Origin of the sequence: Tateyamaria omphalii (assembly GCF_014651375.1) — a bacterium.
GTDB lineage: Bacteria > Pseudomonadota > Alphaproteobacteria > Rhodobacterales > Rhodobacteraceae > Tateyamaria > Tateyamaria omphalii.
This window is the reverse complement of the sequence record NZ_BMWT01000011.1, coordinates 1-56,997: the sequence shown is the minus strand read 5'-3', so window position 1 is coordinate 56,997 and position 56,997 is coordinate 1. Positions and strand designations below refer to the sequence as shown.

Annotated in this window: 55 protein-coding genes, 1 tRNA gene and 1 riboswitch (1 of these 57 only partly in view); of the genes, 27 read left to right on the top strand and 29 right to left on the bottom strand. The window is 56.1% G+C overall.

The genetic code is table 11. From position 1 onward, the window contains the following. Positions 1-227, top strand: the 3' portion of a protein-coding gene (locus IE087_RS22490; protein WP_189371825.1) for a TetR/AcrR family transcriptional regulator. 361 nt of this gene lie to the left of the window's left edge; only the last 227 of its 588 coding nucleotides appear in the window; its start codon lies off the left edge, out of view; its stop codon occupies positions 225-227. Continuing rightward, positions 224-691, top strand: coding sequence for a hypothetical protein (locus tag IE087_RS22485; protein WP_189371824.1), 468 nt, complete (start codon positions 224-226; stop codon positions 689-691). Before IE087_RS22490 ends, IE087_RS22485 begins: the two co-directional genes overlap by 4 nt. Positions 692-832: 141 nt before the next feature. Here the strand turns inward: IE087_RS22485 and IE087_RS22480 are convergent, their stop codons facing one another. The 6 genes from IE087_RS22480 to IE087_RS22455 form a co-directional block, all read right to left on the bottom strand. Then, on the bottom strand, positions 833-1,321 hold the full coding sequence (locus IE087_RS22480; protein WP_189371823.1) for a RidA family protein: 489 nt from the start codon (positions 1,319-1,321) through the stop codon (positions 833-835). A gap of 28 nt (positions 1,322-1,349) precedes the next feature. Continuing rightward, positions 1,350-2,111: an alpha/beta fold hydrolase gene (locus IE087_RS22475; RefSeq protein WP_189371822.1), complete on the bottom strand. Its 762-nt coding sequence runs from the start codon at positions 2,109-2,111 to the stop codon at positions 1,350-1,352. A 144-nt stretch (positions 2,112-2,255) separates the two neighbouring features. Continuing rightward, positions 2,256-2,696: a MarR family winged helix-turn-helix transcriptional regulator gene (locus IE087_RS22470; RefSeq protein WP_189371821.1), complete on the bottom strand. Its 441-nt coding sequence runs from the start codon at positions 2,694-2,696 to the stop codon at positions 2,256-2,258. A gap of 592 nt (positions 2,697-3,288) precedes the next feature. Beyond that, positions 3,289-4,185 (bottom strand): DMT family transporter, encoded by an 897-nt coding sequence (locus IE087_RS22465; RefSeq protein WP_189371820.1) that lies wholly within the window; start codon positions 4,183-4,185, stop codon positions 3,289-3,291. After that, entirely contained in the window at positions 4,182-5,123 is a 942-nt protein-coding gene (locus IE087_RS22460; RefSeq protein WP_189371819.1) for a DMT family transporter, read from the bottom strand. Before IE087_RS22460 ends, IE087_RS22465 begins: the two co-directional genes overlap by 4 nt. A gap of 76 nt (positions 5,124-5,199) precedes the next feature. Further along, positions 5,200-6,174 carry an alpha/beta hydrolase family protein gene (locus IE087_RS22455; protein WP_189371818.1) on the bottom strand — a complete coding sequence of 325 codons (975 nt, stop codon included), beginning with the start codon at positions 6,172-6,174 and terminating at the stop codon, positions 5,200-5,202. An 859-nt stretch (positions 6,175-7,033) separates the two neighbouring features. Here IE087_RS22455 and IE087_RS22450 point away from each other — a divergent pair. The 4 genes from IE087_RS22450 to IE087_RS22435 all read left to right on the top strand — a co-directional run bounded on the left by IE087_RS22450 (position 7,034) and on the right by IE087_RS22435 (position 10,206). After that, positions 7,034-7,780, top strand: a complete 747-nt coding sequence (locus IE087_RS22450) for an RraA family protein (RefSeq protein WP_189371817.1) — start codon at positions 7,034-7,036, stop codon at positions 7,778-7,780. After that, positions 7,777-8,184 carry a VOC family protein gene (locus IE087_RS22445; protein WP_189371816.1) on the top strand — a complete coding sequence of 136 codons (408 nt, stop codon included), beginning with the start codon at positions 7,777-7,779 and terminating at the stop codon, positions 8,182-8,184. Before IE087_RS22450 ends, IE087_RS22445 begins: the two co-directional genes overlap by 4 nt. Positions 8,185-8,334: 150 nt before the next feature. Beyond that, positions 8,335-9,564, top strand: coding sequence for a serine hydrolase domain-containing protein (locus IE087_RS22440; protein ID WP_308425491.1), 1,230 nt, complete (start codon positions 8,335-8,337; stop codon positions 9,562-9,564). 18 nt (positions 9,565-9,582) lie between these two features. Further along, the gene (locus IE087_RS22435; RefSeq protein WP_189371814.1) at positions 9,583-10,206 is read left to right on the top strand and encodes a LysE family translocator; all 624 of its coding nucleotides are present in this window, start codon (positions 9,583-9,585) and stop codon (positions 10,204-10,206) included. Positions 10,207-10,467: 261 nt separating this feature from the next. Here IE087_RS22435 and IE087_RS22430 read toward each other — a convergent pair whose 3' ends face one another. Further along, positions 10,468-11,589 (bottom strand): MFS transporter, encoded by a 1,122-nt coding sequence (locus tag IE087_RS22430; protein WP_189371813.1) that lies wholly within the window; start codon positions 11,587-11,589, stop codon positions 10,468-10,470. A gap of 120 nt (positions 11,590-11,709) precedes the next feature. Beyond that, entirely contained in the window at positions 11,710-12,441 is a 732-nt protein-coding gene (locus tag IE087_RS22425; protein WP_189371812.1) for an RraA family protein, read from the bottom strand. Positions 12,442-12,516: 75 nt separating this feature from the next. Here IE087_RS22425 and IE087_RS22420 point away from each other — a divergent pair, with 75 nt between their 5' ends. Continuing rightward, entirely contained in the window at positions 12,517-13,410 is an 894-nt protein-coding gene (locus IE087_RS22420) for a LysR family transcriptional regulator (protein WP_189371811.1), read from the top strand. Between the two features lie 28 nt (positions 13,411-13,438). Further along, the gene (locus IE087_RS22415) at positions 13,439-13,942 is read left to right on the top strand and encodes an NUDIX hydrolase (RefSeq protein ID WP_189371810.1); all 504 of its coding nucleotides are present in this window, start codon (positions 13,439-13,441) and stop codon (positions 13,940-13,942) included. A gap of 99 nt (positions 13,943-14,041) precedes the next feature. On the opposite strand, the gene IE087_RS22410 is transcribed toward IE087_RS22415, so the two are convergent. The 5 genes from IE087_RS22410 to IE087_RS22390 all read right to left on the bottom strand — a co-directional run bounded on the left by IE087_RS22410 (position 14,042) and on the right by IE087_RS22390 (position 18,153). Then, complete coding sequence (locus IE087_RS22410; RefSeq protein WP_189371809.1) at positions 14,042-14,542, bottom strand: GNAT family N-acetyltransferase; 501 nt, start codon at positions 14,540-14,542, stop codon at positions 14,042-14,044. After that, positions 14,517-14,987, bottom strand: a complete 471-nt coding sequence (locus IE087_RS22405; RefSeq protein ID WP_189371808.1) for a PaaI family thioesterase — start codon at positions 14,985-14,987, stop codon at positions 14,517-14,519. Before IE087_RS22405 ends, IE087_RS22410 begins: the two co-directional genes overlap by 26 nt. Before the next feature lie 744 nt (positions 14,988-15,731). Beyond that, positions 15,732-16,331, bottom strand: coding sequence for a LysE family translocator (locus IE087_RS22400; protein ID WP_229801544.1), 600 nt, complete (start codon positions 16,329-16,331; stop codon positions 15,732-15,734). Continuing rightward, positions 16,324-16,908: a GNAT family N-acetyltransferase gene (locus IE087_RS22395; RefSeq protein ID WP_189371807.1), complete on the bottom strand. Its 585-nt coding sequence runs from the start codon at positions 16,906-16,908 to the stop codon at positions 16,324-16,326. Before IE087_RS22395 ends, IE087_RS22400 begins: the two co-directional genes overlap by 8 nt. A 15-nt stretch (positions 16,909-16,923) precedes the next feature. Further along, positions 16,924-18,153, bottom strand: a complete 1,230-nt coding sequence (locus IE087_RS22390; protein WP_229801543.1) for an MFS transporter — start codon at positions 18,151-18,153, stop codon at positions 16,924-16,926. Between the two features lie 417 nt (positions 18,154-18,570). Between IE087_RS22390 and IE087_RS22385 the strand changes: the two genes are divergently transcribed. The 5 genes from IE087_RS22385 to IE087_RS22365 all read left to right on the top strand — a co-directional run bounded on the left by IE087_RS22385 (position 18,571) and on the right by IE087_RS22365 (position 23,754). Further along, a complete protein-coding gene (locus tag IE087_RS22385) occupies positions 18,571-18,975 on the top strand; it encodes a VOC family protein (protein WP_189371805.1) in 405 nt (134 codons plus the stop codon). A gap of 1,276 nt (positions 18,976-20,251) precedes the next feature. Continuing rightward, positions 20,252-20,363, top strand: a riboswitch (TPP riboswitch). Further along, on the top strand, positions 20,357-21,229 hold the full coding sequence (locus IE087_RS22380; RefSeq protein WP_229801542.1) for an ABC transporter permease: 873 nt from the start codon (positions 20,357-20,359) through the stop codon (positions 21,227-21,229). (Overlaps the previous riboswitch by 7 nt.) Beyond that, on the top strand, positions 21,222-21,959 hold the full coding sequence (locus IE087_RS22375) for an ABC transporter ATP-binding protein (protein WP_189371804.1): 738 nt from the start codon (positions 21,222-21,224) through the stop codon (positions 21,957-21,959). The genes IE087_RS22380 and IE087_RS22375 overlap by 8 nt, the downstream gene beginning before the upstream one ends. A gap of 14 nt (positions 21,960-21,973) precedes the next feature. Continuing rightward, entirely contained in the window at positions 21,974-22,960 is a 987-nt protein-coding gene (locus IE087_RS22370) for an ABC transporter substrate-binding protein (protein WP_189371803.1), read from the top strand. Between the two features lie 275 nt (positions 22,961-23,235). Then, a complete protein-coding gene (locus tag IE087_RS22365; RefSeq protein ID WP_189371802.1) occupies positions 23,236-23,754 on the top strand; it encodes a GNAT family N-acetyltransferase in 519 nt (172 codons plus the stop codon). Between the two features lie 86 nt (positions 23,755-23,840). Here the strand turns inward: IE087_RS22365 and IE087_RS22360 are convergent, their stop codons facing one another. After that, entirely contained in the window at positions 23,841-24,143 is a 303-nt protein-coding gene (locus tag IE087_RS22360) for a GNAT family N-acetyltransferase (protein WP_189371801.1), read from the bottom strand. 854 nt (positions 24,144-24,997) lie between these two features. Continuing rightward, a tRNA-Thr gene (locus IE087_RS22355) sits at positions 24,998-25,070 on the bottom strand. 308 nt (positions 25,071-25,378) lie between these two features. Between IE087_RS22355 and IE087_RS22350 the strand changes: the two genes are divergently transcribed. Beyond that, on the top strand, positions 25,379-25,990 hold the full coding sequence (locus IE087_RS22350; RefSeq protein ID WP_189371800.1) for a hypothetical protein: 612 nt from the start codon (positions 25,379-25,381) through the stop codon (positions 25,988-25,990). On the opposite strand, the gene carB is transcribed toward IE087_RS22350, so the two are convergent. From carB to IE087_RS22335, 3 genes are all read right to left on the bottom strand, one after another. Next, complete coding sequence (carB, locus tag IE087_RS22345; RefSeq protein WP_189371799.1) at positions 25,991-29,323, bottom strand: carbamoyl-phosphate synthase large subunit; 3,333 nt, start codon at positions 29,321-29,323, stop codon at positions 25,991-25,993. A gap of 120 nt (positions 29,324-29,443) precedes the next feature. Then, positions 29,444-30,688: an SAM-dependent methyltransferase gene (locus IE087_RS22340; protein ID WP_189371798.1), complete on the bottom strand. Its 1,245-nt coding sequence runs from the start codon at positions 30,686-30,688 to the stop codon at positions 29,444-29,446. A gap of 65 nt (positions 30,689-30,753) precedes the next feature. Next, on the bottom strand, positions 30,754-31,518 hold the full coding sequence (locus IE087_RS22335) for an alpha/beta fold hydrolase (protein ID WP_189371797.1): 765 nt from the start codon (positions 31,516-31,518) through the stop codon (positions 30,754-30,756). 76 nt (positions 31,519-31,594) lie between these two features. Here IE087_RS22335 and IE087_RS22330 point away from each other — a divergent pair, with 76 nt between their 5' ends. Both IE087_RS22330 and IE087_RS22325 read left to right on the top strand, forming a co-directional pair. After that, entirely contained in the window at positions 31,595-31,969 is a 375-nt protein-coding gene (locus IE087_RS22330; protein WP_189371796.1) for a hypothetical protein, read from the top strand. A gap of 46 nt (positions 31,970-32,015) precedes the next feature. After that, the gene (locus tag IE087_RS22325) at positions 32,016-33,020 is read left to right on the top strand and encodes an NAD(P)H-binding protein (protein ID WP_189371795.1); all 1,005 of its coding nucleotides are present in this window, start codon (positions 32,016-32,018) and stop codon (positions 33,018-33,020) included. A 33-nt stretch (positions 33,021-33,053) separates the two neighbouring features. Here the strand turns inward: IE087_RS22325 and glyA are convergent, their stop codons facing one another. Further along, positions 33,054-34,349, bottom strand: coding sequence for a serine hydroxymethyltransferase (glyA, locus tag IE087_RS22320; protein WP_189371794.1), 1,296 nt, complete (start codon positions 34,347-34,349; stop codon positions 33,054-33,056). Between the two features lie 182 nt (positions 34,350-34,531). Between glyA and IE087_RS22315 the strand changes: the two genes are divergently transcribed. Next, positions 34,532-35,293: an NAD kinase gene (locus IE087_RS22315; protein ID WP_189371793.1), complete on the top strand. Its 762-nt coding sequence runs from the start codon at positions 34,532-34,534 to the stop codon at positions 35,291-35,293. On the opposite strand, the gene IE087_RS22310 is transcribed toward IE087_RS22315, so the two are convergent. From IE087_RS22310 to IE087_RS22300, 3 genes are read right to left on the bottom strand one after another with little or no spacing between them, the layout of a single operon-like run. Continuing rightward, complete coding sequence (locus IE087_RS22310) at positions 35,294-35,839, bottom strand: SCO family protein (protein ID WP_229801541.1); 546 nt, start codon at positions 35,837-35,839, stop codon at positions 35,294-35,296. Positions 35,840-35,858: 19 nt separating this feature from the next. Continuing rightward, positions 35,859-36,425, bottom strand: a complete 567-nt coding sequence (locus IE087_RS22305) for a hypothetical protein (RefSeq protein ID WP_189371791.1) — start codon at positions 36,423-36,425, stop codon at positions 35,859-35,861. Between the two features lie 2 nt (positions 36,426-36,427). Next, positions 36,428-36,892, bottom strand: a complete 465-nt coding sequence (locus tag IE087_RS22300) for a hypothetical protein (RefSeq protein ID WP_189371790.1) — start codon at positions 36,890-36,892, stop codon at positions 36,428-36,430. On the opposite strand from IE087_RS22300, the gene IE087_RS22295 reads away from it, so the two are divergent. Then, positions 36,879-38,078, top strand: a complete 1,200-nt coding sequence (locus IE087_RS22295; RefSeq protein ID WP_308425490.1) for a M48 family metalloprotease — start codon at positions 36,879-36,881, stop codon at positions 38,076-38,078. The genes IE087_RS22300 and IE087_RS22295 overlap by 14 nt on opposite strands. Before the next feature lie 3 nt (positions 38,079-38,081). On the opposite strand, the gene IE087_RS22290 is transcribed toward IE087_RS22295, so the two are convergent. The 6 genes from IE087_RS22290 to IE087_RS22265 form a co-directional block, all read right to left on the bottom strand. Further along, a complete protein-coding gene (locus IE087_RS22290) occupies positions 38,082-39,371 on the bottom strand; it encodes an SPOR domain-containing protein (RefSeq protein ID WP_189371789.1) in 1,290 nt (429 codons plus the stop codon). Positions 39,372-39,439: 68 nt separating this feature from the next. Next, a complete protein-coding gene (upp, locus tag IE087_RS22285; RefSeq protein ID WP_189371788.1) occupies positions 39,440-40,072 on the bottom strand; it encodes a uracil phosphoribosyltransferase in 633 nt (210 codons plus the stop codon). Positions 40,073-40,217: 145 nt separating this feature from the next. After that, positions 40,218-41,387 carry a phosphopentomutase gene (locus tag IE087_RS22280; RefSeq protein ID WP_189371787.1) on the bottom strand — a complete coding sequence of 390 codons (1,170 nt, stop codon included), beginning with the start codon at positions 41,385-41,387 and terminating at the stop codon, positions 40,218-40,220. Beyond that, complete coding sequence (locus tag IE087_RS22275) at positions 41,387-42,694, bottom strand: thymidine phosphorylase (protein WP_189371786.1); 1,308 nt, start codon at positions 42,692-42,694, stop codon at positions 41,387-41,389. The genes IE087_RS22280 and IE087_RS22275 overlap by 1 nt, the downstream gene beginning before the upstream one ends. Beyond that, positions 42,691-43,089, bottom strand: a complete 399-nt coding sequence (locus IE087_RS22270) for a cytidine deaminase (RefSeq protein ID WP_189371785.1) — start codon at positions 43,087-43,089, stop codon at positions 42,691-42,693. Before IE087_RS22270 ends, IE087_RS22275 begins: the two co-directional genes overlap by 4 nt. 254 nt (positions 43,090-43,343) lie before the next feature. Then, on the bottom strand, positions 43,344-46,529 hold the full coding sequence (locus IE087_RS22265; protein ID WP_189371784.1) for an SGNH/GDSL hydrolase family protein: 3,186 nt from the start codon (positions 46,527-46,529) through the stop codon (positions 43,344-43,346). A gap of 339 nt (positions 46,530-46,868) precedes the next feature. Here IE087_RS22265 and IE087_RS22260 point away from each other — a divergent pair, with 339 nt between their 5' ends. After that, positions 46,869-48,521 carry a bifunctional helix-turn-helix transcriptional regulator/alpha/beta hydrolase gene (locus IE087_RS22260; protein WP_189371783.1) on the top strand — a complete coding sequence of 551 codons (1,653 nt, stop codon included), beginning with the start codon at positions 46,869-46,871 and terminating at the stop codon, positions 48,519-48,521. A 372-nt stretch (positions 48,522-48,893) separates the two neighbouring features. Here IE087_RS22260 and IE087_RS22255 read toward each other — a convergent pair whose 3' ends face one another. Further along, positions 48,894-49,940, bottom strand: a complete 1,047-nt coding sequence (locus IE087_RS22255; RefSeq protein ID WP_229801540.1) for a LacI family DNA-binding transcriptional regulator — start codon at positions 49,938-49,940, stop codon at positions 48,894-48,896. A 145-nt stretch (positions 49,941-50,085) separates the two neighbouring features. Between IE087_RS22255 and IE087_RS22250 the strand changes: the two genes are divergently transcribed. From IE087_RS22250 to IE087_RS22215, 8 genes are all read left to right on the top strand, one after another. Continuing rightward, the gene (locus IE087_RS22250; RefSeq protein WP_189371781.1) at positions 50,086-50,271 is read left to right on the top strand and encodes a hypothetical protein; all 186 of its coding nucleotides are present in this window, start codon (positions 50,086-50,088) and stop codon (positions 50,269-50,271) included. Positions 50,272-50,292: 21 nt separating this feature from the next. Then, on the top strand, positions 50,293-51,441 hold the full coding sequence (locus IE087_RS22245) for a TRAP transporter substrate-binding protein (protein ID WP_189371843.1): 1,149 nt from the start codon (positions 50,293-50,295) through the stop codon (positions 51,439-51,441). Between the two features lie 95 nt (positions 51,442-51,536). Then, positions 51,537-52,049, top strand: coding sequence for a TRAP transporter small permease (locus IE087_RS22240; RefSeq protein WP_189371780.1), 513 nt, complete (start codon positions 51,537-51,539; stop codon positions 52,047-52,049). Positions 52,050-52,060: 11 nt separating this feature from the next. Beyond that, the gene (locus IE087_RS22235) at positions 52,061-53,389 is read left to right on the top strand and encodes a TRAP transporter large permease (protein ID WP_189371779.1); all 1,329 of its coding nucleotides are present in this window, start codon (positions 52,061-52,063) and stop codon (positions 53,387-53,389) included. Between the two features lie 9 nt (positions 53,390-53,398). After that, positions 53,399-54,706, top strand: a complete 1,308-nt coding sequence (gene hisD / locus IE087_RS22230) for a histidinol dehydrogenase (RefSeq protein WP_189371778.1) — start codon at positions 53,399-53,401, stop codon at positions 54,704-54,706. A 6-nt stretch (positions 54,707-54,712) separates the two neighbouring features. Then, complete coding sequence (locus IE087_RS22225; protein WP_189371777.1) at positions 54,713-55,474, top strand: SDR family NAD(P)-dependent oxidoreductase; 762 nt, start codon at positions 54,713-54,715, stop codon at positions 55,472-55,474. Beyond that, a complete protein-coding gene (locus tag IE087_RS22220) occupies positions 55,471-56,457 on the top strand; it encodes an alcohol dehydrogenase catalytic domain-containing protein (protein WP_189371776.1) in 987 nt (328 codons plus the stop codon). Before IE087_RS22225 ends, IE087_RS22220 begins: the two co-directional genes overlap by 4 nt. Before the next feature lie 23 nt (positions 56,458-56,480). Beyond that, the gene (locus IE087_RS22215) at positions 56,481-56,891 is read left to right on the top strand and encodes a universal stress protein (protein WP_189371775.1); all 411 of its coding nucleotides are present in this window, start codon (positions 56,481-56,483) and stop codon (positions 56,889-56,891) included. Positions 56,892-56,997: the final 106 nt, after the last annotated feature.

The window sequence follows — 56,997 nt, the reverse complement described above, 5'->3', positions numbered from 1 at the left end:
TTATGGAACAGGTGGCCCTGCACAACAGCAGGCTAAGGCGGGGATTTGCCTCGAACCTGCAAAACACTTCACCCGAGCTCGACACTCAACAGGCGATCCAACTGGCCAACGTCATGGTCATTTTTACAAACGGCTTGTGGACCATGTCGCGAAGTGTGAGCGACGGCGATGAGTTGCGTCAGGCAGTCCAGAACTTTCTCACTCTCCTAACGGAAAACTTGAAATGAGTATGATTGCTCAGACACCGGTTGCCACCAGTCGTTTCGCGTCGTTTAAGATGGCGCTTATTGCCAACTTCATTTGGATCAATGTCTCGGAAGTTTTTCGCTATTTCGTTTTTGTGATGCCAATGATGCGAGACGCCTTTCCGATGGTGCCAGACGTCGCTCCAATGAATCTCCCGGTGTTCATGATTTGGGGCTTTTGGGATACGGTCATGGTTCTCACTGCGACAGTGTTACCTTGGATGGCAATGAGGGTGTTTGGGGCCTGCGCTTTCCGCGCCGTCCTCTATGGCACCGGAGTTTGGCTGGCAGTTTTCGTGATCCTTTGGCTGGGCCTTTACAACATGAACATGGCGACTCTTGGCATCTTAGCCATCGCGCTTCCCTTGGCTTGGGTCGAAATGGTTGTCGCCTCACTGATTGTGTGGTGGCTCATCCCGCTCAACACGCGCCTGGCGTCAACGTGAGGCTTGCCTGGGACGCGGGGAAGAGGGCTCGGGACGTACTATTTGGGTGTCGTTGGTCAGCGACAAGAGGTCAGCCATGTTCACCGCCCGTTTGTCGAACGGTGAAGCATGCCGCCATGCCGAAATCAATCGGTCCTGATACTAGTTCGACTTGTAGGCCACCATCGAAACTTCAACCAGTATTGGCGCCCCAGGTTTACCGCCGGGAAGCGCGTTGACCGCGATTGCCGCGCGGGATGGTGGCATGTCGCCTTCATTCCAGTAGGTTGCGTAGACCTCGTTGAACCCGCCATAGAGCGAGATATCGGAGAGATAGACCGTCGTGCGCACCGCGTCATTGAAACTGTAGCCTGCTTCGTCCAGCACAGCCTTGAGGTTTTCCATAACAATCTTTGATTGATCTTGGATGTCGTTCTCGCCGTCAGCAGCGTGGGCTGGCAGAGCGCCTTTCACATACGGGATTTGACCGGCCACATAGAGAAAGCCGTTGTCGGTCTTGATACCCGGCGTGTATGGCGCGATCGGAATGTTGCCTTCCGGATAGATACCGGTGCGAGCTTGGTCGGCGGGTGCTGCACTGGCGGCCAAGATAGCCAGTACAACAGTGGCCGAAGCAATACGGTTCTTCATTTTGAGATCCATTCTTTTTTGGGAATTTTTACTTCGCGGCTTCGATGATCATATCCGCGACAAATTTGGGCTGGGACACCGCGACGGCGTGGCTGGCATCAACTTCTCGGGCGATGGCGCCGATTTTCTTGGCAAACTGACGCTGCAATTCTGTCGGCGTCATGTAGTCTTCGCCCGCGATGACATAGAAGCTGGGCTTGTGCTCCCAGGCTGCATGGCTGACCGGTTCCCCAAGGGCCTTGCTGTTCAGAAGCCCTTGCGTAGCAGCCATGATTTCCGCTTCACCTCTGGGTACGTCATGTGCAAACAGGTTTGCCATCGCGTCATCTGGTAGGAAGAAATAGCCGGCCTCGTCCTGTTGCAAGGCCGCGATCCCGGGGGCTGGGAACTTGTCCAACTCAGCTGCTTCACCAAGGCTTTGACCTGCATCGGGTGCGTAGGCGGCGACGTAGACCAGCGACTGAACTTTGTCGTTCAAACCGGCCTCTGTGATGACTTGGCCACCCCAGGAATGGCCAACGAGAACAACGGGACCCTTTGCGCGGCTGATGGCTCTGTCGGTAAAGGCGACATCACCAGCCAGTGAGTCCAGCGGGTTTTGTACCGAGATCACTTCGAGTCCGGCCTGTTCCAAGAAGGGTGTGACTTCCGACCACGCCGAGCCGTCGGCAAAAGCGCCATGAACGAGGACCACGGACTTCGCCGTCAGCTGGGTACCGTCGGCTGATGCGGAATTCGTCAACACGGTTGCGGCAACGAACGCGGATGTCAGGGCAGCTTTGATAGTCATTTGCTTATCCTTGTGAGCTATTAAATAGTGTGCAAAGTAATAAGCCATCTCAATGATAGAGTCTACAAATAATTAGGGGGCTACATTTTTGGCTGGGATGCACTTGTACTTTGAGATGCCGCCGACCTCCCGAGGGTCAGGCCGTCAAGACATTCCAAGACGGATGGCGTTCAGCTCTTTGATCAACCTCTGCGCCTGATCGCCGTCCACGTTGACGATGCAGCCCAAGCGTTCAGGAATATCCCCAGCTTTGTCCCGCAGCGCTTTACCGGCATCTGTCAAGGACACCACAACGGATCTTTCGTCTTTCTTGCTGCGGGTTCGTGTGACAAGGCCAAGCGTTTCCATGCGTTTGATCATTGGCGTCGCGGTTGCACCTTCGATTTCCAGTTTCTCCGCGATCTGTTGCACTGCTAGGTCACCATGCTGCCAAAGAACGAGAAGGGTCAGGTATTGCGGATAGGTCACGCCCAGGTCTCCCAAGAGATCGGCATAGGCCTTGGTGAACGCGCGTGAAGTGGCGTAGAGTGCAAAGCAAAGCTGATCTTGCAGCAGTGGCGCTTGGGGTGTTGATCCATCAGGCAATGCAGATGTTCCTCGAAATATCGTGCACTTTTTTCTAGTAGGCTAAGACTTCCGGCACAATAGGGGCCTTTCGCGCGGTTGTAGCGAGCGAACGGAAAGTTCGCGTTGGCTAAGTTCACGCTGTCCCGCATTTTACAGATGCGGCGAATGGCGGGAATGTGGCTCGACCACAAAAATTGAACCGTTGGGTCGGATGCCAGGGCTTTGGGTCAGCAAGCTGCCACAGTCGATGCCTTTGGTGGTGCGTAGCGCCGTTAGAAGCATCAACGGCAAATCCTAGAAGAGCTTACTGACGGGGTAATTTGGCCGCATACTTTGCGAGCAGGATCAGATGCTGAGAAAACAGTTTTTGTGCAGATGGCCAAAGTTGGCTGTCCGGCATATGCGAATTCAAGCCAGTTGGACGGCGACAACGACCCCCGGACCAAAACAGTCTCGGTGGTGAGCGCCTAGCAAATGCCAAAACCTGGGAAAACTGGAACTCGGCAAACGAGTCTCTTAATTTGTCCGACTTGCTGATAGCTCTCGACCTAAATGAGCCCGATCTTGCCTTTCCGATGGCCTTTTCCTCCCGCTGTGCCACTGCGGTCGATCAGGTTTCCTTTGGCTGTTGACGAGGCAATGAAAGCATTCCCGCGCAGACAACTGCGGAAATACCAAAAAATGAGAGTACATCAGGCAGTTCGTGAAAAACCACGGCGCCCCAAATCAAGCCGAAAACAAGATAGCTGTAGTCAAACGCTGCCACGGTAGCGGGCGGACCGTTCTGATATGCAAGAGCGGCTCCGACGCTGCCAACAAGGATTATTGCGGAAAGCATGGCGACAACACCCAAGAGCTTCATGTCTAGCTCTTGCCACGGGCCAAAGATGAACGAACCGTCTTGCCCTGCAAAAACACCCAAACCCGCACCTGTTAGGATAAACGCAATGTTTAGTGCCAGTGCCAGTGCAAACGGGTTGTCTTTTCTGCACTTATGAGCGGTTAGGACCATTGCGCATGCATAAAGAAGCGCCGCAAGTAGCGGCAGCAGTGTCGCTAAGTTAAATCCTGAAGCGTCCGGTCGAAGAACCAGAAGAACTCCTGCAAAGCCCAAAACGACTGCTGTCATCACAGCTTTAGGCGGCCTTCGTCGGTTCAGCAACGCAACGAGCAGAGTGATCATGATCGGCGCCGTATAGTACGCCGCAGCAGCGAGGGAGAGGGGCATAAAGGGTAAAGACGAATAGTAGCAAAGCCACATTGCGACCAACAGAAGCGAGCGCACAACTACCCATCCAATGGATTCAAACGATACTTTGCCAGCGCGATACGCAAGCACGCAAAGGATCGGTAGCGCCAATGCCGATCGAAGGACGTACATTTGCCAAAGTGGTAAGCCAAGTCCTGTAACTTTTATTATGGCGTCGCCCAGAGACAAGAACAACACAGCAGTGACAATGGCCATCACAGCAAAGCCAGTTCGATATTTAGGTGGCGCTTCGGTCATGACTTCCTCTTGCCTGCGCGCGAAGGTGCGTTACCCCCATACGCCGCAAGCACTGCGCCAACGAAGTAAACTGCCAGACCCGTCATCGTCGCGGACGCGTATGCCACCCGACCTTCCATGAGTTGCAAAAAAAACACGAAAAGAGGTCCCAGAGCAGTAACTGCCGCAAGAGACAATGATGGCATCAGGGAGATAGCCTTTTGCATTGCGAATACCGGGAAAGCGATGACAGCTACCCCGACAAGAACGATGAATAATAGGCCAATGGGCTCAAAGCCCCCCTTGTCATCGAGCCCAAACGCAACTGCCAACAATGCGATCAACACATATAGTGGGAATCTTAGACCGTACTGGGCAAACGGGGCGACCCCCAGGCGATCCAACCGCTGACTATAGATCATCATGAATGCCAGGCTGATGGCAGATATGACGCTAAGCACAACGCCGATGAGAGCCGCAATTGTGTTGCCTCTGACGAAGCCCGAGCGCCCAAGCAAGGTGATCGCTGCAAGATACACGACACCGGCTACTACTATCGCCAGGCCCAGGGCTTCAACTTTGTTGCGCAACCCTGATGCTTCCGGAACTCGCATGATCGACGCGACAACTATGGTCGCAGGTATCAAGCCGGAGAAGATTGTGAATGCTACAGTTGGCTCGATGAGTTGCAATGCATAGAAATAGGAGACCCAAACAACCGCAGTTGATAGGTTCAATCCTAAAAGACTACTGCTGTTTGCCCATGCAATCTGGAGTTGAGAGGGGGTAAACACGTTGGCCCACAGAAGCGTTCCAAAGGCGGTAGTGCCAAAGACCGCCGCGCCAACAAGGAAGGAATCGTAGCTTTGGAAGACTCCGCCGAAAAACACTGCCTGCACTGCCTCCAGCAATACAAAGGATAACGCCCAGATCAGACCGCGCAATTGACCACTCGTCATCTTACTTCTCCGCTCTACTGATGTGACGTGCTGCCCAATGCCTCAGTCGAAGGTCTTGATCGCTGTGTGTGTCTGATCAGACTCTTGAGATGACAAACTTCACTATGAACTCAAAAATGCGGCCATGAACAAACTCGCGTTGAAACTGGACAGCGAAGCAGATTTCTGGATTTTCGCCACCTTCCTTAAGCAACTGGACTGCTGTTGGCCTGCAGAGAGGAAAAACGTCCATCGGCGCAGAAGCCGGGATGAAACTTTGATTGGCATCGACGCCCTGAATTGGAATAGTTGGGTACTGTCCCAACTCAACTATCTGCACTTCGGTGGATCCTGACAGGGTTGGCTGAACAACTGCCTGAAGGAACTCCGGCGCAATTGCGACTACTCCGTTTATACGATTGTCGCGAACCGTTGTCTCGAGGTCGCGATGGTCCTCCGCGGAAATGTTTGCCAGAATGGCACCTAACCAATCACAATCGGCGTGGGGCTTCTCTACATTTGGGTCGCATTCGGCGGCTACCCGATCAGCATCCAGTGACATTCCGGCGACTCTGAGCGCGACAGTGCCACCAAGCGCAAAACCGACGACGACAGTGTGATCTGAGTCAATCCGTTGGCTCCAAGCATCATCTGAGTGTAAAAAGTCCAGAGCTCGTCTAAGATCTTCAGCACGCACCCGGATTTCGCGCATCGCGAACTCCGGATCATTGAGATTTGGAGAGTTAACTTCCACGGCTATGAAGCCGTTTCGTGCCAAACGTGCGCCAAGCCAAGCCCCGCTATCCTTTGCAGAGCGATACCCACCGTGTGACAAAAGCACCAAGGGACGCGGACCTTCCGCTGGAACCGCGTCAACAACTGCCTGCGATCCCACGAACACCGCGTTTCCAGCAAATTCGATTGTGTCAGTCTGTTCAGTTGGAAACCAAACTGTAAGCTGCAGTTTTCGAAGTGTATCGGATTGAAGCACTACAATAGTCACTCCGGCCTGATTTTGATTGTAGCAATTGGCACAAGTCAACAGGGCAAGCGAGAGAATAAGACGGAGCATAATTTGCGCCCTGCGTTGTAGCTATTTGTGCGTCTGCCACTCGGGAATGAGCGGGACGTTTCATTGCCGTAGTACACCCATAGGTGGCGATCAAATATCTCGCAAAAATCGAAACCTGTGCATTTGAAGAACCGGTTCGGAGATGAACAGTGGGTTACAGTAAGGATGCGAGATCAAGACAACTGTTGGGCCATGTAAATCAAATGACGGATGAGATCGGTTTCTACCCTCATTCTTCAGGCAGTGTTTGTCGCAGTTGTGAGCCCCGGGCCAGCAACCTTAGCCACCTCAGATACGTCGATGCGAGCAGGTTCGAAGGCCCGACTGGCGGTGTCGTGCGTTAAATGATCGGCTTTCTCGTCCGGTCTGTTTCGACAGCACCAGGCTTGGCCGCCGTCATGAGGACAAATGTCTGGACCTTCGAGGCGGTGTGCTATTTTGGAACGGTGTGCCTGATATTTTTTGTTCAAACTGGGCAGCTCAGCACTCGTTGAGAAACAGCTGCAGATTGCTCCAATGTAAGGTTTGGAGAATAGCGCTCCACCTGACGAACCCGAAAGCAGTCCTGCCTTTTGCCGCTCTTTATTCGCTTGGCGTGCCAACCACTGCCACTGTTGCGCAACTAATTACAGTCGTTGTCGCGGCTGTCGCGATACAGAGTTGCTTTGAGTTTTTCGGGTAGGCTTTGCCATTATCAACCGAAAAAATGACGTGCTTCCATATGCAACTGAGGTGCTTGTTGGAAAGGCTCTTTGTGCTTGGTTTCGGGCTTTCCGGTGTCCGGTTCTAGCTGCTCGTTTTTCGTAGATCCCTACCGTACAATGATGCTCAACATCGGCTCGCTCACGCCAACGCATCGGTGCGCTTCAAGGAAAATCAGTTTCTCAAAAGTTCCGGATTGGAACTTTCGATCCAGACATGGAGGTCACTTGAGTTAAAGTCTGCACGACTGAGTACATCGAAGTCGATCCTGGGAGGAACCAAGGTGTCATTAAGTGCGCTTGACTTGCTTATACCCAGAACAACGACATCGGCCATCTCGTCGGCGTGTGAAAGCCATCAGATTTTCGTACGTCGTGCTCCGTCGACGGTCAGGGGCATTCACCCGGAAATGTCCTGTTTGGGGACAGCAAAACTCGTTTGTGATCCTCGGGACGCAAGCTCGCTTCTTGAGGCATTTAATGGCATTGGACGCGGCGACGTGGTTGTGGTCGATAATCGCGGACGCGTGGACCATGCATGTCTTGGTCAACTCTTGGTTCTTGAAGGAATGGCGGCCGGGGCGTCAGGGTTCATCGTCTGGGGATGTCACCGTGACCATTTGGCTTTGCGGACAATGGGATTCCCCGTTTTCAGTTGCGGCCCAGTTCCAAACGCCTTTCCAACAAACCGCCAGCACGAACTACGAGATTCGAGGTCGGTTGCATTTATTGGCGAGGCTGCAGTCACCGACAATGACATCGTCTTTGCCGACGAGGACGGAGTTCTCTTTCTCTCTGGGCATCAACTTGATTCGATATTGCCGCTCAATACAGCTCACATCTGGCCAACAGCTAAAGCTGGCTTCCACAACAAGATGCAAGATTACAAGAGGTTGGCAAGATGAACGAAGTGCTTCAGGTAGTCATCGAAATAGATCACCTTGTTCTCACGGTTTGCGATGTTGCTAAAACGTGTGAATTCTACAGCACTGCGCTTGGAATGGAGGTTGTAGAATTCGAGGAGGGCGGCAGGGCGCTGGCCTTTGGAAGACAAAAAATCAATCTCCACGAGGTGGGAAAGGAATGGGAACCCGGAGCAGGGCGCCCAACGGCAGGCAGCGCAGATATTTGCCTCGTTACCTCTTGGCCAATGTCGCAACTCACTGAACACTTCCGGGCGCTCAAAATCGACATTGAAATCGGTCCAGTGCCTGGAACGGGTGCGCAAGGGGATATCGTTTCAATCTACATTCGTGACCCGGACGAAAATCTGATTGAGATTTCAAGCTATCGGTTCGTCGATGAGTAAACACACAACGGTGCAAGTGCTCGTGAAAGGCCCTCTGATCATGGTTCATGCGTTTCTTTTGAGCTTAACGATCGTGTTTCCAACGATTGCCCAGAACGATGTGATCACTAAGATCGGTCGTTCGACCTTCTCTTATCTGGGCCATGGTCGATGACGGTTATGGGACACTGCGATGATATTCCAACAAGACCCAATACTGATATCGACCCTTGTCGGAAAAGCGTTCGAGCAGCGGTTTCGCGAAGACTGATACTTGGTGGAATGGCGTCGGCCTTCCTGCCACATTTGGTTCAGGCACAAGATGCCGTAACACCCCCCGCCACGATAAACGACGGATGGCAAGTTGTCAGCCTGACTGAAGCCAACCTCGATCCGGAAATGGTTCGCGAATTGACTAACTCAATCGATGCAGGTGTCAGTTTTCCAAACATTCATGCGGTCCTGGTGGAACATCGAGGGCGGCTCGTACTCGAACACTATCGACCGGGCCTTGATTGGGCATTCGAAGAACCGCTCGGCGTCGTGGAACACGGCCCCGCAACGCGGCATGACATTCGTTCCGTCACAAAAAGTGTCACTTCACTTCTCCTCGGAATTGCCCTTGCAGGGGCTTCGGAACAAGCGCTCTTTCAGTCAATCACAGATCTCCTTCCATACAGAGACGATTACGGGAATCACCTGGATAGGATTACACTGCATCACGTCTTGACGATGACTGCTGGATTGGTCTGGAATGAGACAATTGTTCCCTACAACGAACGGAACGATTTCATTCGGCTTTTGACCCGACCCGACCCAGTTGATTTCGTTTTTTCCAAGGGCATGCTCGAGACGCCGGGTAGCCGTTGGACATATAACAGCGGCCTGACCGAACTCACAGCTGGCGTGATTGAAAACCTCGTCGATGAGGCTTTTCCAGATTTTGCTCGGACGGCGCTTTTCGAACCTCTTGGTATCACAGACTATGAGTGGAGCCTGCCACCCGCTTGGGGGCCTGACAGCTTCCCAAGTGCTTCGGCGGGCCTCCGCATGCGCGGACGGGATCTCGCAAAAATCGGTTCGCTGGTCCTGCATGACGGCGCGTGGAAGGGTCGCCAAGTCGTGCCCCTCGATTGGATTCGAACATCGGTTTCTCGCCATGTGCGCGATACCCCTTGGGGCCATTCGGGTGTCTATGGTTACGGCTACTTTTGGTTCCCAGGAACGCTTTTGAGCGGCCACGACGTGATCCGTGCGTCGGGCTGGGGCGGGCAGTCTATCCATGTCCTCCCGGAATTGGGACTTTCAGTCACGATCTTTGCAGGAAACTATGGAGAAGGAGGAACCGACCTGGGTGAGCGGATTGTAGGTCGGCTCATCAGCGCGCTCAATTTAACGTAAATCAAAAAAGGAAAACGAATGATCGGTGATGTGAATTTGATTGCAATTCTTCTTATGGCCCTCGCCGCCAGTCTCAGCCCCGGGCCTGCGTCGCTCGCAATTGCTGGAACCTCAATGGCCAGAGGACGCAAGGACGGCCTTCTTCTTACTGCAGGGGTTATGGCGGGCTCTCTGGCGTGGTCAATAGCCGCCGCCCTCGGGCTTGGTGCCATCATGCTGGCTCACAGCTGGGTTTTTGAGATTATACGTTATGCGGGTGCGGGATATCTCTTGTTTCTGGCTTGGAAGTCTGCTCGATCCGCATTGTCAAGGAAGGACGTTGTGGTCAACTCAATCAACGGGACGCCGACCGCTCTTGTCCTGCGCGGTCTCGCCATCCACATTACGAACCCTAAGTCGATCCTATTCTTCGGGGCAATGTACTCTATTGGCATTCCATCCAATGCAAGTGCGGTGGAACTTGCAATCGTTGTCGCAGCTGTTGGGTTCCAAGCCACGCTTGTTTATGCAGGATACGCGCTCCTGTTCTCTGCGCCATCAATGACCAAAATATACTTAGGATTGCGCAGATGGTTCGAAGGTGCATTCGCGCTTGGGTTTTCCTTTGCGAGTTTCAAAGTGGTGACAGCGCGCTTGCAATGAGCGGGCGCGCAAGGGTGTTTGATCTCCGCCGGCCTTTCATTCCATTGGCTTGAAAAAGGTTGTCTTGGGCATTGAGATCACTTCGATTTATTCAAGGGAGTTCGATGTGAGTAGCTTGCCGAACCTTTGGTCTGGTGACTGAGCTTCCACTGAAAGCTCAGCGCGTTCCCTAAGAATCCAACACGGTGTTTGCTGAATCAAGTTTGAGTTGGCGGAGATTGCTTTTGAAAGTGATTTTAGACGTGACCTCAAACCTCAACTTTAAGATGCTTTGTCCATCAAAGCCGCTCTTAGAAGAAACAGCTCAATCGCGCACAAAACTGCCAAGAGAAGTGCGAGCGAGGACCATCCCAGAGTTTCGGCAATCGTCCCAATGGCGGGCGGCCCGAGAAGTGCTCCCAGCCCGCCGAATTGAGTGAGCAACCCGTTCGCTGCACCGACTTGACCAGTGCTCCCATCAGTTAAGCGCGGAACAACCGCAAAGCACATCGCTACGAGGATCCCGACAAAGAAAAGCACGATGATGCATCCGAACATGGAGGCGATCCAATTCACGGAACTGAAACCCAAGATCGCACCCATGGCCGCGCAAAAAGTTGAGCAAAGAAAAAGCGTCCGGTCTGTCACACTTGAGCTCAGCTTTCCGTAGAAAAGGTTCCCCATCAGACTGCTGAGAGCGATGACACCGGCCAATACACCGGCCCGAGCGATGGAAATTCCAAACTGGCTGGAGAGAAAGAGAGGGAGCATACTCACGATTGCAACCGACAATACTGTGGTGATCAGAAAGGCGAGAGCCAGTGCCCAAAGTGATTTTGGCAGTGAGCGAAGGGTCTCCACAAACCGGATTTCACCGACCTCTCCAGATCGTATGGCGGGGAGGAATCTGGTTGCAACCATCGCAGCGACTGCCGTGAGAGCGCCGCAGAACGCAAACCAAACGCGCCATCCCGTCTGCTCAGCCACCCATCCGCCAAGTGTTGAGGCTGCACTCAACCCGACTATGAAAAACGTACCCCAATAGGCCAGCGCTTTCGCGCGTTTTTCGGGAGCAGTTGTTGCCGCAATCACCGTCGGAGCGGCTACGACCACGGCCAGGTATGCCAAACCTTCCAGTGCCCTCAGAAACAGGACCAGCCAGAGATTTGGCGCCACGGCCGTCAAAAGGGTCAATATTGCCAACGAGAGCGCTCCAATCGAGAGCGATTGATGCAATCCAACAGCAACGACCAACAATCCCGCCACGACGCCAAAAAGGGCAGACGCTAGCGTTATCAGAGACACAAGCCATCCAAATTCGACGAACCCAACACCAAGGCTTTCTGACAAAAGTTCGAACGTGGGAGAGATGCGACCGACCTGAAGGGCGGCCAGAACGCTCAAAATATATACTACAATCCAAACAGTTTTGCTGTTGGCTTTAGCTGCCAAGCCAGATGTCGAATACGTTGTCACTTTTTAGGTTCCGTCATCTTGATCTTTCGTAACATCTCAATCGGCCTCTCAAAGCAAATCGTGATCGGAGCCATGGAGGCTCAGATGTGTCCGAAAGCTGTAGTCGGGTAGAACCCTCTGGACACTTAAAAACGCCGGAAAATAAGTTTGCGCACGCAAAGAACTGCCAGCGCACATCGCGCCAAAGACTCTGTCCTTCCGCTCTCTGATCGCTAGTGCTGAAGGCATGACGTTTTCAATCCTGTCGCCCGGTACAACAACGATCCCGTCGGCATCAGCCACCACAAAGTACTCGCTGAGATAAAACGGGTTGGGCGTCGCACGATTGGGGTCACCGAGTTGAGAAATGCCGTCTTCAACTCGATCGTCGGAAAGACCAAATATCGGTAAGCAAGCAGCCTTCAGCGGAAACCGGGGCAATTTATTGGCAAGCAGGAGGAGCCCCCCTACCTCGGCTTCTTCAAGTGTTTGCAGGTCGGAGAACCGTAATTCCGGAACACAGAAAGGCACCATGACAACATCACGTGGAACGGCGGCTTGCATCGCACTGTTTAACCAATGACCACCGCGCATAGGTTCGACTACGACAAGGCGTCCGGAACATCGTATTGACGGATTTGGGGGTGCCAGCGAAGCGATGAAACAACCAGTAGATCCGCCGCAGACTGTGCAAGCGTCGGCAAGATGACTGCTTGCCAGAGTTGAAAGTCGAACAAGCGTATTTTCGTGACTTGCCGGTGCAGGAATGGCCGAGGTTCGGTGATTTCGAGTCTTGTCCATGCCCTGATCCTAGACATCCAACATAAATTCGATTATTAAATATGTATGGTATTATAGTTTCGAAAATCGAAAGAGATGATTAGAAATTTTGACATTGATGCGTTGAGAACGATGGTTGTGGGCGTGGAACTTGGGAGTTTCACCCGGGCTGCGTCCGAGTTGGGACGATCTCAATCAGCGATCAGCATGCACATCAAGAAATTGGAAGACAGGGCGGGCAAGTCGCTGTTCACCCGGCATGGTCGTGGCTTGGTACCAACTGAAGCCGGCGAACAACTGCTGTCCTATGCGAAGAAAATCATCGCGTTGAACGATGAAGCTGCAATCGCCATGGGCGTTGGCGAGGTCGAGACCACGGTAAAGCTCGGTCTACCTCAGGACTTCTTTGACGTCATCTTGCCGAAGACTGTGTCGATGTTTTCCGATGAATACGAAAACGTACACGTCGATGTGAGAGCAGGACGAAACTTCTCTCTGGAAGAAGACGTCTACTCTGGGCGAATCGATGTCGCGATCGCGTTCTTTCCTGCAGGCTCCAAGGGCCACGGTGAGTTGATAGCTGAAATGCAAACGCGGTGGATTGCGCCCAAAGGTGATATCTCTGCATTCGCGGATGAACGGAAAATACCTCTTGTTTTGTACGATCACCCTTGCCTTTTTCGAACCAACACGCTCAAGGCGCTTGAGCAGGCACGCCGGCATTGGCGGGTGGTTCTGACAACACCAAGCCTATCAGGGATTTGGTCAGCGGTCGCGGCTAAACAGGGACTGACGGCCAGGACACTTTACCGGGTTGCACCCGAAGTACAGATACTGTCTTTGGATTGCGGCCTGCCTGAAACTGATCCGATTGAGGTGAGGTTATTTGTGTCAGACAAGGCGTCGCCTGCCGCCTTGGCTCTACGTGATTGTCTGCGTGACGTTGCATCCAAAGAGCTTACGCCCGCTTCACGACTCGAAACCGCTTGAACCTAGATCACGACTGCTTGCTTAAAACATGTCTTCTCAAGACTCTCGGTCTAGTAGTCAACTGATCGCATCGGCCTTGGCGGTTGTTGTGCGTGCCGAAAAGGTGCTGCTCGTAAGGCGACGAAACCGCCCTGATCGAGGCATGTGGGGTTTTCCAGGAGGCAAACTGAACGACGGGGAGTCGGCCCACACTGCGGCAACCAGAGAACTCTTCGAAGAAACAGGAGTCACGGCGCGCGCCGGGATTACTTTGTCGACGCTTCATCTAAAGTACCACCCGAACGATCCAGACCTAACGGTTCACTACGCTATGACACCAGTTTTGTTTGAGTGGATAGAAGGCGAACCAATAGCAAATGATGATGCGCTGGAAGCCGGTTGGCACGTTGTGCAAGACGTGCTCGAAGGTCGCCTGGCCCAAAGTCAGAATGTTGATGCAACTTTGAGAAGTGCGATTGCTTTCGCAATAAATGGCAACAGCAAAAAACCTCATCAAGTTGGGTCGGTGCTTCCTCGTATCATTTCAATGTAATTTCCCCTTAAAAAGTTTTGGCTAAACGATTGTAGCAGGGATGATCTTTGTTGTTGTAAAGAAAGGGGGAAACTCGGCTGGAGAATGCGAAAAAGCAGGCTATGTGACACCTTCGCGAGTATCCTTAAAAACGCGCACCAAGCCTGAACCGAAGGTTTCATTCGGGGCGGCAACAAAACCAGACCGTTCGTAAAAACGCTCGAGGCCCGCGAGCGGTATCACCGCGATCATTGCATCTGGCTCGGCCAGATTATGCAGTTCTTCTACCAGCACACCAACAAGTGACTGACCTAGCAACTGACCACGGCATTGCGGGCTCACGAAAACGTCGGAGACGTAGAAACAAACCACGTGATCGCCGATCGCTCTGGCAAGTCCAACAAGTCTGTTTTCTATACGCGCGCAGACACAAACGGCAGAATTCCTGAGGGCAATCTCAGCTGACGTAATCGGCATGGATCCCCACCCAGCATCCATTCGAATTTTCAAGAACTCCTCAGCAGTAGGGATCTCTGGTTTGATCAGCGCATGCATCAGCATGTTCCAATGAATGTCATTCTCGCCCACGCTAAGGTCAAAGCCGAAGATCACTTCGACCATGAAGGGCCATGATTGTCGCGGTCATTGATGCGACCAACACCCGATGGGGCCCGTCAGAAGCCCAAGCGTAGCCTTGTGTGTAGGTGAGCGTTTTGCCCGGTTTGAGAACCTGCCCGCAGAAGTGGAATTCAATGCCTTTTGCGGGGGCAAGCAAGCTTGTTTTGAACTCAACAGTCAGCACAGCAGCGTCTTGGGGCATCAACGAAAACGCAGCATATGCGCAGGCACTGTCCAACGCCGTGGTTGTGACCCCCGCGTGAATGAACCCGTGCTGTTGGGTGAAAGCGTCATCGTGTGTCATCCGGAGTGCGACCTCGCCTGCCCTGACCGATGACAGGTCAATGCCAAGCGTGGACATGACCTTCTGAAGACCGAAACTTTTCCTGACCTTGGATTCAAAATCAGGATCGCGCGGCTCAAAAATCTGTGTCGGAGGTGCGTTCATATCTTTCTTCGTGGTGTTGACCATTGAACGACTCTGGCTCCTGACCCAGTGAGCACCGATCGCTTACCAAGCTCCCTCAAGGAGCCATTTCTCCATCAGCGGAATGCGATCCCAACCCCAAAACGGCCCACCCATCAGGAAGCAAAAGGGCGAGCCGAAAACGCCTTGAGCGATCGCTTCTTCGCTCTCGGCAGGGGCAACGCTTTTGTCTTAGGGTCGGTTGCGGCTCGTTTATTTGATCTTTCTGGAAGCCAAGGTGCGCCCCAAACTCAACAACGACATCCAGGTCACACAGGTCTTTTGCCTCTTGAAAATATGCGTTTTGCGCGGCCAAGTCGAACCCGAACTCAACACTATGATCTCATTGACCATCCATTAATCTACCGTTTTTGTTCCTCATCAGCACCCTATGAGAGCATAATGAACAAGAGCTGGCACAGGTCTACGCCTGGAATCCCAAACTCCATGATTGCAATTTTCGATAGGTCGAATGCCCGCCGTTTTTGGGGCGGTCAACGGTAGGCTAAATACCAACCGCTCGAACTGGTTGGTTGCGGATAAGGTTCATCTTTCAAGAGAAGCACGACAAATCCAGCGAACAACATCAGCCAAATCGACGACCACCAAACCCAAGCATCCAGTGCGCAGATGTCAAAGAGGACACCGCCAAAGTAGGCGCCAATCGGCCAATGTCACAAGCGCATCAAGCAGGCAAGGGCTGCATTGAAGTTGACCATAAGGTACTCAGTCTGCGCACAACGCGAAAGCCACGGTCGCGACCAGCATCGCGGCCATAGTCACGTTCATGACACGACCAAGTAGTGGGTGCGAGAAGGCTGAGGCAAAGAAGACACCAAACATCAGCCAGCAACTGTTCACGGTGATGATCACATCGGTCAGAGTGGTGACCTTGAAAAATGCATCCATTCGCAAGTCGCCTTGAACGACAGAGTGTGATGCATAGGCAGCACCAATAGCTGCGAAAGCCTTTGGATTGCTCAATGCAAGAAACAGTCCCGGCACAAGAGAGGGACTGGTCCTAGATCTGGATTGTTGCATTCCGACGGGCGCGGTCGCGATTTTCCACGCGAGGTAAAGAATGTATGCCATGCCCACGATACCTAGAAAGCCAATAATCACCGGAGTCGCCATCATCAACGTCAATAGGCCGGACGCGACAAGGATCAGCACTCCTGTGGTGCCAAGGATAATGCCGGTTAAGTAAGGAAGTCCGGCGCGGAACCCATAGGCCGATCCGATCGCCGCCAGACTGATTGTGGCAGGGCCTGGGCTGCCCATGAGAGGGATTGACGTCGCCAGAATTGGGAATGTGGTCTCAAGCACCAGAAACGCTTGGCCCTTCCCGAATGAAGACGAGAAAATCCTTTCCTGAGTTTGAAATCTCTTCCGTAAACCTGAAGCCCAGCGTGTCCGCCAATGATATCGATATCCAGTTGTCTGGAGCAATCAGGCAAACAGATCGATCCAGATATGCAACACGGTCAGCCCAATCAAGCGCAGCTGTAAGTGCCTCCGTTGCATACCCGGCTCTTTGATAGGGTCGTGCGATGCACCAACCGGCTTCAGGGATGTCGAGCAAGGTGGGCGAAAGCCCGCGGCGAAAGTTCGCGAACCCGATCTCTCCGATGTACCGTTTGTCCGAGTTCCGCTCGATCGCCCAATATCCAAAGCCCATATGTTGCCAATGTCCCGTGTATTGAAGCATACGCAGCCAGGTTTCACGAAGAGTGGATGGAACCCCAGAAATATGTTCCACGATGTCGGGATCACTCCACATACTGAACATATTCGGGAGATCGTCCAAATGATGTGGTCGAAGCTGCAATCGCTCGGTTGCGATGATCGGAGCTGTCACTGCTTCCCCACCATGATCGTATTCGAGTCTATGTCGATCAACCATCTTTGCGCTCGAAACCTAAGCGACCGCGCCTTGCAGGCCTGACCTTTGTTCAAGAGGCTTTTCATTGATTGGCAAGTGGACGAGCGCAGAGAAGGCACCAACTCCGACCCCAATCCACCAAACAAGTGTGTAGTCTCCGGACAGATCATACATGCGACCACCCAACCATACGCCGAGGAAGCCTCCAAGTTGATGAGAGAAGAAGACGAGGCCATAGAGGGTTCCCATGTACTTCAGACCGTAGATTTGCGCGACGAGACCTGAAGTTAATGGAACCGTTGCGAGCCAAAGCGCGCCCATTAGTCCAGAAAAGACAAGTACGGAGCCGGGCGTAATTGGCAGCATGATAAATGTCGCAGCGACGATCGTTCGAGCAACATAGATACCCGCCAAGAGGTACTTTCTAGAGTATTTCTGGCCAAGCCAACCAGCTGTAAAAGTTCCGAAGATATTGGCCAGTCCGATAACCGCGATGGCCACGGCTCCCAGGGCAGAGGTCGTAGAGACCCCCATCGAAGAGAGCATTCCTCCCGGTGCAATCGGCCCGCACATCTCTGTGATGAATGCTGGGAAATGTGCTGTGATGAAACCAAGCTGATATCCACAAGAAAAGAAGCCGAGGAAGATCATTGAATAAGTCGGGTCGGATATCGCCTTCTTCAGGACCACGCCTATTGGTTCGGACTGAATAGCAGCTTGCGCCGACCCACCACGCAGGAATGGGAGTACAACCAGGATCGCAAGAATTGCGGCAGCAAAGACAAAGAAGACTGACTGCCATGGCATGAACCTTAGCAGGAACTCTGCAGTTATTGGTCCAACGATCTGGCCCGCAGAACCTGCGGCAGTGCCAATCCCAAGGGCGATTGACCTGTTCTCATCGCTTGCTGCTCGCCCGATGACAGACAGTATCACTCCGAACCCAGTGCCCGCTATTCCGAACCCAACGAGCATCTCAAGTATCTGATGCTGACCAGGGGTTACCGCATAGGATGACAGCACCAGACCTGCGGCGTAGCACAAAGCTCCAGCTACAATCGCCTTTCTATCGCCGAACTTGTCAGCAATTGCTCCGAATATTGGTGTTCCAATACCCCAGAAGAGGTTCTGGATGGCGATTGCAAAAGAGAACTCTGTCCTCATCCAACCAAATTCAGATGCAATCGGGATCTGGAACACACCAAACGAAGCGCGGATTGCAAAGCTGACCATAATAATGGCGCTGCCAGCGATGAGGATTGGCATCAGGTTGGACGAGGTTCTTGTATTCATTCTGCTAACACTCCCTGGGCGGAAACAGCGCAAACGAGTGCGTTCCCATAGGTTCCTTCTGACGGACCGTCGCATCCCAAAAAATCATCGAAACCTACAGGTGGGCAAACGTCTTTGGAGGAACTCTCAAATTCGAATTTCGAAACTCAAACTAGTTGGAAACCGTGTATTCGAATGAGTTGAGGGTTCTTGGCTTCTGCTCAATACCTGTTCGATGCTGAAGCATTGTGAGGTCTTCCCGTGCCGAAGTCGTGGGCCGAGAGACGGTCCAATTGAGTATGCCCTGCGGTTTCGGCAGAGTGGATTCCGCAGGAGCGTTCCGGGCGCCACGGATTATCAGCGGCAGTTGATTTTGAGCAGGCAAAGCAAATAAACCAGTTTGAGGGGCAAATGATCAGCCATGTAACAATTGGAACAAGCAATCTCAGCGCCGCGACAGCCTTCTATGATAACGTTCTAGAACCGCTCGGGCTGAGCCAAAAGATCGTCAACCCGGACGGAGGACCACCCGCCAGTTGTTGGATATCTGAGAACCAACTTCTCCCAAGATTTTATGTTTATGAGCCCTATAACGGGAAAAGGGCCGCTCCCGGCAACGGGGTCATGATCGCATTCCTTGCGCCGACCGAGAGAGCCGTGAGCCTGTCTTATTCAGCTGCTTTGGCTGCCGGTGCCAAAGACTGTGGCAAACCCGGCCCCAGACCTAGGTATGGCCAAGGCTACTTTGGGGCGTATTTTCTTGATCTCGATGGCAACAAGATCCACGTAGTTTTCCGGAGAGACTGCAAACCTTGAGCCCCGATCAACGAAGGACCGGCAAATCGCCGCATACTTCGTCCTTTCATGCACCGCGTTGATCTCGATGACAGTTGGTCGAACGACCGCGCTATCGAATGCCTCAATCGTCTGGATGGGACCCCTTGCCGGCCTCGTTCTGAGAGAGGCAATTCCACGTTGGCATGGGATTCGGGTTGGCGGGCATTTTGATACAGATAGGTCCATGGAGCATTAACTGGCGTTCGCTATTGGAGATGTTGGGCGTGGCTCTGTTCTCAGGGGCATCGTTAGTTTGGGTGTTGGAAATCAGCGTTCTGTGGAAGTTCCCGCCAGAATCGAGCGCCGTGAGTATCCTTCCATGGACGTTTGGATCGACATCACTCTTGATCTTTCCGATTGCCCACCAAGCTGAATTTGGAGCTTGGAACTGAAGTGCTATTGCTTGCCATTCAGGTCTTTCAGGTGTTGGCGACCCCGCTATCTGTCTACTGCGCGATCTAGGTCCAACGCCGACTTCCTGTTGGCATTACTGGGCTTGGCCTGCTCGGCTGTCTGGTGGTCGGTATCGCACTTGCCGTCACTTGGATTTGAGAGCAACTGATCTACTAACTTGTGTGTGGCGCACTGCTCATAGTTGCAGGTTCAGAATTCGGAATCACTCGTTCACGTCGATCGCCTGCCAATCGACAACTTGGGATTGAGATCCCAAAAATTTGCCTGCCTCCAGGAGGTTAAAGCGTGATTTTCCCATTAGAAATCCGAAAGCGCCACATTCGCAATTGAGTGCTTCGCTCAGCCTGCAAGCAGAACACAGACCGGCCATGTCGGTGCTCGGCATCAAGTATGAGACGGACTACAAGCTCTCCTCATCGCATTTGTCAAAAGTCAATTGGTGGAAAGAGCGACTTCCTTAACCAGTGAAAAAGGAGCCGGATGGATTACCACATCCGGGCGATCCTGTTTTGCGTAGATAAAACAAGTCATCCAAGAAAATTGTTTTGGTTCAATTTCTTGAATGGGGTAGCAGCAAGGCTCTTCGACGTCGGTATAGAGCAAGCCGTAAGTTGGTTTTAAACTTGGAATCTAGGTGGATTGATTACAGTTTGGTTCAGAGAACCGTGCAAATCTGTGAAGTTTGACGCGCTCTGGATCGGCCAAAGTGGCATCACTCCGTCATCGATCCCCGGTCGCATTTTCCAATAGGTGTTTACCGATTACCCCCCCGAAGCCGCGCACTTTGGCTCGCTGAGCCAGTGAGCCGGGCTTGTCACATGTGATCGACCAAGTATTGATGAACTGAAATCAGGGGGGCTGCGTACTGCCGTGGCTGAGATGAGGACGCCAAGTCTTCGTACCCTTGAGCTGAACTGGGTAATGCCAGCGTAGTGAGGTCTTAGTCATGATTGGCTGGAGTAGCCTTTCCTCGTTCATATCAACCATCCAGCGATTGAAACATCCCGGGGTTGAAGGGTTGTCAGATCATGAACGGTCATCACGACATCAGGGGTCCTTCGACGGGTCCCAATGGGCGATTGCGTTGGCTGGCCTGGCCCTGATGGCCGTCCTTTGGGAGGCATATGTTCGTCTCTCCGATGTGTCAGCCCTGATATTGCCATCGCCATCGCGGGTTATGTCGCAGATGGTTGATAAACGAGACCTTCTCTTTCGAAATTCCGTTCCCACACTGCAAGCCACCGTGGCAGGGTTCTTCGTTTCGTTAAGCCTTGCTTTCCTCCTTTCAGTACTGCTGGATACGTTCGCTTGGCTCCGCAGGGCAGGTATGCCCATACTGATTGTAAGCCAGACTCTGCCCTTGACCGCGATAGCACCGCTAGTCGTTCTCTGGTTTGGATTTGGCCTGATGCCGAAGATCATTCTGGTTGCGCTCGTCACTTTTTTTCCAGTGTTGGTCGCGCTCCTCCAAGGTTATGAGGCAACCGACAGGGACCTGGCCTCACTTCTGCGTTCCTTTGGAGCAACCCGTTGGCAGATCTTTTGGATGGCAAGGGTTCCAACGGCGCTTCCATATCTCTTTGCAGGTCTACGGATCTCAATAACCTATGCCGTGGTCGCAGCTATTTTTGCGGAATACTCTGGTGCACGTTCTGGTCTAGGCATCGTAATACTGAATGCAAAGAACAGCTTCAGGCCGGACTTGATGCTTGCTGCAGTGGTTTTCTGCTCGGCCCTGACATTGTTCCTCTATGCGGTTTGCGCTTTAGCGCAATCGCTGCTGATCGGTTACAGGTCAGGGAGAAATCCCCATGTTTGAGCTTGCGATAGTGGATCTCAATGTAAAGTTGGGAGAAAATCGGATCGCTTGCGGTCTCTCCCTGGAGGTCGAACCCGGCGAAGTTGTCTCAATACTTGGGCCTTCGGGCTGCGGAAAGTCGACACTCCTAAAGGTATTGACCGGAGAGGTTCCTGCGCAATCCGGCAATGTTCTCTTCCGCGGCCAGCAGTTGATTCAAAGTGATGTTGTGTTTGCGCTGATGCCGCAGCGCGACGCATTGATGCCGTGGCGCAGCATCCTGGACAACGCAATCCTAGGATTGGAGGTCAATGGGGTGACCCGGCGAGCCGCTCGTTCGAGGGTCCTGCCAATAATCCAAGAGTTCGGCTTGGAAGGTTTCGAACATCATTATCCCGATCAGATATCCGGAGGAATGAGACAACGCGCAGCTCTTCTCAGGACCATCGCTGTCGAAAGCCCGATCATACTCTTGGACGAACCCTTTGGTGCTTTGGATGCGCTAACCCGAATTCGAATGCAGCAGTGGTTTGAACGGCGTTGGATGAAACAGTCTTGGACAGCCGTGCTCATAACGCACGATGTGCGAGAAGCGGTCACATTATCCGACCGAGTGTACGTCCTATCCAGACGTCCAACCAAAGTGACCCGTGAGATCAAAATCGCTCTTCCACGGCCGCGGACGGACAATCCGGTCTCGGCTCAAGCGAGAGAGTACGAAACCGAAATCCTCGACATACTGTTGAATTAAAGGGGCAACTTCCTATGAAAAAACTTTTGTACTCGACACTGTTCTGTTTGTCCGCTTTGCCTTTGCTTGCTGAAGAAACCATAAGCGTTGCGCTCGACTGGACGCCAAACTCGAACCATGTCGGACTGTACGTCGCGCAAGCACTTGGATGGTTTGAAGAGGCCGATCTTGACGTGGATATCTTGCCCTATACCGACACCTCATCAACGGTTCTTGTCGCGTCAGGCGTTGCTCAGTTTGGTGTACTGGACGGCGTTAGCCTCCATACGCAACGCAGTTCAGGTGCGGATGTCATTGCCGTAATGGCCATTGTTCAGCATGAGACGGGACGATTGGTTTTCAATGCAGACCGTGGTGACATACAACGGCCTGCCGATCTGGACGGGTTGATATACGGGGGATTTGGCAGTGAATGGGAATCCTCTCTGGTGGCCAAAATGATCCAGTATGACGGAGGGCAGGGTGAGTTTGAAACCGTTACGCTCGGCACATCCACGTACGAGGCTCTGGACAATGGAAGTATCGACTTCACGTTGGAAATCAAAACTTGGGAAGGGGTTATCGCCAACCTGACCGGTCGAAATCAGAGAGGCTTCGAATATTCAGATTTTGGCGTTCCTGACATGCATACAACTTACATGGGCGCTGATGAAACATGGCTTCAGCAGAACGGACAAACGGCCATCGCATTTATCCAAGCGGTTCAGCGTGGCTATGAGTTTGCGAATGAAAATCCAGTCCGCGCGGCAGAATTGTTGATCGAAGAATCTGCGGGTATGCTGACAAATCCCGAATTGGTAGTTGCAGCCGTCCAAGCCTTGTCTGAGGGTGGGTACCTTCAAGACCCGGGCGAAGCGCTCGGCGAGATAGATCCCGAGATGTTTCTCGGGATTACCGACTTTCTGTACGATGAACGCATCCTGAGAGATGATGCCGGAGAAGTCCTTTCAGAGCGACCCAACGCCACAGACTGGTTTACCAACGATTTCCTCATACGATAGTCGCCGTTAAGCCAAATCGCGATCAAAGATACCCGAAAGTGTTGTCAGATCGAATAGGTGACTGCGGCTGCGAAGCGTGAATGAAAACAACCGTATCAAACCGTCAGTACCTCAACCGGTATATGCGCTTGCCCTTAGAACCGGTACGATTCACTCCCGTCAGAGCATGTCGCTTCAGTCATTCCGTCATGGGTTGGCCAGATGCGTATTGAGAACTCACAAGCGTCATGAATGTGTCATGCAAAGTGGCTACGACGCGTTACGATTACGTGGCAATGACAATGCAGACCTCTCAAATTCAAACCAAACGGCTCAACCTCCGCCGGCCAACCGAATACGATTTGATACCATATACAAAGTACTGCGTTAGCAAACGAAGCAAGTATGTCGGTGGCCCGTTTACGAACGTTCAGGCGTTTGAAAAACTGGCATCAATGATTGGCCATTGGGAATTGCGTGGCTTCGGTCGTTTCGTAATGGTCGAACAGAGTTCGGGCAGAGCCCTAGGGCACTTTGGTGCTCTGCAGCTGGATACTTCGGAACCACCGGAGATTACTTGGACAATTTGGCACCACGACCATGAGCGCAAGGGGTTTGCAACTGAAGCGGGCCAAGCATTCAAAGACTACGCCGCTCAAGTACTTGGGTTTACGGACATGATTGCGCATGTGCGCAGGGGCAACTTTGCATCCGCGGCTCTGGCAGAACGCCTAGGCGGAACCTTGAAAATTGGCGCTCTTCCACCGAGCCGATTAGAAGGTTCAGTTGTTTATGAGTTCAACCTATCGCATTGAGGACTATTCCTGACCTTGGGTCAGGAGCGGTCCGCAACTTATATTTACCCAGTGTAGCTGAGCTTGCCTCTGAACAAATTTCAAATTCAGAGCTCCTGGGCTAAAACTGACATTATCACAGTTGACTGAAAGCCACCTTTCCAGAGGTACGCTTGCCGCAGCAATCCCTCTTCGACAAATCCGTTCTTTTGATAAAGGTTCCGTGTTTGCGTATTCTCAGAGAACACATCCAACCAAAGTTGGTTCTTTTGGCGGTTCTCCAGAACTTCTCTTCGGACCGCACTTAACAGAAAACCACCATGACCTTGACCAGGTGTCTGGACGGCGAGTTGCCGAAGTTCCACGGCCTGATTTTTCTCCCACATCCCGACGAGGTAGGCGAAGCCCACTCAGACGTTCCCTTCATCAAATCCGAGGAAGTAACCTCATTTGGGTCCAGAATGCTTGCGCCTATCTCTTCCAAAGTTCTTTGACTGACGTAATTGGTCACATGATCTAAGCGACCAATCTGATGGATCGTTTCGGCATCTCCAAAGTCTGCTTGCTTGAATGATAGCATCTCTTTGTCTTCTCCTTCGAAAAAAGCATACGCGTTTGCATTGAACCGAACTTCCAGAAAACGACAAATGGAGTTGAAAGTTGATAGATTTCGACTGGTCTCTCACGTGTTGGCGAAAGTGGCATTATAATCGAGCGATCAAGAGGCCACGAACGGATCAAGCAATATACAGCCCGTCGAGATCACTGGCCTTCAGCCAGTAGCTTAGGCATTGCCTCCATGCGGACCTGCCAGCTGCTCTGCCACGTATCCGCAACTCTGGGTGGCGCCATTGGGGACCTTTGAACCGTGCATGGGCTCCCAAAGGAGTATGGCGGTGTGGCATAAAGAGCGACCGGAGACTTGTTTTGGTGCAGGATGCCGGGCGTTCGGTTGGTTGACAGAAATTTCACTGCTCAGAACGAGCCTAGGCGGCAACGTCGAAACAAGGGTGGCCCCACGATGCTCGTCGATTAGAGTTGGTAAACAAGCGTTTGAAGCCTGTGCTCACAGGAGGACGCTCATCGATATCTCCACCAAACAAGCGCAACCAACTACTACATCTTGCGCATCCGAAATGACGGTCAAGTTGGCGCATTACATGTGGACCGAGAAAAACAGGTTTTTTGCATAGAATGATCGGTCGGAGGTCCGCTTTTCACGTTAGCTGCAAACTGAAATTTCAAGCTAAAGTACAGAAAACGGTGCCGCTGAAGGGACTCGAACCCCCGACCCCATCATTACGAATGACGTGCTCTACCAGCTGAGCTACAGCGGCATCATGGCGTAGATTGTATTTCATTTGTATCTAGGGGCAAGGGGCACAAGGAAGAGACTTGGACCGATTAAACCTACCTTAAACTCGATGAGCTAGATGGGTATTGGACCGGCCTTCAAAGTGGTGTGATCGCATTGGCAAAACTGTTTCTCACAGCCGTCCTTGTCTTGCATTGCGGGTTAAACGCTGCGGCAGGGGACCAAACAACCATCCGTGGTTTGGCGGATCAAGCTGTATTGGTGCACCGAATAACAAAATCCGTTTGTTTGCTCTTTGTTGGGGCGCAAACACCCGTGCATGCGGAAGATGTGGCTACATCAGTAAGGGAACTGTATGCACTGTCCTCCACATCGGCTGGGCAATCTGAAGTGGATTACATCCTCTTCGATGAGGTTGAAACCCTGACCAGATCGGCACAACAGATCGTCGCGGGGGATCGGCATACAGTCCCTGTGACCTTGTTGATCAGAACCAATCCAAGGCTTGCAGCCCGCTATAGCCAGATGCGCTACAATGCGACCTCCGATGTTGCGGGCAAGTACCGTGGATCATATGCTGTGGTGCACGAATTGCGCGTCGTTTCGCAGGCGTTTCAGCGTGATTTGTGCCTCTTCCTGACCGACTTGGCGGCTTCAGGTGCGGATCGGGCAATGACCGAGCGCATTGCTTACTTCAGTCAGTCCCTTCAAGCGCTCGTAATAGGCGATCCGGAGGCTCGGATGATTGCAGTGCCCAACGTGCACATCAAGGTCACTTTAGGCAAAGTCGCTGCCAAGTGGAAAACGCTGGAGCCGATCCTGTCTGCGGCAGCATCGGGCGACCCAATCGACCCACGCAATGTACAATTGGCCTCAGTCCTCGGAGACGCGATGTTGGAAAACCTCGATCAGATTTCAGATCGGTTTCTTGCGCTGAAGTGATCAAGCCTGCAAAGCTTTTACACCTATATCTCCTTGTGCCTGTTCCCGGATTGCCAACGCTGCCGCATATGCACCAGCCGCGGTCGTGAAGTACGGAATCTTGTCATATAATGCGATTGAACGGATTGACTTACTGTCTTCAACCGCTTGTGCGCCCTCAGTCGTATTAAAGACCAACTGAATTCCATTGTCCTTCATCATATCCGTGACGTCGGGCCGTCCTTCATAGACTTTGTTGACAGTCCCGCATGGGACTCCGTTCTCTTCCAGCCAGTTGGCCGTTCCACGCGTTGCGACCGCAGTGAAACCCAAACCGTGTAGGATTTGCGCGGCCTCCAGCATTTGGGGCGTTTTGTCCATGTCCTTGATCGAGATGAACGTACACCCTGTGTCTGGCAGAACCATGCCCGCACCCATCTGGGCCTTCAGGAAAGCGCGCGCGAACGTGCGATCCCATCCCATGACCTCTCCGGTGGACCGCATTTCCGGCCCCAGAATGGTGTCCACACCCGGGAACCGGGCAAACGGCAGCACCGCTTCCTTGACCGAGAACCAAGGCATATTTGGATCGGCCAAGGTCATCGGGTCAGCGAGCGGCAGCACGCTGTCATAACTAGCATCCGCATCATATGCAGGGCGCTGCGGGAAATTTGACAGCGGTTCGCCCGCCATAATACGTGCCGCAATCGAGGCGATGGCGCTGTCGGTGGATTTGGCCACGAATGGCACGGTCCTAGAGGCACGCGGGTTGACTTCGATCAGGAAAATGTCGTCGCCCTGAATGGCAAACTGGATGTTCATCAGCCCAACGACATTCAAAGCCTTTGCCAGCGCGTGTGTCTGGGTTTCGATCTCGGCAATGACGTCGGCTGACAAGGAATACGGCGGAAGTGAGCAAGCACTGTCGCCGGAGTGCACTCCAGCTTCCTCGATATGTTGCATGATGCCGGCAACATGCACATCCGTGCCGTCACACAGGGCGTCGACGTCCAGCTCGACCGCTCCGGCGAGGTAGCTATCCAGCAACACGGGGCTGTCACCCGACACCACAACGGCGTCCGAAATATAGCGCTCCAGGCTGGCTTGATCGCGCACGATCTCCATCGCGCGCCCACCAAGTACATACGAGGGACGGATGACCAGAGGGAACCCGATGTCACCGGCAATTTCCAGCGCCTCGGCATCTGAGTGGGCGATGCCGTTCTTCGGCTGTTTTAAACCAAGCTCATTGACCAGTGTCTGGAACCTTTCCCGGTCTTCGGCCAGATCGATGGCATCCGGTGTGGTCCCGAGGATTGGGATACCCGCGTCACTCAGCGCATTGGCCAGCTTCAAAGGTGTCTGCCCACCGAACTGCACAATTACACCGTGCAACTGGCCATTGTCCTGCTCAACCCGCAGGATTTCCATGACGTGTTCAAAGGTCAATGGCTCGAAGTAAAGCCTGTCCGAAGTGTCGTAGTCTGTCGACACAGTTTCGGGGTTGCAGTTGACCATGATGGTTTCATAGCCCGCCTCTGTCAGCGCAAAACAGGCGTGACAGCAGCAATAGTCAAACTCGATCCCTTGGCCGATCCTGTTTGGTCCGCCCCCAAGGATCACGACCTTCTTGCGGTCTGATGGTCGGGCTTCGCATTCGACGTCGCCGAAAACAGGGGTTTCGTAGGTCGAGTACATGTAAGGTGTTTGAGCTTCGAATTCGGCGGCACAGGTGTCGATCCGTTTGAACACTGCACGAACACCCAGGTCCTCGCGCGCTCGCCGGACGTTAGTTTCGTTCTGATCCGTCAATTGACCCAATCGCGCATCAGTAAAGCCCATCATCTTGAGTGCGCGCAGACCTTCTTCGGCCGTGGGCAAACCGGTGCTGCGCACGTCTGCTTCGGTGTCCACGATCTCCCGAATACGGGCGAGGAACCATGGGTCGAACTTGGTTGCGCCAAAGATGTCGTTGTCACTCAATCCGTGGCGCATCGCTTGCGCAATCAAACGCAGCCGATCCGGCGTCTGGGCCGAGATCGCCTTAATCACCGCAGCTTTGTCCGGGGCGCCGGGAATGTCGATATCGTCCAGACCGGTCAGCCCGGACTCCATGGAAGCCATCGCTTTTTGCAGGCTTTCGTGGAATGTGCGGCCAATGGCCATTACTTCGCCAACGGATTTCATGGCGGTTGTCAGCGAGGCGACAGAGCCTGGGAATTTCTCGAAGGCGAATTTGGGGATCTTGGTGACTACATAGTCAATGGTTGGCTCGAACGAGGCCGGGGTGACCTTGGTAATGTCGTTGTCCAGCTCGTCCAGGGTATAACCAACGGCCAGCTTGGCGGCGATCTTGGCAATCGGGAACCCCGTTGCCTTGGACGCCAGTGCGGAAGACCGGGATACCCGCGGGTTCATCTCGATCACGACCATCCGCCCGTCTTCCGGGTTGATGGCCCATTGTACGTTGGATCCGCCTGTTTCCACCCCGATCTCGCGCAAGACCGCGATCGAGTGGTTGCGCATGATTTGGTATTCTTTATCCGTCAGCGTCAGGGCAGGGGCTACGGTGATGCTGTCGCCCGTGTGCACGCCCATTGGGTCCACATTTTCGATGGAGCAGACGATGATGGCGTTGTCAGCCGTGTCGCGCACAACCTCCATCTCGTATTCCTTCCAGCCCAGCAGCGACTCGTCCACCAGGATTTGGCCAACGGGTGAAGCATCCATACCGGACCGGCAGATCGCTTCGTAGTCATCGCGGTTGTACGCAACACCACCACCCGTACCCCCCAAGGTAAAGGCAGGACGGATGATGGCGGGCAAGCCAATCTCTTCCAATGTGTCCATGGCCAGAGCCACACCAGAGGCAAGGTCTTTGTTGCCTTTGTCGTCCTTTGGTGCCGTCACGATGGTCGCACGCGGGTTCTCAATGCCCAACCGGTCCATCGCCTCGCGGAACAATTTGCGATCTTCCGCCATCTCGATGGCGTCGCGCTTGGCGCCAATCATTTCGACACCAAACTTGTCCAGAACCCCCATCTCTTCAAGTGCAAGGGATGTGTTCAGACCGGTCTGCCCACCCATCGTTGGCAGCAGTGCGTCGGGGCGCTCTTTCGCGATGATCTTGGCCACCACCTCTGGCGTGATCGGTTCGATATACGTGGCGTCGGCGAGGCCCGGGTCCGTCATGATGGTCGCGGGGTTCGAGTTGACCAGGATGATCCGGTAACCTTCCTCCCTCAGCGCCTTGCATGCTTGCGCGCCCGAGTAGTCAAACTCGCAGGCTTGGCCAATCACAATGGGGCCCGCGCCGATAATCATGATCGACTTGATGTCGGTACGCTTTGGCATCTTGGCCCCCCGGATGTGATTCAGTCTGCGCCGACAGGGCGCAAGCAAATTGTCCTGCGTTATAGGGATGGCGCAAGAAGGTGCAAGAGGGGCAAAGCATGCAGATGGCGGAATCTGCGGTCAGGCCGAGGCTCTTTTTTGCGTGTTGGCGTCAGATGCTGCGGCAGACGGGTCAAATAGGTAATCCCGGGTTAGCGGAACCGCATCCCGTCTGTGCGCCAATTGCAGGTGATAAACAGCCTGCATCTGGTGTTCAAAAGCAAGAATGCAAACCGTCAGATAGTAGTGGAACATACGCACAAAACGCTCGTCATAGGTTGACCGGATCTCGTCCAGATGCAGATCGAAGCGATCACGCCAATGCCGGATCGTTTTGGCATAGTGCAAGCGCCAGACTTCAATATCCGTCTGCCACAGTCCCGACCGCTCCATTGCAGGGGCCAACTCGGACAGGGAAGGAACATAGCCGCCTGGAAAAATGTACTTATTGATCCACGAGGAATGCGCCATCGGCGGGGCCGATCGGCCAATCGTATGAACCAGCGCCACCCCATCGGGATCCAACAGCTCGGCCACTCGGCCGAAATAGGTTTCGAAGTTGGGCACCCCCACATGTTCCAGCATCCCGACCGACACGATGCGATCAAAAGTACCTTTCGTATGGCGATAGTCCTGGAGCCGAAAGTCGATCTGATCCGAGAGGCCTGCTGCATGGGCGCGCTGCTTGGCCGTTGCCAATTGGTTCTCGCTCAGAGTGATGCCGGTGACGCGGCACCCGTAGTCTCGCGCCAGGGTCAATGCCATACCACCCCAGCCGCAACCGATATCCAGCACATGCATGCCCGGCTCCAGAAGCAGCTTGCCCGCGATATGTGCTTTCTTTGCGATCTGGGCTTGCTCCAGTGTCATACTGTCATTTCGGAAGTACGCGCAGGAGTATTGCATGTCTTCGTCCAGAAAGAGCCGGTACAGGTCGTCTGAAATGTCATAGTGGTGCGCGACGTTCTTGCGTGAAGCTTGTGGCGCATTGTGTTGAATGAAACGCCGCATATGAAACCGGGCGCGGTTGGCCAATATCATCCAAGATGGGACATGGCCCTTGAAACGATTACGGATGATGATGGTCAGTGCATCATCCAACGTACAATTTCTGGGCGTGATTTTTTCGTCCATGTACCCTTCTCCAAGACCGAGGTCAGGATTGAGCACAAGGGCGCGCAAGGTTGCGGCATCTGAAATCTCGAGGTGCGCCGATGCCCCGGTGTCCGGCCCATAGTCTCGTGTTGTTCCATCCGGATATGTCAGGCTCAGGCGGTCTTCGACCATCATGCCTGTCAGAAAACGGTCAAGCAGATTGCCCCACACGATCGCACTCCCCAAAAAACACTCCGACATTAAAGTTGGGGTGACAGCAGGGGTTACGTCAAGTGCTAGGGCGCTTCCGCATCCAGGTAGGCACGTACCGTTCCTTCAAATGCGCGAGGACTATCGGCATGAAGCCAATGACCGGCACGTGGAATTTTGACAAAGCGTGTTCTTGGAAAATGGTGGCGAATTGTTGGACGATACTCTGGTGCAACGTAGTCGCTTGTGCCGCCATAAATGAACAGAGACGGTCCAGAAAACGCCGCCTCTATCTCGGGAAAATCAAGAATAGCAGGCATGTTGTTCGCCAACGCATCCAGATTCAAACGCCACCGCTTTTCGGCAATATCCAGCGATTGAGTCAGAAAGCTGCACAGGGCGGGGTCAACTCCCTGGTCCGCAAGTTGGGCGTTCGCCTCTGACCGCCTTGTGACATTTGCCAGATCAACCGCCCGCATCGCATCAATGAACTGAATTTGGCTGTGGCTATAGCCAACAGGCGCAATGTCGCCGACCACCAGCCTTCGAACGGTGTCGGGGCGGGTCAGCGCCAGCATCATTGCGGCTTTTCCTCCCATGGAATGCCCGACGACATCCATTGGACCGCCCAGAGTGTCGATGACCTCTGCCAGATCGCCCGCCATATCGGCATAGCTGTGATCATCGGACCAGAAGCTGTGCCCGTGGTTGCGCATGTCCACTGCTATGACGCGCCGTGTGTCTGACAGTCGCTTTGCAATCACCCCCCAATTGCGGCCCGATCCATACAGACCGTGGGCGATCAGGACGGGGGTGCCATCGGAATTACCGTGTTCAGAATAGCTGAGCATGAGGGCAGACTTAACCGTATTGATCCGACGCCACCAGAGGGATTGAGCGCTCGGAGACACGAGGCTAGAAAACGGTATGGAAACTCAAGACAGTATTCAGGCCCGCGCCGCCCGCGTGCAGGACGCACTGACCGCAGCATTTGGCGTGCGCGCCAAGTCGCTGGAGGCTGCCCTGCTCCGCACAGGGCGTCGATTGCCCAAACGTCTGCACGCCGAGGCGCGCAAGATCGTCGCGGCACAAGCGTTCGGAGGGAACCCCCGCCTGATGCGCCAGGTAGATGGCGCAGCACTGTCGTCGGCCGAGGACCGGATTGTCGCCTTTCTGAGTGGGATAGACCGGGCCGACCGTCGCAAGGGGATGTGGCTGGGGATCGCAGCCGCCGTGGTGTTCAACGTCCTGCTGGTGTTCACGGCGGTGATTGTCTGGATGTGGTGGACCGGGCAGTTGTAGTCGATGCTGGATGTTTGCGACTGGGTGTGACAACGCTTTGTCCGTCATGGCTTTGAAGTACAATCATGATTTGACCAAGCGGTCCGATCGCGTCCTCGTCCTGGGGGCGACTGGCACAATTGGGCGCGCGACCACGGCAGCGCTGGTGCGTCGTGGGTATGACGTTACCTGCGTCACGCGCCCGGGGGCCGGCACACCGGACCAACAGATCAATCTGCCGGGCGCAGAGGTTGTCGAGGCAGACGTTACCGAATCCACCAGCTTGTACCGTACAGTATTCGCCAATGCCTCATTCGATGCGGTGATTTCCTGTCTTGCGTCGCGCAACGGTGCACCCAATGACGCCGTGGCCATCGATCATCACGCCACAGTAGGTGCGATCAACGCGGCAAAGGCGGCGGGGGTTGCGAATTTCGTGCTGCTGTCGGCGATCTGCGTGCAGAAGCCACGCCTTGCCTTTCAACACGCCAAGCTGGCAGCGGAACAGGCGTTGGTTGCCTCGGGTCTGACCTATTCGATTGTGCGTCCGACGGCCTATTTCAAATCGCTTTCCGGTCAGATCGCGCGGGTGCAAAGGGGCAAGCCGTACCTACTGTTCGGCGACGGTGAATTGACGGCCTGTACGGCAATCAGTGACCGGGATCTGGGGGAATACCTGGCATCGTGCCTCGCTGACCCGATGCTACAGAACCGTATCCTGCCCATTGGTGGGCCTGGACCTGCCTTGACCCCGCGCGCACAAGGGGAACACCTGTTCTCGTTGCTGGGGCGCAGGCCCAGTTTCAAACATGTCCCGGTTGGTATGATGCGTGGTATTGTCGGCGCGTTGGGCGCCGCAAGCCGCGTCTTGCCACCGCTGTCTGCAAAGGCCGAGTTTGCCCGGATCGGCTTGTACTATGCGACGGAGTCGATGCTTGTACTTGATCCGGAAACGGGCCGCTACGATCGTGATGCGACACCGTCAACCGGTCACGACACGCTGTTTGACTACTACGCCGCCGTCATCAACGGCGACACAACAGTCGAGCGTGGTGAGCACAGCGTGTTTTGAAAGCCCCCCGCGCGATGCAGGGGGCGGTGCGATTTACAGGTTCGGATAAAGTGGGAAGCGGGCGCACAGCGCGGCCACTTCCGCTTTTACCTTGGCCTCAACAGCGGCGTTGCCGTCCTCGCCATTTGCAGCCAGCCCATCAACAACCTCGATGATCCAATCACCGATCTGGCGGAACTCGGTTTCTCCAAATCCGCGCGTTGTGCCAGCGGGGGACCCGAGGCGGATGCCGGACGTGATTGTCGGCTTTTCGTCATCAAAGGGCACACCGTTCTTGTTGCAGGTAATATGCGCCCGGCCCAAGGCCTTCTCGGTTGCGTTGCCCTTCACGCCCTTGGGCCGCAGGTCCACCAGCATCACATGGGTGTCGGTGCCGTGGGTGACGGTATCCAGCCCGCCCTTGTGCAGTTGATCGGCAAGCGCCTGCGCGTTCTTGATCACCTGTTGCTGGTAGGTTTTGAAGGACGGGTCCAGCGCCTCTCCGAACGCAACCGCCTTGGCAGCGATGACGTGCATCAGCGGGCCACCCTGGATGCCGGGGAAGATGGCCGAGTTGAACTTCTTGGCCAGCGCCTCGTCATTGGTCAGGATCATGCCACCGCGCGGGCCGCGCAGGGTTTTGTGCGTGGTGGTCGTTGCCACATGAACGTGCGGGAAGGGCGAGGGGTATTCGCCTGCGGCGATCAGACCGGCGAAGTGCGCGACATCGGCCAGCACATAGGCGCCGACCTTGTCTGCAATCTCGCGAATGCGTGCAAAGTCGATCACGCGCGGAATGGCCGAACCACCGGCGATGATCATCTGCGGCTTGTGTTCAAGCGCCAGCGCTTCGATCTGGTCATAGTCGATGTCCAGTGTGTCGCGGCGCACACCGTACTGAACGGCGTTGAACCACTTGCCCGACTGGTTGGGGCGCGCACCGTGCGTCAGGTGGCCGCCAGCATCCAGCGACATACCAAGGATCGTATCGCCAGGCTGCAGCAGCGCCTGGAACACGCCCTGGTTCGCCTGCGAGCCCGAGTTTGGCTGCACATTCGCAAAGCCACAATCAAACAGCTTGCAGGCACGCTCGATCGCCAGGTTCTCGGCCACGTCGACAAACTGGCACCCACCATAGTAGCGGCGTCCCGGATAACCCTCGGCGTATTTATTGGTCATTACCGAACCCTGCGCTTCAAGCACAGCGGCGGACACGATGTTCTCTGACGCGATCAGCTCGATCTCGTCCCGCTGGCGGCCCAGCTCGTCACGGACTGAGCCGAACAGCTCGGGGTCACGATCGGCAAGGCTCTGGGTGAAAAAACCATCTGTGCGGTGGGGCGCATTCATGGGAACTCTCCTGCGTGGACTGAGTCGATTTGATTTGCCGTTTCCTATCGGAAACCGGACCTTTGAGCAAAGGATGTATCCCGACCAATCGTGCATCACCAGCGACAAAGCGCGCTGGGTGCTGGTAAGGGGCGAAAAGATATGGTTCTTTCGGCACAGAACGAATGCCATAGGAAACACCGATGCCTCTCAAGATCGCCTTTGCGGCCAGCCGCGCGCCGGTTGCGCAAACAGCGCGGGCGACATTGATCGGGCGTTATGGCGACGTGCCTACCAAAACCGCCGACGTCATCGTCGCACTGGGCGGCGATGGGTTCATGTTGCAGACCCTGCATGCGTCACAGCATTTGAACGTGCCCGTTTACGGAATGAACCGCGGGACAATCGGCTTTCTGATGAACGAATATGGCGAGGCCGATTTGGAAGCACGCCTCGAAGCCGCCGAAGAGGCGGAATTGAACCCGCTGTCCATGACGGCACTGGATACCGCGGGCAAAAGCCATCATGCGCTTGCCATTAACGAGGTGTCCTTGCTGCGCGCGGGCCCACAGGCCGCCAAACTGCGGATCACCGTGGATGGCCGCCTGCGCATGGACGAACTGGTGTGCGATGGTGCGCTGGTGTCCACGCCCGCTGGCTCAACGGCCTACAACTATTCTGCACACGGTCCTGTCTTGCCCATCGGATCGGACGTGCTGGCACTGACCGCTGTTGCCGCGTTCCGCCCACGCCGCTGGCGGGGTGCATTGTTGCCAAAAACAGCCAAGGTCAGAATTGATGTGCTGGAGGGCGACAAACGTCCGGTCATGGCCGAAGCGGATTCGCGGTCTTTCCGCGACATTGCCGCCGTGGAAATCCAGTCGGAGCCGTCCGTCGTGCACCGCATCCTCTTCGACCCCGGTCATGGGCTCGAAGAGCGGCTCATTTCCGAACAGTTCAACTGATCAGCCCTGTGGCGTGATGTAGCCTCTGGCGATCTTGGTGGCCTGCGCCACGTCCAGAATGGGCGGCAACAGGGTCAACAGCTCACCATCGCCATCCAGAAGGTGCACGAAACTGCCATGAGAGTAGATCCAGCCGTATTCCGGGTCCTGGAACAGCGGCTCGATCTCGACTTTGAAGGCATCGTAGGCCACCTGTAAGGCATCCTCTTCACCCGTCAGCCCGACGAAATCCGGATGGATCTCCGCCAGCGGCGCGCCCATCGTATCGACCTGATCCTGATCCGGCGCGACCGTGATCATCACCGGTGTCACATCGATCCCGTCGGCGGCCAACTCATCCACCACCTGCGCCATCAACGGCAGGGCAGCGGAACAGATGTTCAGGCAATTGGCATAGCCAAAAAACAGCAGCTGATGTTTGCCGTCCGGATCAGCCTGCGTGCGCGTTTGACCGTTCTGATCCAACAGTGCGTAAGGTCCACCAATATCCACCGGAAACGGGCTTTGGCCTGCGGCGGGCATCCCCGCCACAAGCGCCAAGGCCATCAAAACAGCGCGCATCACCTCAGAAGTTCTCCGCAATCCAGGCCCCGTCGACCTCAAGTCCCAGACCCAGATAACCTTCCTCAGCGATAATCGCCTTGACGCCGGGATCACGGCGGAACCACGGACCTTTACCTTTGGCTTCGGGATGTTCAGCGGCCCAGTTCTTGGTCCACTTGTTCGCCTTGATCTTGTCGCCACTACCCGGTGGCACAATGGTTTGCACCAGATAGACATTGTTGGCCCCAAGCTCGGGGTCATCAATCATCAGCCCGTCGACGGTGATGGTCTGGTTGCAAAAGGGCTGCAATTCGACCGCCGCGCCGGTAAAGGCCGGCTGGCTGTTCTTCATCGGTAGGATCAGCGTGTCATCGGCGGTGCGCAACAGACCAAGCTGGCGCTTGCCAGCGCCACAGTCGGCCGGGCAATCGCCCGTGAAGGTGCACAACAGGTCAACGACTGTGGCCTCGAACTTGGCCGGAACCTCGGCATACAAATTCCAACTACGTGCTTCGGATCCTTCGGAGAAGTCTTGTGCAACGAGCGGAGACGCCATCAATGCCAGTGCGGCTGTAAGCTGTTTCAGCATGATCAGTCTCCTTGTGGCCGGGCGGATTTCGGGATCGAGAAAGGCGGCACGTTGCCATAGTCGTCGTGGTTCTGGTTGGTGATATCGAGGTCGGACACCACGTCAGACACGACAAGGTAGTTCAGGCCATCACGCTCATAGAGCATGCCGTCGGCCTCGACTGTATGTGCCGCCAGTTTGAGCGCGGTGTCACCACCAGCTGTCTGATCATCCTCACCCACCTTGAGTACCATGTATACGGTGCCGTCCTCAGCGAGCAGGCCAACGGGGATACCGCCCGCACTGCACCACAACGCGCAGGTATGGTGTGCCGACCCCACCACCGCATCGGGACTGCCCATAACGCCCGAGTAATAACACCAGGTGTCAATAATCTCTCCAGTCACCTGAATACGTGTGCCTTCCGCAGCATGTCCCGCCAGCGGCAGGCTCATCGCAGCAAGCGCGCTCAGAATGAGTGATCGCATGATACGGCCTTTCCTGTTCAACTGTAAGGACAGGTTGACACTTGTGTTCAACCCGGTCAAATCACGCTTTTGGTTTCGACGGTTTTGTGATCGCTTGGCGCTTGGGTGCGGCTCTGCTATCCTGACGGTCAAAGACAGAGGCAACGAACCCGCCCGCCAAAGTACAGGTATGACAGCACTCAGAAAATATGATCGGCTTGAAGCAACGGGCCTGTGGCGCGACACTGCGGATGCACAACGGCGCGAGGTTATCGTGTCTATTGGGGACGCCACGCTGATCATCTCCGATCTGAACGATCGGGCCATCACGCACTGGTCGTTGGCCGCGGTCGAAAAAGCACCTGCTTCTGGCAACGGAAGCGTTGCATTTCATCCGGATGGGGACCCTGACGAAGTTCTGGAATTGGCGTCGGACGAGGCCGCGATGATCGAGGCAATCGATACGTTGCGCCGCGCTGTCGCCCGCGCCCGGCCCAAGCAGGGACGACTGCGGTGGTTTGGGATGGGGCTGTCGGCATCGGCAGTGGCTATTATTTTGGTTTTCTGGTTGCCCGGTGCACTTGTCGATCATGCAATGCGGGTTGTTCCGCATGTGAAGGAAGCCGAAATTGGCGCGGCATTGCTGGCGCAAATCGAACGGGTTTCGGGCCAGCCGTGCAGCACTGTTGAGGCCCGGCCAGGGCTTGTCGCTCTGGCTGGGCGCACGGGCGTGGCGCGTGTCGTGGTGCTTTCCACCGGCGTTCGAGAAGCGCTGGCCTTGCCCGGTGGCACTATCCTCGTGAACCGGAACTTGGTCGAAGACTATGAAGAACCGGACGTGGCGGCGGGCTACATCCTTGTGGAACAGACCCGCAGTGCCGGGCAACCGCCGCTGCGCGCCTTGTTGGAACATGCGGGCCCGCGCGCGACAGGCACCCTGTTGACAACGGGGTCGCTTCCACCACGCGTGCTTGAAGCATTTGCCGAGGATCAATTGGCCCAAGCCGCGGTCGAACTTCCGGCTGAAACCTTGCTGCCTGCCTTTGCAGCAGCAGGGGTCCGCAGTACACCTTATGCGCGCGCCCGCGACATCTCGGGCGAGGCAACCCTGCAGCTGATCGAAGCGGACCCCATGGCGGGCCAAGACCCAACGCCAATCATGAAAGACCGGGATTGGCTTCAGCTTCAGGCGATCTGCGAAAACTGAAGTCTACTTCCGGACAAACGCATCGGAAAAGCCCAGTGCACGGCTGCGCGCCAGTCCATTGGACAACTCGGCAGATGATGCGAAGGGACCTGCCATCACAATCTGATACGTTTTACCGCCGCGCTTGAAGGTGCCCATCCGTGCCGGCAGCCCGGACCGTGCAATGCGCTGAGCTGCGGCTTTTGCATTCGCAGGCAGGCTGTACGCACCAACCTGAACATAGCGGCCCTGACCCACTTTTGCCGGCGCCGCTCGTGCAGCAGTCTTTACAATTGGTTTTTCTGCGGATCGCGATGAAACAACGGGTTGCCGTGCCTTGCTGCGTGCCTTGCGCTGCACGCGTTTCATCAGTTGCCCATCATCCCGCCGCACGAGGGTCACGGTGCCAAGGTCGCGCTCTTGGGTTGCGACGTCGACATACGGGTACACAAGAGGTACGGTCGCAGTAACATCACGGCCCGTGCGGCGGTCAATCAGCCGACGTGGCACGGTGCGTGTCCAAGCAAGGCGCGTCTGCGCAATGCCATTCAACGATTGCTCGGCACGTCTCCGATTCAGCCGATCATCCTCCCAGACCCGCTCGTAGCCTTCAGGAACAGGTGCGGAGGGCTGTGCAATCCGATTGTCATAGACGTGGCGGGGCACAACGCGTGTTGCCGGGTCCACTGATCTGGGCTGCACGGATGCCCTCACGGTAGCAGCGGGCGCTCTGCGGATGGTCGTGACCGGCGCCGGTTTCGGCTGCGTAGCCGACGTCACTGTCCTTTGGGTCACCGGGACTTGCGTGCGTGCGGGTGGGGCAGGGCGTGTAACAACCGGTCGAGGCGCCGTCGTCGCGGGTACAGATCGCCGCACGATCACACGCGGCGCAGGTTGCGGCGGCGGCGTGGGCGCCGCTTGCGTTGTCCGAACGGTTGGGCGCGGCGCCGGTGTCGGTTGTGTAGTGGAAGTCGTCGTGGTTGAGGATGGCGCAATGGTGATCTGCTCAGGCGTTGCCCGTGCCGATTGGTTCGGTGTGATGCGTGCTTCTGCAGCCGCCTCGGCAGACAGGCTCGGTGTCTGTCCGCAAATCAACTGTCGCTGCCGGTTGACCCGAGGCACCCAGGTCACGTTGCCATCAATGCCCGCCCGGACAAAGACGCAGCCCTCGCTGTCGACATATTGCGTGCCGTTGAAGGACGCCGGCGGAAACTCAGCCGGCGTCTGCGCGTTTCGCAAGGACTGGGCATGACTCAGACCGATGGACAACGACGCCGCGATAACAGCCAAGGCTGCAACTCTAGTAATTTTCATTATATCCCCCACAAGATATGGGGAATACGATGCCTCAACACCGGCCCTGAGTAAAGCGGCGATGCCCTCTATTTGGTGCCAAACATCCGATCGCCGGCATCACCCAGTCCCGGAACGATGTATCCCACGTCATTCAACTGGTCATCGACCGCCGCTGTCACGATTGGTACGTCCGGATGCGCCTCCTTCATCCGGGCAACCCCTTCGGGCGCCGCCAACAGGCACAAGAAGCGGATATTCGTGGCGCCGGCCTCTTTCAACTTGTCGATGGCAGCCGCGGACGAGTTGCCAGTGGCCAGCATCGGGTCCACGGCAATCACAAGGCGATCTTCCAGTGATTCCGGGACTTTGAAATAGTATTCGACCGGTTTAAGCGTCTCTTCATCCCGATAGAGGCCAACAAATCCGACACGCGCCGAAGGGATCAATTCCAGCACCCCGTCCAGCAACCCATTGCCGGCACGGAGGATTGAAATCAGGGCCAGCTTCTTCCCATCCAGCGTCGGCGCATCCATCGCCTGCATGGGGGTTTCGATACGCTTGGTCGTCATGGGCAACCCGCGCGTCACCTCATAGGCAAGAAGTTGCGAAATCTCCCGCAACAACTGCCGGAATACGGCCGTCGGCGTGTTCTTGTCACGCATGATGGTCAGCTTGTGCTGGACAAGCGGGTGATCAACAACGGTCAGATGTTCGGACATGAGGCAGCTCCTTGATGATGCCTTCTTCTGCAATGTCCAAGGTGCGACGACAATCCCCAGTTTCTTCTGACCGTAAATACCACGGGGTTTGGGGCAGCGCCCCAATGCGCGTCAGCGCCAAAAGGTCGCGTGCGTCGTCAGGCGCTCATTGCGGTGAAACACCCAAATGCCGCGCCACCAAATGCGCCACATCCCTAAAACCAATCAGTCCCAGCGGCGCGTCATCCCCGCCATGAACCAGCACCGGCACCCGCTCACGCGTGTGATCGGTGCCGATCCACGTCGGATCATTGCCATGATCGGCGGTCAGAACCAGTAGATCACCAGTCCGCAGCTGCGGTAAAATGCGCCCAATCTCGGCATCAAACCACTCCAGATGACGGGCGTAGCCAGACACGTCCCTGCGATGCCCATACAGGCTGTCGAATTCGACAAAGTTTGCAAAGGTCAGACTACCATCCTCAGCAGATCCAACCAGATCAGCCAAATGCCCCATCAGGTCAACATCCGCGCCCTTGCGCACCTCATCAAAGCCCTGCATCGAAAAGATATCGCCGACCTTGCCCACGCCATAAACGCGGTGTCCCGCATCCTGCACCCAATTCGTCAGGATCGGGGCAGGTGGGGTGATGGCGTAATCCCGACGATTGACCGTCCGCTCAAAAGCGCCCTCCACTCCGACAAAAGGGCGTGCAATCACGCGACCAACCCGCATCTTGTGCAGAACGGGCGCCACCGCTTGGCATAGGTCCAAAAGTCGCTCCAAGCCGAAATGCTCTTCATGCGCGGCGATCTGGAACACGCTGTCGGCCGATGTGTAGCAGATGGGTTTGCCAGAGCGGATATGTTCAGCGCCATGTTCGGCAATGATGGCGGTGCCCGACGCATGGCAATTGCCCAGCATCCCGTCAACACCTGCTGCAGCACAAACAGCCGCAATCACCGCGTCCGGAAACGCCGGGCGCGTGTCGGGGAAATAGTGCCAGTCCCAAGGCACCGGCACACCCGCCAATTCCCAATGGCCTGACGGCGTATCCTTGCCCTGCGACACCTCCGTCGCAGCACCCCAGGCGCCCGACCGCGCGTCCTGCCCATTGGCAAGGGCCATGGCCTCGAACAACCCAAGCGCGCGCAGATGTGGTACATCCAACGGCCCGCTTCGGCCTTCTTCAGCGTGGCCCGCGGCACAGACTTCGGCAATATGACCAACAGTATTGGCGCCGGTATCCGGCACATCCCCGTTGAAATACGCAGCCGCATCAGGTGCCCCGCCAATCCCGACGGAATCCATGACGACAAGGAATGCGCGCGGCATCAGCCGATCCGCTCTGCAATCAGGTCTGGAACGACGGGCGCCTGCCTGCCGACGGTGATGGCCTTGCGCACCGCAGCCTCGGCCCGATCCGCATCTGCCGGGCGCGCCGCATGGATCACGCACAAGGGCTGTCCCTTGGACAGTTTGGTGCCCAGGCGGGCCACGCCGGACAGGCCAACAGCCGGATTGATCACGTCGCCCTCTGCCTTTCGGCCACCGCCCAGATCAACAACGGCCAATCCCAGCGCCTCGCCATCGATGGCAGTGACATATCCCGGTCCCTTCGCGTTGATTTCACGAATAACAGTCGCTTCCGGCAGGAACCTCGACCAGTTCTCGACAAAATGCAGAGGGCCGCCCATCGCGGCGATCATCGTTCCGAACCTTTCCGCTGCACGGCCATCCGCAACGGCCGCGACAATGGCATCCGCGCCCGCCTGTACGTCGTCCGCCAAGCCACCATTGGCCAGAAGCACGCCGCCCAAGGCCGCCGAAATCTCGACCAACGGACCCTGCGCGGGGCCGGTCAGGGTGCGCATGACTTCCGCCACTTCCAGCGCATTGCCAAGGGCAGGGGCAAGGGGCTGCGACATGTCCGTGATCAGCGCCGTGGTCTTGCATCCGGCGGCATTGGCCGTTTTCACCAGCGCATCGGCAAGGGCGCGGGCCGCGTCCACATCCTTCATGAAGGCGCCGGAGCCGACCTTGACGTCCAGCACAAGCCCATCAAGGCCCGCGGCCAGTTTCTTTGACAGAATGGACGCGGTGATCAGGTCCATGCTCTCGACCGTGGCGGTCACATCGCGCACCGCATAAAGCCGTTTGTCTGCAGGCGCGACCTCGGCTGTTGCGCCGACAATGGCGCACCCGGCCTTGGTCAACACGTCCCGCAACCGCTGTTCGCTCAGCTCGGTCGAGACGCCCGGAATGGCGTCCAGCTTGTCCAAAGTCCCGCCCGTGTGGCCCAATCCGCGCCCCGAGATCATCGGCACATTGGCACCACAGGCGGCCAGGGCAGGGGCCAGCACAAGGCTGACGCAATCGCCAACCCCGCCCGTCGAATGCTTGTCGAGGACCGGACCCTCCAGATCCCAGTTCAGCACCTGCCCACTGTCGCGCATAGCCATGGTCAACGCGACCCGGCCCACATCGCCCAGACCGCTCAAACATACGGCCATGGCAAAGGCCCCGGCCTGCGCATCGGTCACGGTGCCGTCTGCCAACCCTTCGGCAAACCAGCTCAGCTCTTCACGTGATGGGGTTTGACGCTGGCGCAGTTTGGCAATGATGGATCGTGCGTCGCTCATGCATCGCCATCCATGTGGGCAGCAACAAAAGCACCAGGCAGCAATTCGGCGAGGGTCATGACCTGCTCAACACCACCCGTGGTGGCCATTGTCACGCGCACATCGCCCGAACCGAATTCGGCCAGTTTCTGACGGCATCCGCCGCAGGGTGTGACGGGCATCGGGCTGCCCGCAACAACATAGGCCTCCGTGATCTTGCCCTGACCGGCAGCCACCATGGCCGCAATGGCTCCGGCCTCGGCGCAAGTCCCTTCGGGGTAGGCAACATTCTCGACATTGCAGCCTGCAAATACAGTGCCATCCACTGCACGTACGGCTGCACCCACCTTGAAATTCGAATAGGGCGCATATGCGTTTTCCCGCACTTCCAACGCCGCCTGCTTCAACTCGTCCATATGCACCCTCGTTTCGGAGCCCCGACACTAGCCAAGCGTTCCGGCCTTGGCTACCGCTTTAAGACGCTAAAGGATTACACTGGGCGGTCGAGAGTAACGAGGCCAGACATCCTGACTGACCCGCGTTTGGAACGCTTTAGGCGGCGACACGTCAAGCATTCGATGTCATCAGACGAGTTGGTACAACGCGTGGCCACGTCGAGCGAGATGATAAGGTATCCCCAGCGTTCGGGTGATGTGGACGGCTGGCCCTTTTAATTGTGGATGTCTGCGAACTGCAGCGGCCCGACAGTGGCATTGCGATGCTCGCTTGCCGTTGCATGGGCGTTGCGACGGTCTCCCAGGCCGGACACAATGTCAAAGCCAGTGTTTCGGCTATCATGTAGTGCGACGTATAGCTCGATCATCCTGGGCGACGTGTTTTGAATTTCAATCCGCTTGCCTCCGTCTGCGATTGACACCGTGCCAAACCTTGCAGGCAGAATTCGTGGCCACGTTTCTGTGGATGCCAAGACTGACGCTCCGCTGTCAAAAACACTCGTGCCCAATGTGCGGTGCCCGTCGTCAAACGCAACGGGCAAGACAGCACTATGTTCCGCCGGAATACGGATCTTGAACAGTTCAACATCGTGAATCCCCCTGACGCTCACCGGTTCGGAGCGCGACATTTGAACAACCGCTGGACCGCCACGGAGACCTTGGGTTTCCTTGATTTGATCATTCAGATCCTCGAACCAGGCACCTGCAAAATCGCCACCCAGATGTGGAGCGTCCGCTTTCATGAGTTGGGCGACATGAGCGTACCCAAAAGCGTTGGGATGAAAGGCGCCCAGGGTCGATTTCATGTCACCCTGCTGGCTTTGTGCTGACACGCGGTTGGTGTTGTACCAAGCAATCGCCGGTCTTTTCTGTGGCTCATAGGGAACGGGGTGCTTTACGGCCTCATTGTAGCGCATATGACCGAAGCTGGCGTAGGGATAGGCTCCGCAGATACCGTGTTCCGACGGCAGATTGCCCTGATCAATCACCCGCCACGTGTGCGTTGATGCTGCTTCGCGCATGGTGTTTGTAAGCGCGTTGTAAATGTTCTGATCGACCCAACGGAACATTTCCGGTTCAATCTCGGCCAGGAAACCGGCCGGCCCGGGCTGCGGAACTGCAACCGAACAGTACCGCGCCACGCGCGATCCATCTCGCATGATGCGCGAGGTTTCAGAAGTTGACAAAACAGCACGAGCGCCTTGCCATCCATCCTCATGGCTTGCGCCAAAAAATGGTGGCAGGATCATAAAGACGTCGCCGGCCAGCAGTCCATCCACCCTCCAGCGGTCGAATACTGCGTCAAGGAGTCCATACAGCCTGGGAAGCTCTGCGCGACCGGGTGTATCTGCAACGAAACTGCCATCCGCCTCTTTAAGAAATTCTCCAAAAACCACGTCAGACTGCAAGTTCCGCCAGAGGCCGGTTTCAAACGCATCCTTGATCTGTGTCAGATCATTGTCGAAGCTTTCCCACGCACCGAACGACGCCTTGATGATGTTTGCAAAGCCAGCGTCGTTTCCGCCAATCGAAAGATAAAGCGTATCGACTGCGCGGACCCCATCGACGCCCTGAAAGCCCCCGCCCTTGGGTGTCCCGAGGATCGTTTCCAAAGCAGCCCTTTGCGAGCGCGGTGCCGCAACGCGCAAAGCTTCATTGGTTGCCCCACCATAGGGGCCAAGAATGCCCGTTCCTATTGTGGCGCCGGTTTGTGCCAGGTTGATAAAGGTGACCGAACTTCTTGGATCGTAACGTTCGAGTGCAAGCGCATATTGGGACGCATGTGTGAAGGAAGAGCGATGGCCCGTCAGGTTCTCAACGAAGTCCTTGTGAATTCCTTTTGAAAGTTCGTTGAGGTCGAACGCATCAGTCAATTCGGTTGTCAGGTCGCCCAGGTTGTTGGTGCGAATGACAGCAGTATTGCTTTGGCGCGGCAGTGGCAGTCCATGATCCGCCCACAGACTGGGAATGTGATATGCGAACTTAAGCGGATTAGAGGTCAGGTCGTTCGCGCTTTGGTCGGTTACGTGTATTTCACCCGTCAATCCGCTCGTCCATCTGCGTTTCTGTGGGCCAAAGCGGATTTTTTCGGGCGCGCCTTCCCCAGCGGCAAAGCTGTCTCCCATGACCACGATAAGATGGTCTATGACCTCTATCTGGCGGATGGCTTTCGGGGCATCCGAACCCGAGCCAAGTGCATAAGTTACCTCATGCTTTCCCTCGGGCAGGCAGACGCGAAACGTTCTGTCCGTGAGAGGGCCGGACGTGGTCTCGCCATTGGCAGTTGTCACTGTGAACCTTGGAACGCGATCGGGAATATCCGGCACGGGCGCATGCTCGGTACGGTAGTCCGCGCGAATCCCGGTTTCGATCAGGCCGGTGCCAGTTTTCGGGATCGGCTGTTCAAGGCCCGTAAGTGTTCGGGCTTCAAGATGAATTTCCTGCCGGGTCTTGATCCGTTGGACCGGGAATCCGAAGTCCGATCCGGCATCCTTTAGGTGAACAGCAAAGCGTGCTGGTTCACGTGCGCAAACAGTCGCAATCGGGCTTTTGCATGCGCAGCCATCGAGATTCACGGGGCTAGGGCGGTTGAGCGCATATGGTGCTGAATTTGGCAGATCAATGGTCCCGGATGTGTTGCGATCCAAACCGTATCGGGCCGGCATTTCGTAATCGAAACGAGGCTGCGCTGCGGGCGTATTCCATTCATCGACAAACACCACCGGCATGTCGTCATCCGCTGCGTCGTCGGATGGAGGAAGGTCGCCGATGCGCGCGCCGCGCCAGTCCCGGACGTTGCCGCCCTCGAGCGGGTAGAGAATCCCTTCGAAGTCGTCCGCCTCTCGTACAATGTGAAAGCCGTGCCAACCTGTATCTTCCGAAGTGAAGAGCACGACGCCAGCAAGCGAGCAATCGGATGCCCAGGTTGCTTCAAACGGGTTGCCACGTACGGTCCCAAAGATGTGACGTCCTTCTTGCCTGATCTCGGTTTTTCCGAAACTTGTGAACCAAACCCCCTGCCACGAGCAGGAGCCGCTCGTGAGAGTTTGGGCCGCGCCAGTTTGCCTGGTCCCGGACCAAAGACCATTGGGCACGCTGCCTGCCTCGGCCCATGTTCCAGTAAAGCCTTGACTGTCGCGCTCTTCGAGTTGCCATTGGAGCGGACCGGTTTGGCCTGAACGCGTGTTTAGAAAGACGCCATCAAAGCGACATGCACTCACCTGACCTGCAATGACGCCGTTTCCGAGGGGGTAATCGCCAATGAGTGATGAACCCTCCTGCTTCAATTGAATATCTCCGAAGGAGGTATTGTAGCTGCCAGTCCAGTCACAGGCGCATGCCGCGCTTGCAAAGGCTATGAATGCCGACGTCAAAATCGGAAATTGGAAATGAGTTCTCATCAAATGGGTCTCCTGAAAATCAAATTGAAATAACCCTGCTCCAAATGCTTGAGTGGCTTGCAATCCGTCCATCTCAGTGCGTCGCTTCCGTTGGATGGTGGTCACGCTGCGGTAGTTGATTTTTGTCGCTGGTTTCTGACCGAAGACGTCAGAGATTGGACGATCCGCGGCTGAGGTAAGACCAGTCGCGACATTTGATCCTTCTACGAGGTGGTTGCTGGAGCGAGGTGCACGCGTAGACAATCGTTGTGAGTACGCTGCGCTGTAAACTATCAATTTTGATGAAACTGGTGCTCAGTGGAACCGCGTATTGTGCGTACGGAAGGGACAAGTGACTCTGTGAAGAACAAAACTGAGCCCGCGCTTGATCTTGTCGCGATCGCATACAAGGTCGCCATTGATCCAAGCCGGTTTGAAGAGTTGTTGACGAGTTGGGACCAATGGGTTGGGACACGTCCATCAGGAGAGGGAGAATTCTCGGAGTTACTGCCGGATTTTCTGAGTGCTATTGATGCCTCCGAGCGATTGAGCGAAGCGAAACAGGTGCCGACCGCGTTGGAACGTGTGCCTTCTCCTGCGGTTCTCATGGATACCTCTGGCCGTGTGCTGGCAACGAATGCGGCGGCTGAACTGCTCCTTGCGGAGGATGTCTTGGACACCGATGCTTTCTTCGCTCAGTCACGTCGCAGCGCTGTTGGTTTTTCCGATAGCGCCCAAAAGCTGTTTCGGCTTGGCGGTGGTCCGTCACGTCGCAGCTTTCTTGCCTTAGAAATCCCGGCAACTGCAGCAATTGCCGAGAATTATCCAGGCGCACACTCAATGCTATTGGTGTCCCTCATGGACTGGAATGAGGAGTTTGAAAGTGAATTGGTGGAGCGGCTGGCACTCAGCACTGCTGAAATCAAGGTGGCGCGCGCGCTGCTCGAAGGGCGTACGGCGCAAGAGGCCGCAAGTGATCTGGGGCGAAGCCTTGCCACGATCCGAAGCCACATCAAGACGCTACTGATCAAGACCGGCGCGCGGCGTCAGACCGAACTCGTTCAGTTCCTGACCATACTTCGGCAGGTGTCGAGTGTCGTGCACAGAGCAGAACGACAAGTTGTCGGTGCCCAAGGCGTTCAATCGACCCTGCTGGCGAACAGGGGGGCTGTTTTAGAGGTGACGGACTACGGGCAGGGGCGGCCGCTCCTTTACTTCACCACGTCGTCGCTCCCGTGGGAGACGTCTGCCGTGCGCGCTGCGTTTGCAGATGCGGGTTTTCGCGTGATTGCGCCCTGTCGCCCAGGTTTCGGTAGGAGCACCCGGGAAGATGGGGATGCTTCTGATGCTCTGATGCAAATCTGGCTTGATCAACTGTTGGACTTGGCCGGTGACAAACCGCTGATTGCAGGACACAGGGAAGGCGGTATTCTTGCCGCGCGCGTCGCAGCCGCGTCTCTCAATGCAGGCCACGACATCGCTGGTCTTGCCTTGATCTCGACCGGCGCTCCGGTGCGCGACGTGGCGCAGCTTGACAATGCGCCTCCAAGCGTACGCCGTAGCTTTCTGGCCGCTCATTTCGCTCGAGCGGCGTTGAAACTCGGTTACAGCGCCGCCGCCCGTCTTTTTCAATCCGGGAGGAAGGGACAAGAAACATTGGTTCGGTTTTTCTGTCATGAGTGCCCTAGGGATATGGCGCTGATCGAGCAGTCTGATTACTTCGAAATTGTACGTGGAAATCTGAGCTTCTGCTTCGAGCACACGTACCAGATCGTCCGTGATTTGGAAAAGTGGGGGAGGGACTGGTCGCATGATTTGGAGCTGGTTGGTGCACAGGCGCCTGTGTTGTTTGTACAAGGCATGAAGCACCATTTCTTGCCAATGGAGAATGTTGCGCGTCTTTGTGAGCAGCACAAGACCATGCGGTATGTTGAGCTTCCAATTTCCGGACAGCTTGCGCTGTACGAGTTTCCGAAAGAAGTTGCTGAAGCGTGTCGATCCTTCACAAATTGAGCGTTGTGTAGGCGGGGCGTTCTGAAGCGCCGTTCAATTGGCCAAGTGAACTTCGCTGACTGCAATGGCTGGGAAACAGGTTGGAAGCGCATCATCCTGAACGCGCGACTGGTGTCCGAAGTGAGCCGATTACCGTCCGAATGCGGGACGTGTGTGGTTTGGCGATCCTTACTGCGATATGAGACTGCCCACGTCACAGCTCATGGGGCGTCCGCGGTAAAAAAAACCATGGCGCGGAACTGGGAAATCTGGCGTCCGCACGGTTGTGTGAACTTGCGCATTTGCCGGATGCGCACGCCGCATATTTGGTCGCAACCCCGCGGCCATTCTCCTTTCCGCACATGGTCAATTGCATTAATGGCGCAAAGGCGTTTACCGTAGAACGAGATCTATATCGACGTTTTTGCGTGGCTTTGCCAGTGTTTCACGCTTTTCAACGATACTTGCCAAATTGCGTATCTGTGGCGCTTCCGTTTTTTCTACGAAACGCATGAGTTGCTGCGCAGCCAGGGATCCCATGAGGCGATGGGGGACATGCACCGTCGTCAGTTTTGGTTTGACCAATTTCGCCAACTCGATGTCGTCGAAACCGGTGATCGAAACGTCCAGGGGCACGTCGAGACCCATATCATGCGCGCGGTTCATTGCTCCGACCGCAAGAACGTCGTTCACACACATGACTGCGGTGGTCTGGGGCGCTGATCGCATAATCTCCTCAAATGCATTCGCTCCGTTTTCGACGGAGTAGGGCGTTTCGACTAACGGGGCACGCTGGGGGTCCAGTCCGGCCTCATGCAAGCCGACGCGTATGCCTTTCACGCGATCTGTTGCCCTGTCATTGCCTTCCATCTGGGCCGAGATGATCCCGATCTCGCGATGGCCCTCAGCCAACACGGCCTTCGTCAATTCGGTCATTGACTTGCAATTGTTAAAGCCGACGGCGGGGTGCTTTTCTTCTGGTCGGTGTGCCCATGACAGCAAGTAGGGCACCTTGCGGGCCTCGAGGAAGGCATAGATGTCCGGGTCGCGTTCATAGCCGATAAGCAACAATCCATCCGCACCGCGGGCCACGAGGTTCCTGATCTGCTCTGCCTCGCGTTGCGGATCGTAGCCTGTGCTGGAAACAAGCAGGGTATATCCCGCTTCATTCAGGGTCTCCTGAAAGGCCTGCAAGCCGCGCGCAAAAATGGCATTTTCCATCGTCGGGGTGATGGCGCCGATTGTGAAGGTCCGCTTGGCGGCCAGCGCCCGCGCGCCGAAGTTGGGTGTATAGCCAAGCTCCTCGACTGCGCGCATCACACGGTCCCGTGTAGAATCGGACACCTGCCCGGGACGGTTCAGACAGCGCGAAACCGTGGCGGTCGATACGCGGGCCACGCGGGCAACATCTTCGAGCGTGGGTAGAGTGTTATTGGTCAATGTCACCAAAACCCTGCGATCCTTTTGGTTTTCAAAGAACAATACTTCACAAACTCTGAAATTGCACAACCACCATGTAAGCCCTTGCATTCGGTAAATGTAAGCGCTTACAGTTCCGCCATCCAGCCATTACCGGGAACGAACCATGGCCCTCTTCGCGTCTCTTGCTGTCTTCATTGTCTACTTCGCCAATGTCGCGTCGGGCGCGTTCTTTGACACGGTTCTTTTTGGTGATGTGGGAGAGATGCTGGTGCTTTTCGCGGCCACGATCCTGTTCGTGATCGCGATCTTACAAAAAGAAGCCGCTCAAAAAGACAAAAACGGCGGCTGACCTGTTTCTAGGGAGGAACACATTAACGACGAACGCAAGGATCTCGCATCCGAAGAGCGCAGGAATTTCCTGAAATTGGCGACGACGGGCAGTTTTACCGCAGTCCTGGTCGCAGGCGCGGGAGGCATGTTGTGGTCGTCCGAAGCTGCGGCCCAGACCGCCAACGAAGAGCGTGAGCGTGAAAAGGCCGCCGAGCAGGTGATGATCATCGCCACAGCTTATGTGCCGGGCGCATCGCGCAGCTATCCGATCATGCAGCTGGATCTCAAGGAAAACATCCAGAACGCAACCAATGGCAAAGTCTATGTCAAGCTGGCCCCAGGCGGTCAGTTGGGCGCGGGCGGCGCATTGGTGCAGGCCGTTCAGGGTGGCACCATCCAGGCAGCTCAGCACTCGTTATCGAACTTCGCGCCCTTCGCGTCGACCGTTGACCTTATCAACATGCCCTACCTCTGTGGCTCCAACCAGCGGTTTACCAATTTGGTGACCTCCAATTTCTGGAAATCAACGGTTGAACCCAAGGTCGAGGAAAACGGATTCAAGGCCCTGTTCTACGTCAACATCGACCCGCGCATCGTTGCCGTACGCAAGGGCGGTGCAGGTGCTGTTCTGACACCGGGCGATCTGGATGGCGTGAAGTTCCGCGTGCCGGGCTCCAAGATGTTGCAACAGTACTACCGCATGGTCGGTGCGAACCCGACACCTTCGGCCTGGGGCGAGACACCGTCTGCCATCAAGCAGGGCGTTGCGGATGCGCTGGACCCTTCGGTTGGAGCGTTGTTCGTGTTCGGGTTCAAGGACATCCTCAGCCATGTAACCTTCACTCAGGCGGTGCCGGACAGCCAGGTCTATTCCTGCAACCTTGAATGGTTCAACTCGATGCCCGCCGGTATTCAGGAAGGCATAATATGGGGGTCTGAAATGACCGCGCACCAGAACCTATCCAAGGTGCCATCGGCCCGTGCCTATGCCATGGCCGAGCTGGCCAAGGCCGGGGTCGAGTTCCACTCGCTCGGCGCAGACCAGCTGTCCGAATGGCAGGCCGCAGGCGGCTACCAGCGTTCGGAATGGGATGAGTTCAAGGTCGAACTTGCGGGTTCCACGGACAACTTTTCCAAGATGGAAGAGGCCGCAGGCACCCAAGGCAAATACTACGTCCACGACGCATAATGCACAGGGCTGGGCGCGGCCATTTGGTGGCGCCCAGACCGTAGATAGGCGGGCGCGCTTGTACGCCGTCCCGCCACAGCACCTAGAGGCTTACAATGGAAATGTTGCGTCGCATCGACCGCAATGCGGAAAGGTGGCTGCTTTTGACGTTCTACGTCATGCTGGTGGTAACAATGGCTGTCGAAGTGCTCCGACGTGAGGTGTTTTCATACTCCTCGATCTGGGGCGAAGAGATCGTACGCTATTCCTTCATATATTTGGCGTGGATCGGTGCCGCTGCAGCGGTACGCGAACGCGCGCATATCCGTATAGACGTGGTTATGCATTACCTCGGGCCACGACCCAAGGCGCTGCTCCATATCTTTGGCGATCTGGTGATGCTCTTTGTGGCAGTCATTGCTGTCTACTGGTCCTACGAGGCTGTCCATATCTCGGCCAAATTCGGGTCGGTCACCGATGGCCTACGTATTTCCAAAGTATGGTTCCTGATGGCCGTCCCGCTGGGGTTTGCCCTGATGATCTGGCGGCTGATGCAGTCGCTGCGTCGCGATGTTCAAGCCCTTCGGACAGGCAAGCCTGTCTACGAAGGCGACACGTTGTTTGATTGAGGGGTTGACCGATGCTGTGGAATACCTTGAACCAAACCGTGGAACTGGGCTGGGATTTTTACCTGCCCGTGATCCTTTTTGTGGTGCTGATTGCCATGGCCGTTCCGGTCTGGGCGGCTATCGGTACCGCTGCAATCACCATGCTGGTGATGTCGGGCGATCTGCCGCTGAGCCTTCTGGGTGAAAAGCTGTTCACTGGCATTGACGCTTTTGCGCTGACGGCGGTTCCGCTCTTCATACTGACAGGTGACGTACTGGTGCGCACCGGGCTCAGTCGCAAGTTTCTGGACGTGGCCGAGGCGCTGACCTGCTTTGCCAAGGGTGGCTTTGGGTCCGCCACGGTGCTGGTCTGCGGGATGTTCGCGGCGATCTCCGGTTCGGACGCGGCGGGCGCTGCCGCTGTGGGACGGATGACCATCGCGCGACTTGTCGAGTCCGGCTATCCTCGGCCCTATGCCTGCGCCCTTGTTGCTGCGGGCGCTTGCACCGGCATCCTGATCCCGCCATCGATCGCCTATATCATCATCGGCCTTGTGCTGGGCATATCCGCCTCGACCCTGTTTCTGGCGGCCCTGATCCCCGGTCTTCTGATCCTCTTTTCGATCCTGATCACCAACCTGATCATGAACCGCATCTACAGCTATGAAGGCGGTGGGCAGATGACGATGGCGGATTGGGGGGCGAACCTGCTCCGGTCCCTGAAATCCGGGTGGTACGCATTCATCGTCCCCGGCATCATCTTCTACGGCATCTTTTCCGGCCGGTTGACGCCGACCGAAGCCGGTGCCACGGCCGTTGTCGTGACCATCGCCATGGGCTTTCTCCTGCGCACGCTGTCCTTTGCGGACTTCCCAGCGATGCTGCTGAGTTCGGCCAAGGTGAACGGGGTGATCCTGCCTATCATCGCCTTTTCCGCGCCACTGGCCGAAGCGTTGGCGATCATGGGTGTGCCGCAAGGGTTTGTAACCGCTGTGACCGGGCTGACGGACGAACCGTGGCTGCTGATCCTACTGATGATCGGTATTCTGATCGCCGCGGGCTGCGTGATGGAGACGACCCCCAACATCGTGATCCTCGCACCGATCCTGAAGCCACTGGCCGACAATATTGGCATGAACGAAATTCAGTTCTGCATCATGATGATTACCGCACTGGGGGTTGGTTTCATTACGCCGCCGCTTGGGCTTAACCTGTTTGTTGTGTCCGGGATCACGGGGGAATCCATCCTCAAGATCGCGGCGCGCGCTGTACCATTCGTACTGTGCATGTTCGTGGTGGTCCTGCTGATCGCTTACGTGCCTGCCCTGTCCACCACCCTGCTGCCTGAGATTTACAAATAGAGGTTCGAAATGACCGTTGAGTACCTGAAACGCGCAACGCTGACATCAAAATCGGGGGCGTCAGAAGTGCATGAAACCGTGGTGTCGATCCTGAACGACATCGAGGCGGGGGGCGATGCCAAAGCGATGGAATACGCCGCTAAGTTCGACAAGTATGAAGGCAACCTGTTGCTGACCGACGATGAAATCGCGGCTGCAACGGCGCTGGTGCCCGAAAAACTCAAGCAGGACATCCGCTTTGCCCATGACAACGTGAAACGCTTTGCAGAGATGCAGAAGAGCACGGTGGCTGATGTAGAAATGGAGATACAACCGGGCTTTGTGGCGGGTCAAAAGGCGATCCCCGTGGATGCGGCAGGCTGTTATGTGCCCGGCGGGCGGTACAGCCATATTGCGTCGGCCATCATGACCGTGACCACGGCCAAGGTCGCTGGCTGCAATCACATAACTGCCTGTTCGCCCCCGCGTCCAGACGTTGGTGTGGCTCCGGCCATTGTCTATGCCGCTCATATCTGTGGCGCGGACAAGATCATGGCGATGGGCGGCGTGCAGGGTGTCGCGGCCATGACATTTGGTTTGTTTGGCTTACCCAAGGCCAAGATCCTTGTGGGCCCCGGCAACCAGTTTGTGGCCGAAGCCAAGCGCATTCTTTTCGGTCGCGTGGGCATCGACATGATCGCGGGCCCGACCGACAGCCTGATCCTCGCGGACGCGAAGGCCGACGCGCATGTCGTGGCGACCGACTTGGTCAGTCAGGCCGAGCATGGCTATAACTCACCCGTGTGGCTGGTGACGGATGACCGCGCGTTGGCTGAGAAGGTAATGGAGATGGTGCCCGGCCTGATCGACGACCTGCCGGAGGTGAACCGCGACAACGCTTTCGCCGCTTGGCGCGACTATGCCGAGGTGATCCTGTGCGCCGATCGCGAAGAAATGGCGGCCACGTCTGATGCCTATGCCCCGGAACATCTGACGGTGCAGGCCGAGGATATCGATTGGTGGCTGGAGCGGCTGACCTGCTACGGTTCGCTGTTCCTTGGAGAGGAAACGACCGTGTCCTATGGCGACAAGGCCACTGGCACGAACCACGTACTCCCCACCTCTGGTGCCGCTAACTATACTGGCGGCCTATCGGTCCATAAGTACATGAAGATCGTCACCTGGCAGAAAGCGACCAAGGAGGCGTCCAAGGATGTCTCCATCGCAACTGCCCGCATCTCGCGGTTGGAAGGAATGGAGGGGCACGCCCGTGCCGCCGACGTGCGGCTGGCCAAATATTTCCCCGGCGAAAACTTTGACCTGTCGGCAGAAGGCTAAGCGAGGATGGATCACCCCAGTGCTCTTTTCGATCTCACCGGCCGCGTGGCCTGCGTAACAGGGGCCAGCTCCGGCCTTGGGCGTCAGGCGGCGCTGACATTGGCGCGCGCAGGCGCGCAGGTGGTTGGGGTGGCGCGCCGGGCCGAGGCATTGGACAGTTTGGTAGCGGAGGCGGGTACCAACGTCACCGGGGTCACTGCCGACGTGGCGCAGCGAGACGCGATCAGCGACCTTGTGGCGCGTGTGTCCGCGCCCTTTGGTGCGCCAGACATCCTTGTTCATGCGGCGGGCATCAATACTCGGCAGACGGCAGACGATGTCACACCCGAGGGTTGGGACCAAACACTGGCGCTGAACCTGTCTGCCCCGTTTTTTCTGAGCCAGGCCATGGTTGGGCCAATGAAAGCAAGGGGCTGGGGGCGGATTGTCAACTTTGCGTCACTGCAAACCACTCGCGCCTTTCCGGGCGGTATCGCCTATGGCGCGACCAAGGCCGGTATTGGCCAGTTAACCCGCGCCATGGCCGAAGCATGGTCACCGCACGGGATCACCGCGAACGCTATTGGTCCGGGCTTTTTCCCGACCGAACTGACGCAAGCGGTGTTTGACGATCCGGACCGTGCGGCACGCAACGCAGCGCAGACCTGCATGGGGCGCAACGGCACCATGGCTGATATGGACGGCCCTATCCTGTTTTTGTGTTCGGACGCATCCAGCTTTGTCACGGGCCAGGTCCTGATGGTCGATGGAGGCTTCACCGCAAAATGAAAGCGCTAATTTACGAAGGCGTGGAAACGCTGACCTACGGGGATGCTGCAGACCCTCAACCGGACGCGGGCGAGCATCTGATCCGGGTTGAGGCCGTGGGTATCTGCGGGTCGGACATGCATGCCTATCTGGGCCATGACGACCGCCGCCCGGCCCCCTTGATCCTTGGCCATGAAGCAGCTGGTACGAGCATTGGTGGGCCAAAGGATGGCACGCGGGTCACGATCAATCCGTTGGTGACCAACCCGAACAGCGCAGCCAGCCAGTCCGGTCGCGAGAACCTGTGCCCTAACCGCCAGATCATCTCCATGCCTCCGCGCGAGGGGGCCTTTGCGCAGCTGGTCACCATGCTCGAGGACAACCTTGTAGGTATTCCGGACGACGTCTCGACCACCAAGGCGGCGTTGGCTGAACCTTTGGCGGTCAGTTGGCACGCGGCCCGTCTGGCGCTGGGCGCGCTGCATCCGTCAATGGAACGCAAGGCGCTTGTGATTGGTGGTGGCGCGATTGGTTTGGCTGCGGCACTTGCGCTGAAGGCCATGGGTGTCGACGACGTCGAAGTGACAGAACCGAACCCGACACGGCGCGCCTTTCTCACCGACCATTGCGATCAACGGGTGCTGTCCGAACCGGACGGGTTCTATCTTCTGGTCATCGACGCGGTGGGCTATGCCGCAACCCGCACCCTTGCCAGTGCTGTGACGCAGCCTGGCGGTGTCATCATGCATGTGGGCCTTGGCGAAGACACTGGCGGCCTCGATATCCGACGGATGACGCTGCAAGAGATCACCTTCATCGGCACCTATGCCTACACGGCACAGGATTTCCGCGACACGGCGCAGGCGATCTTTGACGGTCGTCTGGGTCCGCTTGACTGGACCGAACAGCGCCCGCTGGCCGAGGGTTGGCAGGCGTTTCGGGACATTCGCGCAGGCATCGTGCCCGCCCCGAAGATCATCCTCATCCCGCAGGACGACGTTTGACGTACCACGCAAGGAGCCTTGCCATGTATTCGAAAATTCTGGTCCCGATGGCGCTTGATCACGACGTCTCGCCACAAACGCTGGACATCGCCAAGGCGCTGGCGGCACCCGGTGGTGACATTGTCGCCTTTCATGTCCACGAAGCCCTGCAAGGGTCAGTCGCGGCCTATGTGGACCAGGCCGTTGTGGACGAGGGCTTTGCGCGGGCGCGCCAGACTCTGACTGACAAGACTGCACATCTGGACGGTGTGCAGACTGAGATTGTCAGGGGTCACACCTACCGTTCCATCATCGACTACGCCGCACAGAACATTGTGGACTGCATCGTCATCGGGTCACACCGACCGGGGCTCAGTGACTATCTGCTGGGCTCAACAGCGGCGCGCGTGGTCCGGCATGCACCCTGCGCGGTGCATGTCTACCGAAGCACTTAATCCCAAAACACTCACCCCTAGGACCCTTCAGGAAGGCCCCGCATTCATGACGATAGACGCGAAGATCACGGCTGATTTTGTTGCGAACGGTATTTCGTTTGTGACG

What these genes read in the sequence shown, in the direction of transcription:
- IE087_RS22485 (WP_189371824.1), top strand. Translation starts at nt 224, where the DNA reads ATGAGTATGATTGCTCAGACACCGGTTGCCACCAGTCGTTTCGCGTCG.
- IE087_RS22480 (WP_189371823.1), bottom strand. Translation starts at nt 1,321, where the DNA reads ATGAAGAACCGTATTGCTTCGGCCACTGTTGTACTGGCTATCTTGGCC.
- IE087_RS22475 (WP_189371822.1), bottom strand. Translation starts at nt 2,111, where the DNA reads ATGACTATCAAAGCTGCCCTGACATCCGCGTTCGTTGCCGCAACCGTG.
- IE087_RS22465 (WP_189371820.1), bottom strand. Translation starts at nt 4,185, where the DNA reads ATGACCGAAGCGCCACCTAAATATCGAACTGGCTTTGCTGTGATGGCC.
- IE087_RS22460 (WP_189371819.1), bottom strand. Translation starts at nt 5,123, where the DNA reads ATGACGAGTGGTCAATTGCGCGGTCTGATCTGGGCGTTATCCTTTGTA.
- IE087_RS22455 (WP_189371818.1), bottom strand. Translation starts at nt 6,174, where the DNA reads ATGCTCCGTCTTATTCTCTCGCTTGCCCTGTTGACTTGTGCCAATTGC.
- IE087_RS22445 (WP_189371816.1), top strand. Translation starts at nt 7,777, where the DNA reads ATGAACGAAGTGCTTCAGGTAGTCATCGAAATAGATCACCTTGTTCTC.
- IE087_RS22440 (WP_308425491.1), top strand. Translation starts at nt 8,335, where the DNA reads ATGACGGTTATGGGACACTGCGATGATATTCCAACAAGACCCAATACT.
- IE087_RS22435 (WP_189371814.1), top strand. Translation starts at nt 9,583, where the DNA reads ATGATCGGTGATGTGAATTTGATTGCAATTCTTCTTATGGCCCTCGCC.
- IE087_RS22425 (WP_189371812.1), bottom strand. Translation starts at nt 12,441, where the DNA reads ATGGACAAGACTCGAAATCACCGAACCTCGGCCATTCCTGCACCGGCA.
- IE087_RS22420 (WP_189371811.1), top strand. Translation starts at nt 12,517, where the DNA reads ATGATTAGAAATTTTGACATTGATGCGTTGAGAACGATGGTTGTGGGC.
- IE087_RS22415 (WP_189371810.1), top strand. Translation starts at nt 13,439, where the DNA reads ATGTCTTCTCAAGACTCTCGGTCTAGTAGTCAACTGATCGCATCGGCC.
- IE087_RS22410 (WP_189371809.1), bottom strand. Translation starts at nt 14,542, where the DNA reads ATGGTCGAAGTGATCTTCGGCTTTGACCTTAGCGTGGGCGAGAATGAC.
- IE087_RS22405 (WP_189371808.1), bottom strand. Translation starts at nt 14,987, where the DNA reads ATGAACGCACCTCCGACACAGATTTTTGAGCCGCGCGATCCTGATTTT.
- IE087_RS22395 (WP_189371807.1), bottom strand. Translation starts at nt 16,908, where the DNA reads ATGGTTGATCGACATAGACTCGAATACGATCATGGTGGGGAAGCAGTG.
- IE087_RS22390 (WP_229801543.1), bottom strand. Translation starts at nt 18,153, where the DNA reads ATGCCAATCCTCATCGCTGGCAGCGCCATTATTATGGTCAGCTTTGCA.
- IE087_RS22385 (WP_189371805.1), top strand. Translation starts at nt 18,571, where the DNA reads ATGATCAGCCATGTAACAATTGGAACAAGCAATCTCAGCGCCGCGACA.
- IE087_RS22380 (WP_229801542.1), top strand. Translation starts at nt 20,357, where the DNA reads ATGATTGGCTGGAGTAGCCTTTCCTCGTTCATATCAACCATCCAGCGA.
- IE087_RS22375 (WP_189371804.1), top strand. Translation starts at nt 21,222, where the DNA reads ATGTTTGAGCTTGCGATAGTGGATCTCAATGTAAAGTTGGGAGAAAAT.
- IE087_RS22370 (WP_189371803.1), top strand. Translation starts at nt 21,974, where the DNA reads ATGAAAAAACTTTTGTACTCGACACTGTTCTGTTTGTCCGCTTTGCCT.
- IE087_RS22365 (WP_189371802.1), top strand. Translation starts at nt 23,236, where the DNA reads ATGACAATGCAGACCTCTCAAATTCAAACCAAACGGCTCAACCTCCGC.
- carB (WP_189371799.1), bottom strand. Translation starts at nt 29,323, where the DNA reads ATGCCAAAGCGTACCGACATCAAGTCGATCATGATTATCGGCGCGGGC.
- IE087_RS22335 (WP_189371797.1), bottom strand. Translation starts at nt 31,518, where the DNA reads ATGCTCAGCTATTCTGAACACGGTAATTCCGATGGCACCCCCGTCCTG.
- IE087_RS22330 (WP_189371796.1), top strand. Translation starts at nt 31,595, where the DNA reads ATGGAAACTCAAGACAGTATTCAGGCCCGCGCCGCCCGCGTGCAGGAC.
- IE087_RS22325 (WP_189371795.1), top strand. Translation starts at nt 32,016, where the DNA reads ATGGCTTTGAAGTACAATCATGATTTGACCAAGCGGTCCGATCGCGTC.
- glyA (WP_189371794.1), bottom strand. Translation starts at nt 34,349, where the DNA reads ATGAATGCGCCCCACCGCACAGATGGTTTTTTCACCCAGAGCCTTGCC.
- IE087_RS22315 (WP_189371793.1), top strand. Translation starts at nt 34,532, where the DNA reads ATGCCTCTCAAGATCGCCTTTGCGGCCAGCCGCGCGCCGGTTGCGCAA.
- IE087_RS22310 (WP_229801541.1), bottom strand. Translation starts at nt 35,839, where the DNA reads ATGGCCTTGGCGCTTGTGGCGGGGATGCCCGCCGCAGGCCAAAGCCCG.
- IE087_RS22305 (WP_189371791.1), bottom strand. Translation starts at nt 36,425, where the DNA reads ATGCTGAAACAGCTTACAGCCGCACTGGCATTGATGGCGTCTCCGCTC.
- IE087_RS22295 (WP_308425490.1), top strand. Translation starts at nt 36,879, where the DNA reads ATGAGTGATCGCATGATACGGCCTTTCCTGTTCAACTGTAAGGACAGG.
- IE087_RS22300 (WP_189371790.1), bottom strand. Translation starts at nt 36,892, where the DNA reads ATGCGATCACTCATTCTGAGCGCGCTTGCTGCGATGAGCCTGCCGCTG.
- IE087_RS22290 (WP_189371789.1), bottom strand. Translation starts at nt 39,371, where the DNA reads ATGAAAATTACTAGAGTTGCAGCCTTGGCTGTTATCGCGGCGTCGTTG.
- upp (WP_189371788.1), bottom strand. Translation starts at nt 40,072, where the DNA reads ATGTCCGAACATCTGACCGTTGTTGATCACCCGCTTGTCCAGCACAAG.
- IE087_RS22280 (WP_189371787.1), bottom strand. Translation starts at nt 41,387, where the DNA reads ATGCCGCGCGCATTCCTTGTCGTCATGGATTCCGTCGGGATTGGCGGG.
- IE087_RS22275 (WP_189371786.1), bottom strand. Translation starts at nt 42,694, where the DNA reads ATGAGCGACGCACGATCCATCATTGCCAAACTGCGCCAGCGTCAAACC.
- IE087_RS22270 (WP_189371785.1), bottom strand. Translation starts at nt 43,089, where the DNA reads ATGGACGAGTTGAAGCAGGCGGCGTTGGAAGTGCGGGAAAACGCATAT.
- IE087_RS22265 (WP_189371784.1), bottom strand. Translation starts at nt 46,529, where the DNA reads ATGAGAACTCATTTCCAATTTCCGATTTTGACGTCGGCATTCATAGCC.
- IE087_RS22250 (WP_189371781.1), top strand. Translation starts at nt 50,086, where the DNA reads ATGGCCCTCTTCGCGTCTCTTGCTGTCTTCATTGTCTACTTCGCCAAT.
- IE087_RS22240 (WP_189371780.1), top strand. Translation starts at nt 51,537, where the DNA reads ATGGAAATGTTGCGTCGCATCGACCGCAATGCGGAAAGGTGGCTGCTT.
- IE087_RS22235 (WP_189371779.1), top strand. Translation starts at nt 52,061, where the DNA reads ATGCTGTGGAATACCTTGAACCAAACCGTGGAACTGGGCTGGGATTTT.
- hisD (WP_189371778.1), top strand. Translation starts at nt 53,399, where the DNA reads ATGACCGTTGAGTACCTGAAACGCGCAACGCTGACATCAAAATCGGGG.
- IE087_RS22225 (WP_189371777.1), top strand. Translation starts at nt 54,713, where the DNA reads ATGGATCACCCCAGTGCTCTTTTCGATCTCACCGGCCGCGTGGCCTGC.
- IE087_RS22220 (WP_189371776.1), top strand. Translation starts at nt 55,471, where the DNA reads ATGAAAGCGCTAATTTACGAAGGCGTGGAAACGCTGACCTACGGGGAT.
- IE087_RS22215 (WP_189371775.1), top strand. Translation starts at nt 56,481, where the DNA reads ATGTATTCGAAAATTCTGGTCCCGATGGCGCTTGATCACGACGTCTCG.